We start from the raw sequence: 57,671 nt of genomic DNA, 5'->3' as shown, positions 1-57,671 counted from the left end.
ATCCATAGTTATAATTTGAATTTCTGCATCTTGTTCAATATTTCGATGTAAATCAAATAATTGGTCATTCACCTTTCCTGCGACTGCTTTCTTTTTTAAACTTGGGCTAATTGATGCTGCAATTTCTTCTAGATTAATTCCTTTTGCAAATTCTTTCATACTACCATCTGGAAAAATAATACTAATCATCTGTTCTCTCATTTTTATCGCTCCATTTCATAAATAAAAAAGCACACTCATCCCTAATAATAGGGACGAGCGTGCTTTTTACCCGTGGTTCCACCCAGATTCCCATCATACGAAATATATAATGGCTTCTTTTGCGGTAACGTCGCTTACACGGCACTAGATACTACAATTTTCCCCAGTGCAGCTCTAAGGTGGTAAGTTATTTCTCTGCGTTAGGAAGTTCTCAGCATTCCTTCCCTCTCTGTACAACCGGTAAAAATAACTCGTGTCCTTTTCTTCGCTTATTAATATATAAATTAAAAAAAGCATACTCATCCCTAATAAAAGGGACGAANTATAATGGCTTCTTTTGCGGTAACGTCGCTTACACGGCACTAGATACTACAATTTTCCCCAGTGCAGCTCTAAGGTGGTAAGTTATTTCTCTGCGTTAGGAAGTTCTCAGCATTCCTTCCTTCTCTGTACAACCGGTAAAAATAACTCGTGTCCTTTTCTTTGCTGTTAAAATCAAATCCATTAATTGTTATTTAATATATCTTATTCCATTTATTTTTGCAAGTGTTTAAAAAAATAAATTAAAAATATTTTATATTTCACGTTATCCCCTAGATTTAAATTTTATTTAAAACCATAAAAGAATAGAGGGTATACCAAAACAATGTAACGTTTCGGATTACCCTCTATTTTTTACCAATCTTGTGGTTCGTAGTTTAAATCTGCAAATAGTCGTTTTTTCTCTTTTTTCGTTAAATCTCTCCACTGTCCAACTGGTAAATTATCCAACTGGATATTCATAATTCGCGTACGTTTTAATGTGTAAACTTGATAACCTAAAGCTTCACACATACGACGAATTTGGCGATTCAATCCTTGTGTTAAAATAATTTGGAATTCATATTTTGATAACTGTGTTATTTCACAAGGAAGCGTTTTTGTTCCTAAAATTTTAACACCCGCTGCCATTTGTTTTAAAAATTCAGGCGTAATCGGTTTATCTACTGAAACAATATATTCTTTTTCATGTTTATTTTCAGCACGCAAAATTTCATTAATAATATCGCCATCATTCGTTAATAAAATTAAACCGTCTGAATCTTTATCAAGACGTCCAACGTGATTAACTCGTAAAGGATGATTCACTAAATCGATAATATTCCCTTTCACTGCCTTTTCACTTGTACATGTAATACCTACTGGTTTATTTAAAGCGATATACACATGGTCTCGAGCAATTCGAAGCTGCTCTCCATTTACTCGCACATCATCACCTGGTTGTACTTGGTCACCTATTTTGGCAACTTTTCCGTTAATAATTACTCTTCTTTCATTAATCAACTTATCTGCTCCGCGTCTAGATGCTTTTCCGGATTCACTAATAAATTTATTTATACGCAAGTTAGGCACATCCTTTTCTTTAAAAATTTCAAGCTCACACTGCTTCTACCATATAATACAAAAGGGTAAGCCTCCTATTATAACTTAAATATATTAACATGAAAGGGTATATGGCGTCTTCTATAAATTTCATGTTTAAAAGAAAAGAATTCGCCTTATTGAACTACATACCAATTATACATTCATCGCATGCCTTCTACTTTTAAACTAATAACTCATACAACTATAACTACTAAAATCATTTATTCTAGATATACATCATTTATTCACTTTTTTCATACTTAATATACAGACCATTCTTTTAGACACGCAACTTGCTTTCCATTTATGTTTTCAACATCCTCGCTTATATTAGCTAACTCATATAAGCGAGGAAAAATTTCTTTCACATAACGCTGATGTAACATTTTATTTTCCCAAAAAGAAAGGACAACGTAACGATTAGAGTTTGTAAGAGATTTTCCCACAACGCCGCCTAACATTCCTTGTGACTTTTCCATTCCTTTATTCCAAATTGTTTCTTGCACATGTAAAAATGGTTTCTCATGTCCAATCTTCACATCACAAATTGCCGTTCTTATAAACGAACTTTGTGGTATAGCATTTGTAAATGGATTTTCAATTATATCAAACAAAGTTTGATATAATTCTGTCTTACAAGATACATACGTATCCTTTTGATTACTATTATGAAAAATTGGATCATGCATTTTATTCATAAATTGTTGATATGTATTCATGTCTTTCCAAGCCGAAAATACACAGGCCTCCTCTTCATTCCAGCCCCCGAATTGCCCGTGAAATCCCTCTAGATTTTGTAAACCTCTCCATCTCTCCTGCGCCTCTGAAAACAAACCTTTTTTCTCTTTTTCTACTTGACAAAATATCATTTTTAATAACATACGAATCCCCCTTACTATACATTCCATATCCATTTTGCAATGCTTGTTACTTCTCCACCTACAAAAACCGCAATTACATCTTCTTTTTCTTCTGCTCGAATATGTAACAAGGAAGGTCTATTTATCTCATATCCTTGTTCAACACGCATATTTATTTTCTTTTTATCAAAATAACGATGTTTTATTAAATATGCTGCTAAACAACCATTGGAGCTTCCCGTTACTGCATCTTCCGGAATACCATAGTACTCTGCAAAATCACGAACATCCAGATTATTTACTTCCTCATACGTTTCAGAAGTAAATACCATAATTCCTTTTGCCTCTCTCTTTTCGATTAGCTTAAAATATTTTTCCTTGTTTATTTGGACTTCTTTTACAACAGCTAATGATTTTAACGGCACAAGAATAATAGGTAAACCTGTTGATACTTCTTGGATTGGATATCGAATGTCTATTTGAGAAATATCAATATTTCGCACTTCTGCAACTACATTTCTGTCCAACCCCTCTCCAAATTCAGACTTATTTTGCTGCATCCACAGCACATTTTCTTCATCATGAAAAGTAACTTCCACAAAACCACCTTGAAAATGTAATAACATATTTTCAAGTGTTTCATTTTGAAGAATTTCTTTTCTAAGCACAAAAGCAGTTCCTAACACAGGATGTCCAGCATAAGGAATTTCTTCATTTGGTGTAAAAATACGCACATCATATCCCTCGTCTATTTGTTCTTTTAAAAGAACAAATGTTGTTTCAGCATAGTTCAATTCCTTTGCTATTAACTGCATTTCCTTGTTTAAAATTCAATGAGTACCTATAAATACTGTGAGTTGATTTCCTGTATATGTAGCTCTGAAATAGACTTTGATTAAAAACAACTCGTAAACCCTCATTTTACAATAAATAACAAGAAATCATTTTAGAAAAAGATTGATCAAAATGAATTCTACAGTTTTTATAAATGGTTAATCTTTTTTTCAAAGCCACATCAATTAACCTGTCCGTTACTTAAATAACTGTAATAATGCTTCATTAACTGCCCAGCTTTGATGTTCGTGGAATAAGCTATCAATTGCTTGGATTGGTTCGATCCATTTGAGGAAGTGGTCTACTTCAGTTGGTTTACTTATTTGTCTACCCGTATCGCATAAATAAAAATAACCTTCGCTAAGGTAATATTTATATTCATTTGTAGAATAAAAATATCTCCGGGCACTCCCTATAAAATGACCTATTTCAATATCCATACCCATTTCTTCAAATGCTTCTCTTTTTAAACACTCTTCGTGTGTCTCATTTTTTTCTATTCCACCACCAGGAAGAAAAAACTTGCCATCATTTGTTTGAATAATTGCTATTTTATCTTTCTGACTATTGAACATTAAACAATAAACAGCAGGTCTCCATATGTATTCTTTACCATCTTTTTTCTCACCAAATGTGATAATACCCATGATTAATGCTCCTCTGTCCCTTATTCGCTATTTTTATTTTATCATTCCTTATTAAGCTAAACTGCTTCGATAGTTAAAGAAAAAAACCTGTTTTTGCAGGATTTTTTTCAAGCTTTATTTCAAATAATCGAACTTTGTTTTAAATGATCAATCTTTTTTATAAAACTGCACTATACTTCCCTTATGAAATGACATCAACAATATAAAAATTCACCTTTCTCACTTCCCCCTCACCTATAACGTAAAAAATGGAGTTTTTTGTTTACATAATAAAATTATGTTTCGTTCCGTTCGCTATTTTTTAAATAGTAATCCGCTTCTGTTATCATCCAACCTCCAAAGTTATCTAAAAACGCTAAAATTTCTATTATGTCATCTATAGGATTAACTGCATATCGCAGCGCTCTCCTCATATTGTGTTCTTGCTCTGGGAAGTGCTTGCTAAACAACTCATATGCTGGATAAAGATCTCTAGAATAAAGCCCTGCTTTATCAATTGTTAATGCTAATCCTGCTCTAACTACTATCTTCATAATCCAGCGACAGCAATCCTCTATATCCTCTCTACCTTTATTATGAATTAACTCTTCACATGCTTGTTCGACTTGTGCCTGTAAATGATTAAGATGTTCATACGCCAATTCTTTACTTACTTTATATTTAGGCAAACGTGGCCTTATATCTTCACCGAATATACAGATTCCATGTGTTTGAATCATGAAACTTATAAACGAAAAACGATTGGAATGTAACACTTCTTCAACGTCATAAAAACTTAATTCCACCCCAGATATACTATTAAATTTCTGCAAAAGTTGTTGCTCTATATTTTCACTCCACTCCAAATCTATGTCCTTGGGAGCTTTTCGAACTAAAATAATCACGTCTATATCTGCAATCCCCTCTATTCCAATCCCTCTTGGAACAGACCCTCTAATGTAAATGCTATGCAAATCATCCTGTAACGATTGAAAACACGTATTCTTTACTTCTTGTATTACCTCTAGAAAAGCTGGTTGAATTTTATTAATATGTGCATCATTTATAATGTATCCCGTTTCGTCCACAAGACAAAAATGGCCTATTTTTTTAATCATTGACAATCTATCAACTCATTTCTATATAAAATGTTATTTTCATGATATGTAAATTAATTATAAATCGAAAGATTCTGAACAAACAACAAATAACACTTCATTTCTTTTTCGTTCCTAAATTATCCCCTTCCCTACTGTTAAATTTTCACTTTATAACTCCAAAACATTTCACCAATCTCACTATTATTAGGGATTCATTTCTTAAAAGTATTTTCTTTTTCGACAAAATATAACAATTTACGAATATGTAAATTGTTATGATATAGATTCGTACATCATATGTTTTATACATTAGGAGGAAATACTAAAATGAAAAAATCGTTCTATAAAAAATGGTGGTTTTGGCTTTTTTGCCTGCTGCTTATTAGTAGTACTGTAGCCATTATTTTATTAAATCAAACGAAAAAGCCAAACATACAAAGCACGAAAGAACCTATCGATAAAAAAATCTATCAACAAGAACTAAAAACGCCAATCGATTTACTCACTACAAAATACGACAACATTGTCGAACAAGAATGGATTCCAGCATGGACTGAATTAAATTCAAATCCAATTAATATAAATACAGCTGAATTACTAGATAAAATGAACCATATGGCAAACCAATTCAACGAAATTTCAAAACAAATGGAGGAATTTAAAGCTGCTGAAAAAATGACAGACTCTGCACTGAAGCAGAAAACAAATTATTTTAACACCGCATTTATAGCTGCTTCAAATTGTATGGAAAATGCTGCATTATCTGTTATACAAGGCTTAAACAAAGAGAAACCTTTACAAGATAGTTTAGAAAATGCTACGCAATCTTTAGGTCTTGCTGATCAAAACATTACTATAGCTTTATCTACGTTAGCTGAACTAGAAAGCATATTACAGCTAACAAAAAAATAACTTGTCCATATGATTCCCTTTCATTTCAGGAGATAAAAATTTCAGTGAAAAGTATTTTCCAATAAAAAATGATTGCAATTCATTTATAAGGAACCTATAATATTGTTTATTGATTATGTAAAAATCATTTCATATCAATACGATTAAGTTATTAATCACATAATTCGGATGAACCATTCAGGAGAAGATCAATTGATCTACCGATGGGGCAAAAAGTTGATGATTCAGCTTTGAAACTCTCAGGTCTTGGTTACAAGTAGAACTGCATGGGGACGAATCTCTGGAGAGACTCCCTCTCGCCTATTATATAGCGCAGAGGAAACAGAGCACCGAAGGAGCAAATCCGCTTATATTAGCGGATAATCTCTCAGGTAAAAGGACAGAGACAAGCGAAAGAAAACGCCGATTTGCATCGGTTTATTTTTCTATTCCTTGTTTCTCCAGAGACCATTTCATTTATGTGAAGTGGTTTTTTATTTTTTCTAAAAGGAGAATACAGATGGAGACAATAAGTACAGTATTAGAACAAATCAATCACTACGTATGGGGATTACCAACCTTATTCCTTCTAGTCGGAACTGGTATCATTCTCACAGTGCGTCTAAAAGGGTTACAGTTTAGTAAACTATTATACGCTCACAAACTAGCATTTCGAAAATCAGAAGATACATCTTCTTCGGGAGATATTAGTCATTTCCAAGCACTCATGACAGCCATGGCCGCAACCATCGGGATGGGAAATATAGCTGGTGTCGCAACAGCTGTTACAATCGGCGGTCCAGGCGCAATATTTTGGATGTGGATTACTGCATTGTTCGGTATGGCAACAAAATATGCAGAAGCGATCCTCGCGGTAAAATATCGTATTAGTAATGAAAACGGCGAATATTCCGGCGGTCCAATGTATTACTTAGAACGTGGCTTAGGAAAAAAATGGCTCGCTATTTTATTTGCTATTTTTGGGACAACCGCTTCTTTCGGGATTGGAAATATGGTCCAATCGAATTCTGTTGCAGAAGCTATGAGAATAAACTTTTCATTCCCCCCTGCTTTAACTGGTATATTAATGGCTTTCTTAATTGCGATTGTTATTTTAGGTGGCGTGAAAAAAATCGGGAAAGTCACTGGATTTTTCGTTCCACTTAAAGCTTTCTTTTATGTAATTTCTGGCCTTATTATTATTTTTTATCACTTTGATCAAGTTCCAGAAGCATTTTCACTTATTTTTTCTGGTGCATTTCAAGGGACTGCAGCTGCTGGTGGTTTTATCGGTGCTACGGTTGCTTCTGCTATTCAAATTGGGATGGCACGCGGAGTATTTGCCAATGAAGCCGGTTTAGGAAGTGCGCCAATTGCTGCGGCTGCTGCCAAAACAGATTCACCAGCTAAACAAGCGCTTGTATCGATGACAGGTACTTTCCTTGATACATTTATTGTTTGTACAATTACTGGTTTAGTATTAATTACAACGGGTGCATGGAAATCCGGAAAAACTGGTGTGGAAGCAACCACACTTGCTTTCCAATCAGTATTTGGCGATACTGGTAGTATGATACTTGGTATTGCGATTATTTTATTCGCCTACTCCACTATTTTAGGATGGTCTTATTATGGAGAAAAATGTGTAGCTTATTTATTCGGACAAGGTGCTGTACGATATTATAAAGCCATCTTCATTGTAATGATTGCAATTGGTGCCAACTTAAAACTCGGAATCGTGTGGACATTCGCTGATATCGCAAATGGACTTATGGCCATTCCAAACTTAGTTGGTCTAATTGGGTTAAGTGGTGTTGTGGTAGCAGAAACAAATCGATTTTTACAAAATGAAAAATTAAAAACCGTCGATAAAAAAAGAACCAGTTAATATATTATTACAAAAAAGGAGTGTCTCATATAAAAATGAGTCATTCCTTTTTGCTAATTTGTAAAATAGATATACAAAATTGTTGTATTTTTTGTTCTCCCTAAAAGCCCTTAAATATGTACAATTGAATTTTTATCAAGTTATTTCACAATTTTTAAATAATTAATAATACTACAAGTAACGAATAAACTATTCATTCTTTTGTTATCACATACATGTTAAAACTGTGATAACTTTTCGAACAATGCATTATTATACAAATTTTTTAAAAAATATAGTAGTTTATGTAGAATTTTGTATACTAATATGTATGTACACTTTCTATCTACTGGATATAGACTGTGAGGTGTAAGGAGCTATCTTACAAAAAACATAAAGGAAGTTTATTAAATGAGTAGATTTACAATGTTTTCAAAGTTTACATTCGCAACATTAATTGGAGTAAGTAGTTTAGGTATCTTTTCTCCATCAGAAGGTGTAAAAGCTGAAAGTTTAGATCGTAATTATCTAAGCACTGCCCAATTCATATCACCTTCTACTATTACAAATAATTTTGAACCAAAAACTACTATCGTTCCTGAATCAAAAGTTATCCAAAGTCATTATGTAAAGTACTCAAAAACACATTACCAAGTTAAAGAGAGTATCCCAAAAGAGATTTATTATTCTTCAGAAGGTTTTAAAGGCTCTATACAAGTAACCACCATTATTGATATTGGTGATCATTTCTTAACTTTCTACTCTGGGACTGTTATTCGATGTTAAATGTATGATTCTACTTATGAAAAGCGTTATAAAACGCCGCATTGAGAACACGGTAATGTCTATTTTACATTTAAAAAACATAGTTCAGAATCAGAACGGAATCGAGTTCATTTTTAATGCAGAATGCTACTTAAAAATGGACAACCCTAAGGATCATACTTAATTATTGCAGATACATTTACAAACAGATGATTCCATCACTCTCACCTATCCCAATTGTTCCTACTATTGAGATGGTATCTAGATAAATAATCAAGATTCAGTTCAAAACGAGCTGAGTCTTTTTATTTCCAAAACTCTTCATAAAAAAGGCATAAATCGTATGGTCTAACTATATAGTTGAAAAGGAGTACACAGAAAAAATTGTCCGAATAAAAAGGAGGAAAAATCTTTTGAAAAACAAATTCATTGTTTTCTTATCTGTTTTGTCAATTATTTTCGGAGGATTCTTTTTTAACATCGGCACTTCAAAAGCAGAAACACCCTCTAGTGAATATGTTCCTAATCAACTAATTGTAAAATTTAAAAACAATGCTTCTATAGGTGATGTGCAAGCATTTCATAAATCTGTAGGAGCACATGTATTATCAAAAGACGATACTTTAGGTTTTGAAGTTGTTCAATTTGTAAAAGGATCTGTAAAAGATAAAATTAAAAGTTATAAGAATAATCCAGATGTAGAATATGCCGAACCAAATTATTATTTCCATGCTTTTTGGACCCCAAATGATCCATATTTTAATAATCAATATGGATTACAAAAAATTCAAGCTCCTTCGGCATGGGATAACCAAAGAAGTGATCCTGATGTAAAAATTGCTATTATTGATACTGGGGTCCAAGGTTCTCATCCGGATTTAGCTTCTAAGGTTATCTATGGACATGATTATGTAGATAATGATAGCCAATCCGATGATGGCAATGGGCACGGTACACACTGTGCAGGAATCGCAGGGGCACTTACCAATAATAATATTGGCATCGCAGGAGTTGCTCCGCAATCTTCTATATATGCAGTTCGTGTACTAGATAATCAAGGAAGTGGTACACTTGATGCTGTAGCAAAAGGCATACGCGAAGCGGCTGATTCAGGCGCAAAGGTTATTAGCTTAAGTCTTGGCGCTTCCAGCGGTGGCACTGCCCTGCAACAAGCTGTACAATATGCATGGAATAAAGGTGCTGTCATTGTTGCAGCTGCCGGAAATGATGGAAATACAAAGCCTAATTATCCAGCTTATTACAATGAAGTTATTTCTGTTGCTTCAACAGATCGATTGGACAGAAAATCTTCATTCTCAACTTATGGAAACTGGGTAGATGTTGCAGCACCAGGTTCAAGTATATACTCCACATATAAAGGGAGCTCCTATCAAACATTAAGCGGAACTTCTATGGCAACACCTCATGTAGCTGGAGTTGCCGGTTTATTAGCAAATCAAGGTTATAGCAACGTTGAAATTCGGAAAATTATTGAAACAACATCAGATAAAATCAGCGGGACAGGAACATATTGGAAAAACGGTAGAGTCAATGCAAGTAAAGCTGTGCAATATGGCAAACAATTAAACGAAAATAAAGCTTCGTAAATAATTGTTTTATGCATGAAAAAAGCAGAAACTTTGATATCCAAAGTTTCTGTCTTTTAGTCTTATTGTTCATATTAACCTTCTCTAGTTTTATGTAGTTATTATTAATATATTCCTACTGTATTTTTCACTAATACAAATTAATTATATACTATACTTTTCTATCACTACTTCAAGCTTTGCATAAATACATTACAGGATATTCCAGTTATTATAAGTACTCGGACATTGAAGTCAACTGTACTCGCTTACTCTCTAATTTCAATTTCAAATTCATCAATTATTTCTAAAATAGCCTCTCCTTCTTCAAGATTAGATTCATCAAAAAGGTAAGGTTTGATTTCACCAATAACAAATCACCTCACAAAACACAATTCTAGTTTCTGAAATTCTGCTTTTTTATCCGCTTCAACAATACCAACTTTCTCTATTATATCCTTTCCTATAGATTTATATTTTACATATGTTTTAAGCTCGTCTTCAAAAGGGAACGGTATAATACGAATCGTTTCTTTATCTAACCACTCTGCTTGTAATCGTTCATTTGTATCCTCATTAAAAACTTCAGTTCCTTCAAATCCTCTTTTAAATAAGTCCACTTCTTTTTCTTTCTTTACACCAGGTTCATTCATACAAACATATAACGATAGCTCATCACAAAATTTCAATAGTTTATAGTGTTTATCGAACGTAGCATGTTGCTCACTTGTTAACGTTTTCAAAAATCTCTTTTGACGATTTAACTCCTGCTTATAAAAACTCACCATTTCCTTATCTTCTTGATTAAGCGGAAACGATATAAAATGTTTACTACAAAGTATAGCGCCGTAAGGATTTGAATTTTCAATCTCATTAAGACCTAAAGTATAAAAAACAAATCGCAATGAACTAGGACAATCCATAAACGTATAAGGTGACTGTTTCTCATTATTCCAAATTGGCGTTTTATCTAAGTCGATCCATCCTCTATCATGTTCATAAATCGCATGAATACACTCTTTTAAATACACCTTATTTTCAAATAAGTTCGTTTTAAAACACTTTGCAAATTCTCCCGCCAAAAATCCGTGATCATGTTGCCTAATTACTATTAGTTCTTCACTTTTTGTACGAATAATCATAATCAAATCCCCCCTCACTGCTATTTTATATATTCTATATAAATCCTCCTTTATAAAGGACAATAAAAATAAATTCATCTATACTTTGCAGGGATTCCGCCTCTTTCACCGAACTTAAGATAACAATGTGATTTTATCACTCGTTACCAAAACAAGCCTAGACAAAAATATTTATATGAGGTGAAAAAATGAATAAAACTGAATTAATTAAAAATGTGGCCCAAACAGCCGATATCTCACAAAAAGAAGCTTCAGCAGCTGTCCAATCTGTATTCGACGCAATTACCAATGCTTTACAAACTGGTGACAAAGTACAACTTATTGGTTTTGGCACGTTCGAAGTACGAGAAAGAGCTGCACGTACTGGTCGAAACCCTCAAACAGGTGAGGAAATTCAAATTGCAGCTGGTAAAATCCCTGCCTTTAAAGCCGGAAAAGAATTAAAAGAAGCTGTAAAATAATATTCAACTATAATCTGGGTTATTAACAATAGGATACCCCTTATATAAAATGTATCCTTTGTAAAGGACATAAAAAAACTACGCTATATCAAGAAAATAATTTCTATATTATGGTCTTGTCCCTGTAAAGTAGACAGTAGGTGGTTTAGTAGCATTTCATTAAAAGAGCCTTCGTCCAATTTCAATAGGACGAAGGCTCTTTAATTTCTTTTGGAATCTTCTATTATTATATAAATCCATTTTGATTTTTCGACACATAGCCCGCTGCTAGGAAGAAAAAAAGTGAACTACACTCATTTTCTCTCTTTGTTTTCACTTGGCATGGGGCAGGAAGAGAGGCTGACCACTTCTATGCATGGCCGGATGCCCTCTCCCACCTAAAAAGAATGGTTTTATGTCATTTTTTCAATTTGTACTTATATAGATTAACAATTATCAAACTTTTTTAGTTTCTGCTTTTAAATAAGGTATAATAGTCTCTTTGTTTTCATAACTATTCAAAATTAATCCTTCATCGGAATGTTCTAATACGGTTTCTAAAGGAATAGGAATCTTTCCATTTATTGTCGTAATAATGTAGTTTGGTGTCGCAAATCCAGTAGTATGTCCTACTAATCCACGCATAATTTCTACACCTTTTTCAAGAGATGTCATAAAATGAGAAACACCTGTTACGTTATCACAATGGTATAAATAGTAAGGTCTAACTCGGATTTTCAGCAAAGCCTGTACTAATTGCTTCATAGTATCTAAATCATCATTAATCCCTTTTAAAAGCACACTTTGATTTTGTACAGGCACACCATGTTTTAAAAGTAAATTCACAGCATGTGCTGCCTCTTTTGTTACTTCTTTCGGATGATTAAAATGTGTATTTAGCCAAATCGGATGATATTTCTCTAACATTTCACAGAATTCCTTCGTTATTCTTTGAGGTAATAATACTGGGTAACGAGACCCAAATCTTATAATTTCTACATGCGGTATACTGCGTAGTCTTTTTAAAATACTTTCAAGCCTTCTATCTGAATAAGTTAAAGGATCGCCTCCCGTTAGCAATACATCTCGAATTTCAGGGTGGTTTTCTATATATTCAAAATCAATTTCATATCCTTCAGCTTCACTTCTTTCAAAATATGTTCCATCTAAGTCAGTAGTATGATATTTCCTTGTACAATGGCGGCAATATACTGGACATTGATCTGTAATTAACATAATAATCCTATCTGGGTATTTGTGAACAATTCGGTTTGTTACACGGTACTTCGTATCTCCAACAGGATCCACATCGGAATATTCATTTATCATAAATTCTCCGGTCGATGGAATTGCTTGTTTTCGGATTGGACATGATGGATCATCTTTATCCATTAATGATGCATAATAGGGAGTTACTGCCCATTTATAAACTCCTTCACATCTTTTTATTGCTTGTTCTTCCTCAGGTGTCACATTAATATATTGTTTCAGTTCCTCGAGTTTTTGTATTCTATTACGAAATTGTAAGCGCCAATCATTCCAATCCCAATCTGTTTTCATGTATTAAATACCTCCTCAAAATTATTCAGTTCATATAAAAAATTTTTTCACTTCTCATTTGCTAAGCTTATCTACAGATACTCTTTAAAAATCACCCCCCAAAAAAACAAATAAAGTTTTCACATATTTCATCATTTAAGTATTTCTCTAATAATTTTTAGAGTTTTCTCAATATCATTAGATGTAACGCCTAAATGTGTAACCGCCCTAATTCTTCCATGTCCAAGTTCAGCTATATTTAATTTGCAACTACGAGCTTTTTCGACAAATTCTTGCCAAGTAAAACGCGGATCGACAACTCGAAAAAAAACGATATTCGTTTCCACTGCTTCTAATTCACATTCTATTCCATCAATTTGAGTTAAACCTTGAGCTAGTCTACGTGCATTAGAGTGATCCTCAGACAATCTATCTACCATTTTAGTTAATGCGATAATACCAGGTTTAGCTATGATACCAGCTTGTCTCATTCCTCCACCTAGCATCTTACGAAGACGATATACTTTATTAATGAAGCTATTATCACCGACCACGATTGATCCTATAGGAGCAGCTAAACCTTTTGATAAGCAAAATTGTAATGAGTCTGTATATTGCGCAATTTCTGCAGGTGAGATATCTAATGCGACTGCAGCATTAAATATCCTTGCTCCGTCCATGTGCACCGGTAAGTTATTATTCTTTGCAAATTCTTTTAGTTCATTTAGATATTCTAAAGGTAAAACACGTCCCCCCATACGATTATGAGGATTTTCGATACATATTAGCGATGGTAAAGCAAACTGAGGATCTTCCTTATCTATTGGAATCACATTTTCTAAATCAACTATTTCTAATCGACCATCAGGTTGCGTTTTAATTTTTTCATACATAATTCCACCACAAACAGACGCACCAGCTGCTTCATATATGTATATATCTGACTCATCTCCAACTAAAACTTTTGAACCTCTTGGACAATGTGCCATTATTGATGTCAAATTAGCCATTGTTCCACTTGGGACAAATATAGCCGATTCTTTTCCAAATATTTTTGCAGCAATTGATTCTAATTCTTTAACAGTTGGATCTTCTCCATATACATCATCTCCAAGATCATTTATGGAGACACCTTGTAACATCTCAAGTGTCGGTAAAGTAAATGTATCACTACGTAATTCAATCATTTGTCGTCCCCCTATTTAGAGATAATTTTGTATTGTGTCTACTGAATAACTTTCTGAATCCCATGAATAATAAATAGAGAATTCTCCCCTCAATTGATACAAGTAATTTTTAGCCAAATGTAATTTCTCTTCGTAATCTGGTAGAAAAGGAGACAACATTATTCCTAGACACGTTCCACTGTGAGCAATAATTACCCCCATACCATCAATTTGTTTATTTATGCAAATCAACTTATCCAGTGTCTTTTTAGGTTGTAATCTTTGATTCATTTCAGCACTTTTTGTAGCAATTTTTCCAATTCTTATGTAATCAAGACTTTTAATAGCATGAGATAGCTCATCTAGTAAGAATCCATATTCTATTTTCTCTGCTTGATTAAAATGTTTTTTCCTTTTATTAAATTTAATAGTGTCAACGATCCCTCCTTCATCTATACCGACAACGGTAATCCCTGGTACACAACCTAAAAATTCTTTCTTTTCTACCTTTTTATGAAAATATGAGGTTATTCCAGGATACATAACTCCATCGGAGGGTTCTATTTGTCGTAAAATCCCTTCAATTTCTCTTGCATCTAGTTTAATACCATAGTAATCACTAACAGCCCTTGCGCAAGAAACTAAATCAGCTGTTGAACTAGCTAATCCCTTTCCAACAGGAATTTCACTCTGAATATTTATACATCCACCAGTAGAAACACCTAAATATTCCAATAATTTAACCACAAAAGCTTGCGCTTTCTTTTTTTCAGGGGGGGAAACTTTTATTTCTCCCCCACTTACATTTGGCACATATGTTGCGTAAGAATATTTAGTAATGGGGAAAGTTACTAAGAAATCTAATCCCTCTTCCCCATAAGCCCCTTGTAAGAGTTCTCCAAATGTACCAAAAGAACACCCTTTACCCACCATCTTTTCTTGAGATATCTGCTTCACCAAATAACCTCATTTCGACTAAATTCTATTAAACATGTAATTCTTCACCCAAATCACTTGTGGGTATTTCTTCCAGTTTACGAATTGAAGTAAAGGCAACATAAACAGAAGACAAAATAATACCTACACTACCTATAATTAAGGTTGGTAATACTCCAACAAGCCCTGCCATAAATCCACCAGCTAAAGCTGCAACTGGAACAATTCCCATAACACACAATCTAATTGAAGAATTCATACGCCCTAACAGATTATCAGGCGTAATAGAAGTTCTTAAACTTCTCTGATTAATGTTATAAACTACTATCATAATGGCATCAATGAGCTGCATTACCATGAGTAAAATTACTGCAGGTATTGTCGGTAAAAAGGTTGCTACCGGAATAAGTAATGAAGAAAATCCTGCTAAAAATAATGCAACTACCATACAGCGTCCAAGTCCTAATTTTCTAGTCATCGGCCCTACAAGAAGTGCTCCTAGTAAAGCTCCAGCTCCAGCCATTCCAAATATCATTCCTATAAATACAGGAGCAAGTTTTAATCCTCTTGATACAAATAAGAGATATATGGGTTCTATCAATATCGTAAAGAAATTAAAAATCATTGTTGTAATTACAAGATTTCTAATAACTTTATTTTTAATAACATAACTAATTCCTTCTTTAATCATCTCCATCATATTACCTTCTTCATTTTCAACCTTTTGAACTTCTTCTTTTTTCTTAATTCTAAATAAAAATAGAGAAGAAAATAGTAAGGCTAAAGACTGTATTAAGATAGCAAATGGTGCAGTGAATATTTGTATTAATACTCCACCAATCCCTTGTCCTACAATGGAAGCAGTTGAATAACTAAATTCTAATTTACTATTCCCTTCAATTAGCTCTTCTCTTTTGACAATCACCGGCAAATATGACATCTGTCCGATATCAGAAAACACAGTGTTAACTCCTACAAAAAAAGCTACCACATATAAAATCCATAAATTTAATACTCCGAAATACATTGAAACAGGTATAGCTAACAATAAAATAGCTCTAACTATATCAGTTGTAATGAGTATTGGTCTAATTGGTCTACGGTCTATCCAAACTCCAGCAACCAAGCTTATTAATAAAACCGGTAAATATTCTACTGCTTGCAAAATCCCCATTTGCAAAGGAGATGCCCCGAGGGTAATAGCTGCTACTAATGGAAGCGCAATTAATGCGATCTGTGTTCCAAACATTGAAATTGTTTGCCCAGCCCATAAGTTTCTGTAATCTTTATGCTTCCATAATCCTTTATATAATCGTTTCATAAGAATACCCCTTATATTTTATTAATGTATGCATAATTTTATCGCTTGAGCTATAACCTCTGAATGAGGAGAGTGTAATAATTGATAATGATTTGACATGATATCTTGAATTTCAAAACGACCATTAACTAATTTTTCCCACCTATTGATATTGAGTCTTGTATCATTTTGAGAATCTTCTGCCCTAAAATACATTATGTTGCCATCATAAATTTTCGGTTTATAACTAGAGAGTGCCTGTAAATTTATTTTATATGCATTGAAGTAGTTTATAAATTGAGAAAATTCTAAATTACGGAAAACACCTTTTTCTTCCAGGGTAATGAATAAATATTTTAGATAATCTTCTCTTATAAGAGATTGTTTTATATGTTCCTCTATCTCTTTTAATTCAATGTCCCCTAAAGAATTTAATAAGTCATCTAGAAATGATAGAAGATAAAATTTTTCATCTTCAAACTGTTCTTTCGGGATTTTTAAGAGGTAACTATCCAATAATGTTAAAGTTTTTATTTCTTCACCATTATTTTTCAACTTCCTTGCTATTTCAAACCCAACTACTCCACCAAAAGACCATCCAACAATGCAATACGGTCCCTGCTGTTGCACCTTTTTTATTTCCTCAATATAGAAATCTGTCATTTTATCTATTGTATTTAAATTATTTAATCCAGCGCTAATACTCGGTGACTGAATTCCATAGATTGTAAAGTTATCACCTAGAGATTCAATCAACGATTTATAGCAAAATAAGTTACCTCCCACTGGATGAATGAAAAAAAGTGGGGGTGTAGATGTAGATTTACCTGATTGAATCTTAACGATTGAAGATTCTGTATCATATTCTTCCTTTAAAACTGAAGCCATTTTTTCTACTGTATCGTTTTTCATAAGTAGCGGGAGAGTTACTTGCTTAAATAATTTCTTTTTAATTAAAGCCATTAATCTAACTGCTAATAAGGAATGTCCACCTAATTCTACAAAAGTATTTCTTATTCCAATTGGTTTCACATTAAGTATTTCTTCCCAGATACGAACTAGTTTCCATTCTAATAAATCTCGTGGCGGAACATATTCTTCTTGTACGTTTAACATAAAATTAGGGTCCGGTAATTGTTTTCGATCCGCCTTTCCACTTGATGTTAGAGGCATACTATCTAGTATCGTCCAACTAGTCGGTATCATATAATAAGGTAAAAACTGTCGAATATAATCCTGTAATTCTTTTATTTCTATACGATCGTTTTGATTTGTCACTAGATACGCCGCTAAATATCCCATACCCGTTATCATCTCTTTATATAAAACTACACAGTCTCGAATAATAGGATGACCGCTTATAACAGCTTCTATTTCCCCTAGTTCAACACGAAACCCCCGAATTTTTATTTGGTAATCTGTTCTCCCTTTATACTCGATATTCCCATTCAATGAATATGCAGCTAAATCCCCAGTACGATATAACTTCTCTTTAACATTCGTACTAAATGGAGAAGGAATGAATCTTTCCTCCGTAATAGTTGGTTGTTGATGATACCCTTCTGCTAAACCTACACCTCCTATAAACAATTCTCCTGTTACACCAATTGGTACAGATTGTAACTCATTATTCAAAATATATAATTGAATATTAGAAATTGGCTTTCCTATAGAAACGATTTTACTTTTATCATCTCGTATGCATTTCCAACAGCTTACATCAATAGCAGCCTCGGTCGGACCGTATAAATTAAATAAATCGCTTTCTGATTTGGCAAAAAAACGCTGTTGCAAATCAAACGGTAAAGCTTCACCACTACATAAAACTCTTTTCAAGCTCGTACATTTCCCTATATCTTCTTCTAGGAACTCTTGTAACATCGATGGAACAAAATGAATTGTACTTATATTTTCCTCTTGAATAATGTTTACTAAATAATTTGGATCCTTGTGTCCATTCGGTTTAGCAATAACTAAACACGCTCCCGTTATTAAAGGCCAAAAAAATTCCCATATCGATACATCGAATGTATAAGGTGTCTTTTGTAACACTCTATCGCTACTAGTCAATTTAAAATAGTCTTGTTTCCATAATAACCTGTTACAAATGGCACGATGGGATACAATAACTCCCTTAGGTTTCCCAGTTGACCCAGAGGTATACAGCATATATGCAATATCTTTTTCTGATACTTCCACATTAGGATTATCTATAAAACGATATGCATCCATTTCACCTTTTTCCTCAATACACTTTATTCTTTGAGTAAAAGAGGAAATCTTTTCTTTTAGCTTCTGATTCGTAATTAACATAGATATCCCTGAATCTTTTATTAAATCCGCTATTCTATTAACCGGATTTTCAGGATCTATTGGCACATAAGCTGCACCAACTTTAAGAATTCCAATTAAACTAATTACCATTTCAATAGACCTGTCTAAACAAATCCCAACAAAGTCACCTGTTTTCACGCCAGATTCAATTAATTCATTTGCCAATTTATTTACCCTGTTGTTCATCTCTCGATACGTCAAAGTTTCTTTTTCAAACTTAAGTGCTATTTGTTCTGGTTTTTTTTCTACTTGGAATTCAATTAACTGGTGAAGGATATGATCTTTCTCATACAATACTTGAGTATCATTCCATTCTTTCATCAATTTCATTTCTTTTTCAGACAAGAAATGTTTACTCCCATGATTTTCCCTTGGATTATCTACCATTGAATTTAGTACTTTTAAATAATAATCACCTATTAATTCAATTTGTTCTTTACTAAATTCTGCCATATCCCATCTTAAATCCATTCTAATATCCGATGTAGATAAATCTTGTCCAAATTCTACACCCAATGGAAAGTTAGTATTTGCTATTCCATCTTCTTGTAATATCTCAATATCGTTCAAATCAGACACAGACTTGTACACATGAAAATTAGTAAAGTTAAAAAATGTTTCAAACAGACTATCTCCACCACAATCTTGTTGAATTTGAGAAACTGGATAGCGACGGAAGTCTAAAGTTTCTTGCTCTTCTTTAAATGTTGATTGTATTAAATCTATCCAAGTACCTCCTGAAATATTAATTCTTATTGGTAAAGTATTTAAAAATAGCCCTAATACTTTCTCTCCATCTTTTTCTTCACTTCTACCATTCGATACTACCCCTGTAACAATATCTTGATTCCCACTTAGTATAGAAATTACTTTAAAATGGGCAGCAAGTAATATACTTTTAACATGTACTTTTATACTTATAGCTAAAGATTTGATGGCATTAGATAGTTCTTTTGGAATATGGAACTCTACTAATTCCATCTTGGATTCCATTTTGGCGTTATCCCAACGAGGTATCTTCGAAAATGCCATATTAGTTAACTTGTTTACCCAAAATTCTTTCTGTTTCTGATCATGTAATGCCTTTCTCTCTAATTCCAAATAATGTTTGAATAATACTTTTGGTTTATTGTTTGTATCTGTTGGTTCTTTTTTTATTTTAGATTGATATAAACTAAATAATTCAGTTTGCATAGAAGCAACACTCCAGCCATCTAAGATAGCATGATGCTCTATAATCGACATCTGTATAACATCGTCAGAAAGTTTATAAATCCTGATTCTCAAAAGAGGTGCTTTCATCCAGTCAAAAGAAGCAACTGTCTCATATTCAAATTCTTTTTTTAATTCTACATCCTGAGTCTTTTTATTCAAATGTGTCAAATCAACAAACTTTATAGGCAGTTCAACTTTACGATGAACAATTTGCATAGGTTCACTAAAATTTATAAAGTCAAATGATGTTCGTAAAATTGGATGTCGTGATAACAATTCTTCAAATGCAAAAATCCATGATTCTTCCTCATAAGGTGCTCTGATCCTAAAAGTTGAAATGTTATGATATATAGGTGTTAGGTTTGACAGTTCGCTATGGTACAACATTCCCTCTTGAAGTTTTGTTAATGGATAAATATCTTCTACATTGTTACTTACTTTTTGCATATCTTTTTTAGAAATGACTGGTAAAGACTCAATTAATTGTGTTGAAAAACTACCTTTCTTTCTAATATTTGGTGCTAATTTACGAATAGTTTGATGCATAAATATATCTGACATGTCAACAATGTAGCCTTTTTCCTTTATTAGTGATAAGATCCGAATACTTTTAATCGAATCTCCACCTAACTCAAAGTAATTATCATCAATTCCTATAATTTTTTGTTCTAAGACATTTGACCATATTTCTGTTATGATCTCTTCTATTTCATTTCTCGGTCCTATATAATCTTCTTTATCAATCGTGACTTCATTCATACTGTTTAACAATTGTCCTCTATCAATCTTACCGTTACTCGTAAGTGGAAATTGCTCCAAAATCATAAACTGTGAAGGTACCATATAATCCGGAAGCATTTCTCTCAAGAAATTTCTTAATTCTTTACTTTTGATATCATTTGAAGAAGTAACACATGCTAATAGTCTTTTGTTTGTGTCACTATCCTCATGTACCACCACAACAGCCTCTCTTACTTTTGGATGCGAAACCAACTTTGATTCAATTTCCCCTAATTCAATACGAAATCCGCGTATTTTCACCTGATTATCTATACGCCCACAATACTCAATTTCACCGTTTGATAATACTTTCCCTAAATCTCCTGTTCGATATAATTTTTCTGGCTTTTGACTAAAAGGATTATCTATAAATCTAGTAGAAGTTAATTCCGGTTTATTTAGATACCCTCTTGCCAACCCTGCTCCTCCTACAAAGAGCTCCCCCTGTACACCAACCGGTACGGGTTGCATATATGCATCTAATACTAAAACATATAAATCTGGAATTGCGATACCTATCATGCTTTTGATATTTTTCTCTATATCTTCATATGTTATTGGCCTATAAGTAACATGAACAGTAGTTTCTGTAATTCCATACATATTTACCAACTGTGGCACTTTATCTCCGTACTTTTGAATCCAAGGACGTAACACTCTATATTCCAGTGCCTCACCTCCAAAGACAACTTTTCTTAAACTTAGCTGAGTCGGCGATAATAACTTTTTTTCATCTATCTTAATTAACTGATAAAAAGCTGAAGGCGTTTGATTCAAGATGGTAACTTTTTCTTTAATAAGTAAATCGTAAAACTTCTCAGTATCTCTACTAACCCAATAAGGTACAATAACTAATTTACCACCATAGAGTAATGCTCCCCATATTTCCCAAACTGAAAAATCAAAAGCATACGAGTGAAATAAAGTCCACGTATCATTTTCATTAAACTGAAACCACTTGCTTGTCGATGAAAATAATCTAGTAATATTTCCATGTGGTATTAGCGTACCTTTTGGATCACCTGTAGAACCCGATGTGTAAATAACATAAGCCAAATTCCCTGGATGTACTCCACTATTCAAGTTTTCTTTACTTTCTTTACTTATATTTAGCCAATCCTTGTCTAACAAGATCTTCTCTATATTTTGTGTGCAATACTCATTGCTCAAGTTATCTTGAGTTACTAGAAGGTTTATTCCTGAATCCTGAATAAAATAGTCTAATCTCGCCTTAGGAATTGTTGGATCTATTGGTACGTAAGCTCCGCCAGCCTTTAATATCCCTAATATCCCAATGATAAGGTCAATTGAACGATCTATACATAACCCTACCATTATTTCCGGACCTACTCCCTTTTTTTGAAGATAATGAGCTAATTGATTAGCTTGTTGATTTAGCTTTTCATAAGTTATAGTCTGATCTTCAAAAATAATAGCTATAGCATCAGGAGTTTTCTCGGCTTGCTTTGCAAATATTTCATGACTACATAAGAGGACATCTTGTTTTTCTATAGATCTATATAGTAACTCTCTTCTTTCATTTTCTATCATTAACTGTAATTCATTTATAGATTGATCTGGATTTTGGACAATATCAGCTAGTAATGTTTGAAAATGAGCGGACATTCTATCAATCATTTCTTGATTAAATAAGTCTGTTTGATATTCCAATACCCCCACCAAGCCATCAACTGTACTTTCCATATCTAATGTCAATTCAAATTTCGCTGTTCCTGTATCTATCTTAATAGGTTTAATTTCTAATCCAGCTACATCCCACTGTATGTCGGGTGTATTTTGCAATACAAACATCGCTTGAAATATCGGAGAATAATTCAAACTTCGAGTAGGATTTAACTCCTCTACAATTTTTTCAAAAGGAATATCCTGATTCTCATATGCCTCGATAGTTACATCACGTACCCTTTTTAATAATTCTCTAAAAGTAGGATTGCTAGAAAGATCTGTTCTAATAGCAATTGTATTTGCAAATAACCCCAGTGTTTCTTCAAATTCAATTCTGTTTCTATTTGCAATCGTAGTCCCAATGATTATATCTTCCTGTTGTGAATATCTATTTAAAAGTATATTAAATGCTGTAAGTAAACCAATAAATAACGTACTATTCTCTGTCTGGCATAATTGACTGATACCTTTTGATACATCAAGAGGTATTATAAATTGAGTGAAGCTCCCTCTATTACTTACAATTTTCGGCCTGGATTTTTCTATGGGCAATTGCAATACTGGCAAATCATTACCAAGTTTATCTTTCCAATACATCAATTGTTTTTGCCAATGACTTTTTTCAAATTGGTCTTCCTGCCATCCAGAATAATCAGCATACTGAAATTCAGGTTCTAATAAAGGGAGTTCTTCATCTACTGCAAAAGATTGATACAACCTGAATATTTCATTAAACAAAATGCTTACAGACCATCCATCGGAGATAATATGATGCATATTAATTAATAAAAAATGAGTATCTATTTCATCTGTTAATAATGTAGCTTCAAAAAGTGGTCCTTTATTTAAATCAAACTGTTTTCTTGCTTCTACTTCCATATAAGCATTAGCTTCTAACTCACTTCGGACCAATTTTATTTCTAACTTAAATTGAGAATACGGTCTAATTACTTGTATGACTTCATTTTGAATCACACTAAAATGTGTTCTCAACGCTTCATGTAAGGTAACCAAAGTATTTAAAGCTCTTTCTAATACATCTTTATTCAAATTCCCCTTCAAAGACACAAACATCGGCATATTATATACAGAAGAATCAGATAAAAGTTCATTTAAAAAATATAATCTTTTTTGAGCAAAAGATGCTGGAAATGTATAGTACTCTTCGGTGGTTATTACTTCATTCGATTTATTTGTCTCTTTTTGAAACACCTTATTCTTCTCCTTCCACATTATAATTAATGATTATTAGATTTTTGATTACAACTTCTCTATTGTAATCGATGTAAATCTCTTCTCCGCTTCACAATTTTTTCTTCATTTTTTTCTAGTCTCCTATTTTCAATAATTTTTTCTAATTGAGATATTGTTGGATATTCAAATATATTTTTCAATGGTAAATCTATTCCAAATGATGTTCTAATTCGCGATATAACTTGAGTCGCTAACAGAGAATGACCTCCTAAATGAAAGAAGTTATCATCCATACTAATCGTTCTAAGGTTAAGAACATCCATCCAAATGTTTGCCAACTTCACTTCAATTTTATTCCTAGGTGAAATTTGTACATTTATTTTAATTGTTTCTTCTTTTGGCTTTGGTAATGCTTTTCGATCTATTTTTCCATTAGGACTTTTTGGCATCTCTTTTACTAATACAAAATAAGACGGTATCATATAGTTTGGGACTTTCTTCTCCATATACTCCTTTAACTTATAGGAATGTATTTCCTCTGTTCTCTCTCTTGTTTGAATATAGGCAACTAATTGCTTTTGCCCCTCAATTACATCATCTCTTACAATCACTATTGCCTTTTGTATATATGGATGCTGTTCTAGTGTTTCTTCAATTTCCCCAAGTTCAATACGAAATCCTCTTAATTTAATTTGATTGTCATATCGATCTAAGAAGACTAATTGTCCATTTGATAATAACTTTACTTTGTCTCCAGTTTTATACAAACGTTTCCCTTCTTTAAATGGATGTTTAACAAAATGCTTTTCATTTTTTTCATGAAGGTTTAAATAACCAGGCGATAATCCAACTCCGCCAATATACAGCTCACCCGGCACTCCAATAGGTACTAGTTGCATGTTTGAATTCAAGACATAGACCTCAGTATTTGCAATAGGGCGTCCAATTGGCAATTCAGTTACAACTTCATGGTTCCATTGATTTTCGGGCTTGTACACAGTTGAAGCACACGTTGTTTCTGCAGGACCATAGAGAATGAAACAAGGTATTTCCCCAGAAATTTCATACCATTCTTTATATGTTGCTAATGAAACTTTTTCTCCTCCGACTAAAATCATCCGTAAAGATGAAGGCAATAGCACTTTTTCATTAGCTATTTCTTTAACCCAAAAATCCCAATAAGCAGTTGGAATACAGATACTAGAAATTTTATTTTCTTCAACCCAATCCGAAAATTCATTAGCAGATAATACATTATTCGGGCTTAAAACTAAGGTACTTCCTTTTACAAGCGCCATAAAAATATCCATAGCTGAAAGATCAAAACTAATACTTGCATATTGACCTACCCTATCATCTTTTGTAAATTCACAAAAATCAGTCATGTAATGAATGAAATTTACTATAGATTGATGTTTAATTTGAACTCCTTTTGGTTTCCCAGTAGAACCAGAGGTATAAATAATAAAAGCCAAATGTTCAGAGCGATCTTGTTCTTCTAATTTGTTTGGAACTGACTCAGTTAAATCAACTTGATCTGGTAAATTTTCAAAAGTAATTACCTCTTGCTTATGTTGTGAGAAAATATCCTCATATTTTAATGAAGTTAAGATTACTGATGCTTGAGAATCTTTGATCATATAAGACAACCTATCTTTTGGATAACTAGGATCTAGTGGGACATACGCACCGCCTGCTTTTAAAACCCCTAGAATTGAAACGATAAAGTCGATAGAACGATCCATACAAAGTATTACTGGCGTATTAGAACCAACATGTTTTCCTTTTAAAAATCGGGCTATTCGCTCCGCTTTTTCATTTAGTTCCCAATAAGTGATAGATTTATCTTGATACATGATTGCTGTATGATTTGGTAACCTTCTTACAACTTCTTCAATTAACTTATGCACACACATTTTCTCAGGAAATGGATATTCAGTTTGATTCCAATCCACTATTACTTTTTGTATTTCCTCAGTACTTAGCATTTGCGTTTTAAGAACCTTCTGATTAACATTCCGCACGATTTCTTCTAATAAAATTAAATAATGGCTAATAAACCTTTGAATTGTCTCTCTCTTAAATAGATCTGAGCAATAGTCAACCACACCTATTATTTTATCTCCTTTTTCTTCCAACGACATACTTATATCAAAAAGTGATGTATTTCCCTCTATATTAATAGCTTGGATACTTAACTCTGTAATTTTATCAACGGTCGTAATTGGCTGATTTTGAAAAGCAAACATTATTTGAAATATGGGTGAATTACTTAATTCTCTCTCCGGTTGTATTTCATTAACTAACCTCTCAAATGGTATATCCTGTCCTTCATAAGCTTCTAAAGTTACTAGCTTTATATTATTTAATAGCTCTTTCCAGCTCATTGACGAATTTAATTTTGTACGTAGCGGTAATGTATTCACAAAGAAACCAATTAAGTTTTCAATATCTTTATGATTTCGATTAGCTATAGGAGTCCCAACTATAAGATCCTCTTGTTCTGTATACCGAAACAATAATCCTTTAAAACCAGTTAATAGAGTCATAAAAAGTGAAACACCATGTTCTTGACTAAACGCTTTTAATTTCGCAGCTAAATTTTCCTCGATTGTAAAAGAGAGCTGCTCTCCTTTAAAGGATCTTGTTTGAGATCTCATATAATCGCTTGGCATATTTAATATAGGAAGTTCACCACTTAATTTCTCCTTCCAATATGCTAATTGTTTCTGCAAATTCCCCTCATTTTGTTTTCTTTGCCAGTATGCAAAATCTTTATATTGAATAGGTAATTTAGGCACATGAGAAATCGTATTTTTACCATAAGATTTATAATAGCTAAATAACTCTTCTTCAAATAGTTTTATAGACCAACCATCTGTCACAATATGATGCATACTAACAACTAAAAAATATCTGTTTACATCTAATTGATATACTTTTGCTCTAATTAAAGGACCTTCTGCTAGATTAAAAGGCTGATTTACTTCTTCTGCAGCTAACCGTCTAGCATACTCAAAAACCCTATCGTTACATATATGACGTAAATCAACATATGAAACTGGTGTATATGATTCTAAAGCCATCACTTGGACGGGGGTTCCATCAACTTCTTGAAAAGTTGTTCTTAATATTTCATGTCGATTAACAACAAAATTCAAGCTAGCTTCTAGTAAGGAAATATCTAATTCCCCTGTAATTGCAATTGAATAATCTAAATTGTATACAGAATTCCCTGGCTCCATTTGATCAAAAAACCAAATACGCTCTTGTGAGAAAGATAAAGGGTATTCCTTTTCTCCCTCTATAGATAGGATTTCATCATTTAATATAAAACGTTCTTTTAAGAGTTCTTTATCTAGTTGCTTACAGTAATATTTCAAAACCGGATATTCAAATATTCCACGAAGAGGTATTTCAATATTAAATTTTTTTCGGACACGTGATATAACTTGGGTCGCTATAAGAGAATGCCCTCCTAGATGGAAAAAGTTATCTTCTCTACCAATATGTTCGTAACCAAGTACCTCACTCCAGATTAGAGCCATTTGTTTCTCTGTTTCTGTTTCAAGTGTATTACATTCAGAATGATTAAACTTTTCTAAATCAGGATCTGGTAATATAAGACGATTGATTTTCCCACTAGGAGTTAAAGGTATCGCATCCAATTGTACATAAAATCTAGGAATCATATAATCTGGTAACTTATCCACTAAAAAGGATTCTATTTCTTCATTTTTGATTTGTTTCAGTCCATCTGTAACATAATAAGCAATAAGATACGGATAGCCGGATGCATTATTTTTCGCTTCAACTACTACTTCTCTTATGCCTAGAAATTGATTGATTATCGATTCAATCTCACTAGGTTCAATTCTATATCCCCTAATTTTTAATTGGTTATCAATTCTACCCAAAAATTGAATATTACCATCAGATTTATAACGTACTAAATCACCAGTTTTATACATCTTTTCATCTGATTCTAAACAAAAATGGTTTTCAATAAATTTCTCTTTCGTTAATTCTGGTTGATTTAAATATTCTCTAGCTAAGCAATCCCCAGATATATATAATTCTCCCGCAACACCTTGGGGAACCAATTTAAAGTTTTTATCCAACACATATAGTTTAGTATTACTGATTGGTCTACCGATTGGTGGCAGATTATCCTCTTTATCAACATCCAGTATAGTATATGACGTAACAACATGAGTTTCCGATGGACCATAATGATTATGTAATACACAATCTTTCATGCCTTTTATCCAACTACGGATCTTAGAATTAAGTTTTAGCTGTTCACCTGTAACAATAATTTCTTTCAAGTTAAATTCTAACGGATCAACATGATTAGAGACTTCACATAATTGTTGAAATCCAACATAAGGAAAACTCGCTCTTTCAATTTTTTGTTTTAAGATTAATTGCAACAACAAATATGGATCTCTTATACATGATTCATTAGGAATAACTAATGTTCCGCCTGATTGAAATGTTGAAAAAATCTCTAAACAGGACATATCAAAATTCAAGCTAGAAAATTGAAGTGATTTAACTTTACCTGGATAAATCCATTTCTTATCCTGCCACTCAATTAGATTGACTATGGCTTGATGAGTCATTCCAATTCCCTTTGGTTTACCAGTAGATCCTGATGTATAAGTTAAATAAATTAGATTTTGAGGAGTAACGTCGTTTTTTACATTTTGATCTGTTAAAGTCAATTGACCCCAGATTTTATCCAAATAAATTTTATTTACAGTATGAAACTTTGAATATCCATCCAGTTCACTATGCGTCAATATAAGGAATAGATTAGATTCTTTCCTCATATATTCTAAACGTTCAACCGGATAATTTGGATCTAAAGGTACATACATTCCGCCTGCTTTTAAAATTCCAATGACCGCAATTACCATATCGATAGACCTTCTCATATAAATACCTACACCCATATCAGAGCTGACACCTTGTTGTTTTAAATACATAGCAAGAGCATTTGCACGTCGATTCAATTCTCTATATGTGATTTTTTGATCCTCATAAATAATTGCTACATCGTCAGAATACTGATTCACCTTTTCTTCAAATAACTCATGTAAACATTTCTCATCTGAGTAGATGAATGTTGTCTCATTCCATTCATCTAATAGAAGATTCTTTTCTTCTTCTAAAAGAAAAGAAATATCTTTGATGCTTAAATCTGGGTTCCTCACAATCACTTCAGTTAACTTCTGATAATGCCCTATCATTCTATCTATCGTTTCCTTATGAAATAAATCTGTATTATATTCGAGTATCCCGTATAACCCCTCATCCTTTTCTACAAATTCCATCTGAAGCTCAAATTTTGCCGTTTTATTATCAAAATCTATAAAATTAGTTTGTAACCCCTTAAAAGCTATTTGATCTGGTGCCTCATAAAAATTAAACATAACTTGAAACAGCGGGTTTTTATTCAAATCTCGTTCAGGTGCTAACTTTTCAACAATTTTTTCAAATGGTAAATCTTGATGGGAATACGCATCTAAACAAACCTTTTGTACACGTTCTAGCAATTGACGGAAGGTTAATTCCCAAGATACATCTGTTCTTAAAATAAGAGTATTAGCAAAAAAACCAATAATATCCTCTAATTCCTTATGGCTACGATTGGCAATAGGAGTTCCTACCAAAATGTCATTCTGGTTAGAGTAACGAGATAGTAGCAATTTAAAGATTGCTAAAAGAGTCATAAAAATAGAAACACCTTCTTTATTACTCAAGCTTTTTATCTCTCGATATACATCCAAATTTATATAGAACGGAACAATTGCTCCATTAAAGCTTTGTTCTTTTTTAAATTTGTCATAAGGTAATGGAATCGGATGAATATCACCATTTAATTTTTCTTCCCAATATCTTAATTGACGATTATATTCTTCACCTTCCAATAATTCTCGCTGCCAAAAAGTATAATCTGCATATTGAATTGATAATTCCGATGATTCATTCGAGTTTCCAGTCCTATTACTTTCATAAAGAGACGAAAGTTCTTTAAAGAAAACTCCTGCAGACCATCCGTCAAAACAAATATGATGAACATTAAAAATAAAATAATGATTTTCATCATCTAAAGAAATAATTTGAGCACGGACATTAGGTCCCTTTTGAATATCAAAAGGATTTTGTATTTCCTTTTCAATTATTTCTAAAGCTACCTTCTCACGTTGTTCTAATGACAAATAATTAAGATTTATATCTGGAATATCAATTTGATACTCTTCTTGAATAACCTGAACTGGAGTTCCGTCTATTTCTTGAAATATAGTTCTCAAACTTTCATGCCTTTTGATTAGCATCAAAGTACTTTTCTTTAAATGTTCAATATGAAGGTTACCTTTGAAATGAATAACATAAGGAACATTATAAAAATGATTGTTAGGATATAATTGGCTTAAAAACCATAGACGTTTTTGAGCATATGATAATGGAATCGTTCCTTCTCTCGGATATGGTTTTATTTTCTCGCTAGAATCATTACCGTTTCCTTGAAGCAACTTCCGAAGTAAAGTTTTTTTTACCTCGGATAATTCATTTTTATTTCCACTTGATTTCACCACTATCTCCCCCTCATTAGAATCAAACATTTTTATTTAGCAACTCATATGCTTCTTCATCAGTCATATTTTCAATTTTATTAATTATTTCACTCTCCAATTCTTCTGATAATTGTCTGATTGTTGGTTTAGTAAATATCTCTCGTAATGGGATTTCAATTTTATATTGTCTACGAATACGTGATACTACTTGTGTAGCTAGTAAGGAGTGCCCTCCCAGATTAAAAAAGTTATCATCTACACCTATATCATCTAATTGCAAAAGTTCTTTCCAAATATTAGCTATCACTTTCTCCACCATTGTTTCCGGTGGAACAAGTATGACATCATGAACATACATTTGTCGGTCTACAGCTGGCAGCTTTTTACGATCAAGTTTTCCATTTTCATTCAGAGGAAATGTATCAAGAAATAATAAGAATGAAGGAACCATGTATTCAGGCAATTCATTCCTCAGATAATTTCTTATTTCTTCTGTCTCTAAATTTTGAGGTGATAATTGTTTATTTGGAATAACATAAGCTATAAGCCTTTGTAACTCCTCAGTTTCTTTTTGTAAGACAACTACTGCGTCTTTAACTAAGAAATGTTTAAGTAGTGTTGCTTCAATTTCTCCTAATTCTACACGCATCCCACGGATTTTAACTTGATTATCATCTCTTCCAATGAATTTAATTGAACCATCTTGAAGTAAATATCCACGATCTCCAGTCTTGTACATTTTTTCATCTTCTATAAATGGATTTTGTATAAATACGTTCTTTGTTTTCTCTTCATCCTTTACATATTCTCTCGCTAATCCAACTCCTGCTAGATATAAATCGCCCGTTACACCAATAGGAACTGGTTGAAGATATTCATCCAGTATATATACCTCGTTATTATCAAATGGTTTTCCTACACAGACAGCTCCATGATCTTGACTATCCTTAAGATTACAAGTGTAAATAGTTGAATCAATTGAAACTTCTGTTGCCCCCCATGTATTATGTAAATTTCCCGGCATCTTTTGATAGAATTTTTCTACTGTTTTTGGGGATAATGCCTCTCCACTCGATATACAATTTCTCAAAGAACTGAGATACTTTCGATCCTCAAGGTGTAGTTCATCAAGTACCATATTTAGCATACTTGGAACAAATTGAAGATGAACAGTATGATAAAAAATAGCTGCATTAATTATTTCCCTTGGATCTCTATGCATTCCTGGATTCATTAATGCAATCCTTCCTCCAGTAATTAAAGGCCAAAAAAATTCAACTGCCGAATCATCAAAAGTTAAGGTGGTTTTTTGAAGCACTGTTTCCCCAGCCTTCAAATTAAACTTATTCTGCATCCAATTCATACGATTTACCCAACCTTTGTGAAGATTAGCAACACCTTTTGGCTCACCTGTTGATCCGGAAGTGTAATAAACAGAGACCAAGTGCTCCGGAGTAACAGCTACTTGAGCCTTCTCAGTGGATACCTCATTCATATCATTCCATTCAGAATCAAGAAAAATAATTTCCGCTTCTTCTATTGAGAGATTTTTTTGTAAAGATTTTTGTGATAAACAAATATCACATCCGGCATTACTTATAATTTGCCTTACCCGGGCATTTGGTGCCTCTGGATCAAGCGGTAAATATGCACCTCCAGCTTTTAGAATACCTACTAATCCAATTACTAATTCGACTGACCTTTCCATACAAATTCCAACAATCTTATCTGGTCCGACTCCTTTTTTTATAAGAAGTTGTGCTAACTGATTAGCTTTCATATCTAATTCTTTATATGTTAATTCTTTTGTACCAAAAACGACAGCGCTTACATTCGGCGTTCTCTGAACTTGTTCTTCAAAAAGTTCATGCAGACATTTATTTTTTGGAAATGAAACTTTTGTTTGATTCCACATTTTTAACTGTTGATGTTCTCCTTCTGCTACCATTTCCAATCTAGCGATTTCTTTTGTCGGATTAGATAGAACATCTTTTAGTAACACTCTAAAATTATCTATAAAACGCTGAATTGTTACTGAATTAAATAAATCTGTATTATATTCAAATACGCCATCGTATTCTCCATTACTTTTTTCAGTTAAAAAGAGTGTTAATTCATACCTTGAAGTTTTGTTGTTGATTGGAATAGGTGATACAGACACCCCTTGTAAATTTAAATTTTCTTCTAATTTATTTTGGAAAGAGAACATAACTTGAACTAAAGGAGCATGTTTCAAATCTCTCTTAGGTTGAAGTTCCCTCACTAATATTTCAAAAGGTACATCTTGATTACTATAAATCTCTAAACAACGTTCTTTCATTTTGTGTAAAAAACTCACAAATGTTTCATCTTTTTTATAACGACTTCTTACAACGATTGAATTTACAAAGAAACCTATAATATTATTTAAATTAGGATAATGACGATTTGCAATTGGAGACCCTACTAAAATATCTTCTTGACCAGAATATCGATGTAACATAAGATTGAATACTGCCATCATAAACATGTAGTCAGAGACTTCATATTCTTTTGTTAATTCTTTTATTTTTTTTACCAAATCAGAATCTAAAGTAAAATATAATTTATTTCCATTATACGTTTGCTCTACTTTTCTAGGATAATTTATTGGTAGTTGTAATACAGGTAGTTCGCCCGATAGTTCACTTTTCCAAAAAGAAAGTTGTTTTTCTAAAACACCATTTTCTAGCCACATTCGTTGCCAATTAGAAAAATCAGAATAGCTAACAGGCAACTCTTCAAGGTCACAAACTTTATTCTTAGAGTAAGCATCGTATAAAACTTCTAGCTCTTCAAGGAAAACTACAGTTGACCAGCCATCTGTAATAATATGATGCATATTTAGATAAAAAATCCATTCCTTATCCTTTATTTTAAAAACCTTTACTCTTAATAATGGAGGTATTTTAAGATTAAATGATTTCTGAGCATCCTCTAATATAATGTTCTGAGCTGTACTCTCCTTTTCAATTTCATTACTCAAATCTATAAAATCCATATTAAGATAGATTGAATTCGCAATATTCTGAACAGGTTGTTCCTTATATACTACAAAATATGTTCTTAAAGATTCTTGTCTTGCGATAATTTTATTTAAAGCTAACTCTAATGCTTTAACGTTTAATTCCCCATGTAAACGAAAAGCTATTGGTTCATTATAAGCTGCTTGATTTAAATCCATTTCTTGTAGTAACCACATTCTTTCTTGAGCATAAGACATTGGTAGCTGTTTATTATCACTTTGAGGTGTTATACTTTTTTTGTTTTTTATACTATACGAATTATGTTGAAAATAATTAGCTAAATTAGATACACACTTTAATTCAAATAATAATTTTAAAGGCACATCCTGATCTAGCAAGACACGAATCATATTCATTACTTGTGTCGCAGATATAGAATCTCCTCCAAGATCAAAGAAACTATCTCTAGTCCCTATTTTTTCTACGTTCAATACTTGAGAAAAAATACTTGTCAATTCCTTCTCTAAATTTGTTTGAGGAGCGACATACTCCGTTTCTAATATAGGTCGAATCATATCTGGAATAGGTAATGCTTGTTTATCAATTTTGTCATTTTGATTTAAAGGAAATTTATCTAACAGATAGATATAATGTGGACACATATACTCAGGTAAATAATTTTTCAAATGTCTTTTTATTTCATTAGTAGTAACTGATTTACCGTCATGCAAAACTACATAAGCAACTAGTCTTTTTACGCCGGGTATATCTTCACGTAGAAGGACTATCGATTCCTTTACATTTGCTTCTCTTCTCATTACGCTTTCAATTTCCTCTAACTCAATTCGAATACCTCTTATTTTAATTTGATTATCGACTCGACCAGCAAATTTAATCGATCCATCTTCTCTGTAATATCCTTTATCTCCTGTTTTATACATTTTTTCCCCTAGAAAAAAAGGATCCTCTATAAACATTTGGTCTGTACGTTCTGAATCATTTATATACCCTTTCGACACTCCAACGCCACTCACATAAAGGTCACCTACTCCGCCTTTACATACAGGTTGAAGTTTTTCATCTAAGATATATACACGTACATTATCAAATGGTTTTCCTATACTAATAGTACCCTCTTCATTTTTATCTTCTTCTGAACAAGCATGTATCGTAGCATCAATTGAAACCTCTGTAGCGCCCCATGTATTGTATAATATGCCAGGCATCTTTTCCATATAACGTCTTACAATACTAGGAGTAAGAGGATCAGCACCAGCAAAGACTCCTTTTAAATTCGATAACTTTAATCTATCCTTCTCTTCGACTACATCCACTATTCTGCTTAACATACTTGATACAATGTACATATATTTTACTTTATATTGAATTAATGCATTTACAATTTCTCTAGGATCACGATGTAATCCAGGTTCCATTAATGCAACTGTCCCTCCAACAGCAAGTGGCCAAAAAATTTCTATAGACGAATCATCGAATGCTATTGTTGCTTTTTGTAAAACGGTTTCTCCTAATTGCAAAGGATAGGCTCTTTGCATAGCATTAATTTTATTAACATAACCTCTATGTACATTTCCTACACATTTCGGTTTTCCTGTTGTACCAGAAGTGTAATAAACTGATACAAGTTGCTCTGGTGTTACAACTGTACTAACTTTTTCAGTAGACATTGTGTTTAAAATGTCCATAATTTCATCCATAAAAATATAGTCAATTGCAAGGTTAAGAGGGAGATTAGATTTTAATTCCGATTCAGAAAAACATAGTGGAGCCTGTACTTCACTTAAAATTTGTTGGATTCTAGCCTTTGGTGCATTTGGATCAATAGGTAAATATGCACCTCCTGCTTTCAATATTCCCATAAGTACTACAACTAAATGAATAGAACGATTCATACATAAGCCTATCGGTGTATCTTTACTAATGTTGTATCTTTGTAAATATTGTGCAATTTGATTGGATTGCTCTTCTAACTCTCTATATGTAATACTTTCTTGTTGTTTTACAACAGCTATTTGGTCAGGTGTTTTTTGTACCTGATTTTCAAATAATTGATGCATACATACTAAAGGATAATCTACTTTTGTTTTTTGCCATTCCATTATGTCTTTATAATTTTTCAAGAATTCTCCCCCGTTCCTTCTTTAAAATTTTGATTACATTGACCTGACATAAGTTCTATATGCGTTCTTTCAAAGGATTAATTTGAATCCCTTTAATAGCTTTTATCATTCTTTTTTTAGTTTCATCATGTGTTAAACCCGTTACCATAACAAATCCTAACCTATCAGAAAATGATTTTGGTCTATGGATTTGCATCCCTACTTCTACATTTAATGTCACACTCTCAACACCAGCACCAGCGCTAACTTCTTCAATTCCTCTTATCTCTTTTATTAATTCATCTTTTTTACTTAAGATAAATTGAATACCTGCATATCTTTTGATATCTAAATCGAAATGAGAAGGACCAGTTGTAAAACATCTTACTTGTTCCTCAATCATATCAATATTAGTTACAAGACGTACTAACTCCGGAATCATACCACCTGCAAGTCTTGCATTAATCTCAATAATTTTACACCCGTCTGTTGTCCATTTAACCTCAGTATGTGTGGCCCCATTTTTCACTCCAACAACTGACAATGCATTTTTTACGGTTTCAAAAATCCCTTCTTTTATTTCATTCGATATTAAAGCTGGAAAAATATGCCCCTCTTCAACAAAATAAGGTCGACCTGCTACAAATTTTTCAGTAATACCAATCACTGTATGTTTCCCTTTCCAGGAAATCACTTCAACACTAAATTCAGGAGCATCTATAAACTCTTCAACAAGAACCGTTGAAGCTGTTTTTTGCCCTCTACCATTTTTAGTTTTTTGTAAAATTAATTTCACTTGTTCAACTGCCTCACCAAAAGAATTACATAACAATACATTATTAGAACCGCTTTCATCTACAGGTTTAATAATACAAGGTAAACCAATTTCCGTAATAGCTCCCTGAAGCTGCGCTTGTCCATCAATAATTTTAAAATGTGGTTGACCAATATTATTTTGCTTTAAACATTTTCGAGTCAGAGATTTATTTCTACATATTTGCATGCTTCCTAGAGAATTTCCTGGTAAATTATATATAGTAGCAAGTTCTGCAACCGTTTCAAGGTAATATTCACTTGTTGTTAAAATACCAGCCAATTCTTGATGTGGAATTTCAAGATTTATAGAATTTTGTATATCACATACCTTATTTGTATCGCAAACAATGATTTTACATCCTGTATCTTCAAGTCCCAAATAGCGACTCGGTTTATTAGTAATTAATATTGGAATGAAGTTCATAGCGTAAGCTTTCTTTAAGGCCATCATTCCAGTTCCAGTTGTATTCGACTCAATGAATAATAATTTCTTTGGAGGCATTGTTCTTCACTTCCTTTAAATTTGAATAAGACCAAGAGGATACCGTTGTTCCATATGAAACAAATTTCGGATCGAGTGGCAGACCAATATTTTGCATTCCATTTTTTTCACGATAATCTCCATTAAAAATCGTGTGTACATAACGATCCCCTCTATCTGGAAAAATTGCTAAGATGTTTACTCGATTATCCGTTTGTTTACTTAACCATCGTGCAACGGCATACACAGATCCAGAACTATTACCTGCAAAAATCTGTTCGTTATTAGCTAACTGTAAAGTCGCTGAAAAAGCCTCTTCATCATTAAGCCAATGAACCTCGTCTATTATACTGAAATCCACGTTTGGTGCTACTAAGCTATTTCCTAATCCTCCTTGTAATCTATGGGGATAATCTGGTTGATCAAAAATCACACTTCCAACAGCATCCACAGCTACAACTTTTAAGTTCTTATTTTTCTTTTTTAGTCCTCTGGCTATACCAGATATTGAACCGCCACTTCCTACCGAACATACCAATATATCTATTTTTCCTATGTCATGTGTTACTTCTTGTACCAATTCATCATAAGCCGATGGATTATCCGGATTCTCATACTGTCTAGGCCAAAATGCATTAGGATATCGTTCTAACAAAGAGTTAAGTTTTGTTAATCTAGCTCCTTGCCACCCTTTATTATCCATTTTATCTACGATATGCAATTCACAACCAAGTGAGGTTAACTTTGCTTTTGTAATCATATCAATACGTGGATCGGTTACAATATGCACCTCATGATTTAATGCCTTACCAACTAAAGCAAGCCCACAGGCCATTGTTCCAGATGAACTTTCTATAATAGGGGCATTGGGTTTTAATAATCCTGCTTCTTTTGCTCTTAAAATAATTCGTTTTGCAACTCTATCCTTCATACCGAATGGATTTAACAGTTCTAATTTTCCAAAAACATTACCTTCAGCCATTTTATTATTCAATTTTAATTTGACTAATGGCGTATCTCCGATTGCGCTTATCATTTGATTAACACCTCATTGTGTATATTATCATGGGCCCAAAATATCCTTTTAAACGACAATAGTGAAAAATATATACTTAAATAATAGTGATAGCCTATTAAACAATTGTCAGCAATTAAGTTTAAAAATTTTAGCCACTAAACCTGAAACTATAATTAGAATATTCGTTTTATCCCATTGATTAAATGTGTTCATCATATTTGTGATACTGATTTTTTAATATACTCTTCTCTTTTATTCCATTGTTCTTCAATATCTTTATACCGTTTTTCTTGTTCATCCATAAGTATTTTTATATCATTTGGGTTGGTCGAACCAATGTTTTTTTTGTTTTCAATGTTATGTGTAACATCAAAAGCACTCTTTAATTGCTCTCTTGTGAGTTTAATTTGAAATCCGTGTTCTAAGCCGATTTCCTTAAGTACACTTACATCTACATGTTCTGGTCTAAAACCAGTTTCCACCATTTTCAATATATATTGCCCAGCAATAACTTGAGCACGACGGTATGGTATTCCACTAGATAAAGTAAGCTTATTGGCTAAACTAAAACCACCAAAGAATTCCTCAGTACAAACATCGAGCATTCTCTTTTCATTAAATGTTAGATTATCTAGAGTAGTTTTTAGCAAACGAATTATCGATTTAAAAGTCTCAAACATTGTAATCACATGCGTACTCGCTTCTTTAGAAACTTCAACCAAATTAGAGTAAGCTGTATTGCGTTGTCCTAGCACAAAGTCAGAATAAAATGCGTGCAAATGCGCTGTTTTCCCTCTTATCCTCTCAAGAATAGGAAAATTCTTCTTTTGAGGCATTGCAGATGATATTCCTGACAATTGATCTGGTAAATCAATAAATTTATATTCACTACTCCCCCATTGTATTAAATCTGTAACAAATCGACTTAAAAAAACACCAAAATTGGACAGTTCTGATGAAATTTGTAAAATCCAATCACGTGAGGCTACTGCAATTAAACCGTGGTTACGAGGTTCTAAAAAACCTAAAAGCATAGCCATTCTATTCCGATCCCAGTCAAGCTCTCCACCAGCCATAGCACCAGCACCAAGTGGACATTTATTCATTTCATCATAAACACTTAATAACTTTTCCATAACCAACAATACTTGTTCATTGACTGCAGCCAGATAGAAACCTGGTGTAATAATTTGCGCAGCTTGATAGTGTGTGTATCCAGGCATAGGTAAATATACTGTTTCTTTTGCTAGCTTATAAACAGAGTTTGAAAGATCCCTCATATCCTTTATTACTTGTAATAATTGTTCTCTCCCAAACATAATCTGTGCACAAGATTGAAAATCATTTCTACTCCGATCAATATGCCATGCTGGTACCTCTTCTTCTAGATTTTGTTCTACAAATCTCTCTATTGCAAAAGCAATATCTGACATATTAGCGGTAGGATCTGGGTTAATACTTTCTTTTGTTACTTTATCTAAAGTTTTCATTATCATTTCTTGATTCTCATCAGTAATTAATTCCAAACGTTTATATTCCGTAAGTAATACCTTCTCTATAGCGACATAATGCGAAAGATAATATTCTAATTCATAAATAAATTGTGGCTCTAATACTTCTTGGTGTAATACCTCACTAGGCCCTATTTTTATTCTCCCTGTTAAGTTCACTACCTTCACCTCAGATTCCCTAAATTATCTTATTTAGCATTTATCCTATTCAGTTTCACTATCATCTTTTAATTATTATGTTGAAACAAACTATGGATGCCTTTAAAAATCAATAAGACACATTAGTAAAACACATGTCACTTCTATTCAAATTAACATAACTAAGCCTCTGTTAAGGCTACTGAAATACCAATGTCAAAATCCGAAGAAATATGTACTTGGCTAAAATCATTTGCCTTTTTTCATTTTTTTCAAGAAATGGATTTTCCATCTATATACTCTTTGTAAATCATCTTAGCAAATCAAGCAATACAAAATTCGATTTATCAAGAATAATCAGAATTTTCAACTTTGTTGTATCTGATACATAAAACCCTTCTCCTCGTTATCAATATCGACTATTACTAAACCATACATTGTGCTATAAGAAGAATTATTCATCTTGAAATGAGTCATGAAAAGGGAAGTTCGTATAGTCTTAAGCCCTCACAACGAGTTTCACGGAGAAAGTACCCGTATGGCAACACTTGTATCAAGTCTTTTCAAGCCATTTTATAAAAAAGCAGTATATCGCACACAATATGTTACATTTGAACAAGCAAATCCATGGCGGCATTAAAATTCCCGAAACAACAGCAGATTTAAATTTTTCGTGGCTAAAATACTAACTCAAATTCAAAATTTCCCTTGCACTTTATAGAATTTAAAGGTTTTGATAGTAAATACGGTTATATGTAATACAAAAAAGGATAGATAAGGTATGTATTTTCTACCTATCTATCCTTCTCTTTTAATAAAATAAATTATGCTAGTTTATTATGACTTACTTCATTACCTCATATATATTTTCAGTATGATATACTTCACAAATATAAAATAAGCAACTACAGTTCCTTACAATTTGATATTTTCTCGTAGGGTATATACTAGATTGTAATAAACATCCATCAAACAGTTCGATAATATTTCCGGAAGGTTGATACCCTTGATATAACATATTTTTTCTTATATCCATTCCCTCAATTAGCTTTTCAACTGGTACGTCTCCAGCTTCTAATCCTTTCACAATTTCACTCGGTAAAAGTGAAGTATCAGCAAAAATTAGATTTTCAGATAACACCTTCTCCTTATAACTAACGGACGAAACTCTATACAGGAATGTCCCATTTGTATCAAAAAAGCTTTTTGCTTCTTTTGGAATACATTTCCAATTTAGTATTTCTTGTTCCACAACATTGAACTGAACCGTATCTTTCACGATATTTTCTAAAGATGAAATAGATGATGCTTCTTTAGAAAACAATAGATCCTTAACAACTTTAACTGCTGTAGCATCAGTCAATCCTCTTCTTCTATTTTCCACTACTAACATGACTAACACCTCTTCTATATTTATATAATCCAACTACTGAAGCAAACACTTTCACACTATGTCTCTGTAAAACACTCCTTCTATTCAAACATGACTCTCTATTAATGAAGAAACTTACTATCTTGCAATAACTTTCCTGCATCAAGTTGTCTCACTTCTGTTACCTCTTTGTTTAATAAAGCTATTGAAGCAACATAGCCTGAACCAGGCTGCAAATCCCTCAAAGTTGTCGTTTCAACAAGCTGTGGCCGATCCTGAAAAACAAAGAGTTCCGGCAAATGATCTGGCGCTGATACAGTTAGGTTGGAGGGAGATACCATTAACCCTTCTCCAGTAGCCTTAAGTATAGCTTCCTTCCGTGTCCAATAAGTTAAAAAACCTTCAACTTGTCTTTCGGCAGGCAGTTTCATTAACTGAGCAGTTTCGATTTCTGTTAATACCCCTACTGCCATTTTAAGTACATCAATATTCGAATTTACTTGTTCTACATCGACGCCAATTGGTGCCGATGTTGTAAACGCGACAGCAATTCGTTCTCCTGAATGTGACACAGATAGCTGCGGCATGCCCACAGGTAATTGTGGACGCCCATGTGCTAACTTACAAACTGAACAAGTTCGATCAATTGGCACTTGAAGCGGAGACATTGCGAGTTGTTTCCCTAGTACTAATCGACTAATTGCACATCCAATCATAAATCTTGCTCGGTCGTCAGAATGATGGAACAAATTTGCTTTCTCACGCTCGATTTCATTTAGTAAATGATAGTGCCAAGGTTGCAAATCTGAAATTCGAGCCCACCATACTTGACAATGATGACTTCTTAGCTTTGGTACTGAATCTACAAGCTCCCAATCTTTCATAAATACGCTCCCCTTTTCATATCCAATACTCATACTAAAAAAAGTATGGAATCTATTCCAGTTTTCCAGCAAATATCTCCACTAGCCATTCTCATTCTCTTTCAACATCCCTATTGTTAGGGAAAAACCTACCCAGATTTATTATTATACCTAGGCAGGTCCTTCCTCTGTTATTTACCTGCAGCTGCTTTTGAATGAGATTCATTTGATTGAACTGCTGTTTTTTCCTTTGGTGTAGCTATTGCATCCGCATCACGAATACGTAATGCAAACAATAATGCAATGCCTAGAAATGCAGCTGCACCAAGCAAAGCTATTTGATACGCTACAATACTAGCACTCTCATTTCCTGCCTCACTTACATTATGATTGCCAAAAGCGGCTAGAAGACTGGCAAGAATTGCAACACCGATGGCGGAACCTAATCGATTTTGCACATTAAAAATAGTTGTCGCCCTCCCCATTGAAGACGGATGAATGTTATGAAAAGCTGAAAATTGTACAGCTCCTACAGAGTGACCTAGGAAAAATCCTATGCCGAATAGTAGCGTACGGACTAACCCAGAGTTTGTTTCTTGATCCACGAAGCTTAAGGCAACAAATATGATTGCTGAACACAACAATCCAAGAGAGATTAACTTACGTGGTCCAAGCTTTTTATACGACCAAGGCACAATTTGTGAAGAAATCATGAGTCCAATCGCTTCTGGAAATGTAGTAAGGCCTGTTTCTAGCGCCGACGCATGTAATACATTTTGATACATAAGCGGGAATACAAATAACATCCCAAGTAACCCGGCAGCTGAAAATAAGGAAATGAGACTCATATTCCGAAATAATCGATCTTGCAGCAAACGTAAATCTAGCATTGGCTGCTTCACTCGCAGTTCAACAAAGACAAAGAGAATAATAAGCAAAAACCCACCTAATCCTGTCCCGATGATCTCTAGAGAATTCCAGCCGTTTGACGGTCCTTGACTCATTGCATATATCAACATTGCAAATCCTGGTGCGGAAAGCAGAAAACCAGGTAAATCGAACCGCCCAGCAGTTTTTTCAATATGCTCGCCTAAAAATAGCGCACCAATTAGTAAAGCTACTATTCCAAACGGTAAATTAATATAAAATGCCCAGCGCCAAGACATATGATCCACAAAGAAGCCACTAACAATCGGCCCTATTGCTGGTGCAACAGCAATAGGCAACACGATAAATCTAGAAATCTTCGGTCTTTCTTGTGGTGAAAATGTTCGAAATAACATGGCCATTCCTACCGGAGTCAATAACCCTCCGCCAGCCCCTTGTATAATACGGAATACATTTAAGGCAGTAATATTATCAGCAATTCCGCATAACGCAGAAGCTGCTGTAAATATAGAAAGTGCAATTAGAAATACTCGCTTCGTACCAAACCGATCTCCAAGCCAACCAGAAATAGGTAAAACTACGGCAAGACTTACTAAGTATCCAACATTGACTGTCCCCATTGCTGCAGGTGAAACTTGTAGTTCATGACTAATTGTTTGCAAAGCTACATTTACAATCGTTGCATCCATAGCAGCCATAAACATAGCAGTTATATATACAACAGTAACAACAACTTTTGGATTCAGCTTCAAATTCATTACTACTCCCCTATTAAAACGTATTCAAGTGAGTGAATACTCTTTGGCTGCATATCACTCCAATGTAATTCGATATACGAAAGACAAGCTTGTCTACTATCTTGTTCATGAACAACATCCCATCCAGCTGGTACATCTAGAAAGGCTGGCCAGACAGAATGCTGGCCTTCCTCATTTACTAACACTTTATACATAAAGCTGTCGTTTTCAAATGGATTCGTCATACTTTCCTTACCCCTTTCACCCTTTGCTGTCTATTAGCTAATACTTGTCCAATTTCTGTAAGTGGACCTGGCTGACATAAATCTTTATGGCGGCAATCAATATCATATTGTTCAATTTCCCCATCTATATAGCTAAGCCACGTATCTGGAGAAATCGGATCAAACCATTCTGGTATAATTGTTGATCTAAAGAATACAATATTCCCGCGGAATTGTTTTGGAACATATTTCCCTAACAAACCAACAGAATTTACATATGTTTCTTTTAAGTTTAAAATTGTTTCTTCTTCTAGACTCGCTAACGCACTATCATCCTTGCGAAGTATCTCAATAGCGTTTTCCATATCAAGCGTTTTCCCGTCCATGTTATCTGGGTCGTATCCACCTAATGCAAGTAAGGCAATAAGTGCTTCTTCCTCAGTAGGTGCTTCTGTATTTGGTAAAAAGTGACCAGGATAAGAATCCAGCATAACAAGTAGTTCAACTTCTTCTCCTTGATTTTGCAACTGCGTTGCCATTGCATGAACAACATTTCCGCCAAGAGACCAACCTAACAATCTGTACGGCCCATATGGCTGTATTTCACGAATGTGCTCAAGATAATCAGCAGCCATTTCGTCTAATGATTTCGGAAGTTCTTCACGTTTTGCAATACCGCGTGCCTGTACACCATAAATTGGATGATCGCTTCCTAAAGACTTCATTAATCCGGCATAACACCAGCTAAGTCCACCTGCTGGGTGTACACAGAACATCGGTAATTCCTCACCATTTGTTCTTAATGGCAAGATTACATCGAGCGCACTTTGGCTCGTCCCCATTTCAAGTCTTTCGGCAAGACCTGCAACTGTCGGTGCTGCAAATAAACTACCAATACTTAACTCTACTCCTAACGCTTCCCTAATCCGGCTCATCAACTGCACCGCAAGTAAAGAATGACCACCAAGATCAAAGAAACCATCATCAATACCAATTCGAGGTACATGCAAAACTTCTGTAAATAAATCACATAAAATTTCCTCTTTTGGTGTTCTCGGTCCACGGCTTATCGTAGATACAGTGAATTCAGGTGCCGGTAATGCTTTACGATCTAACTTACCATTTGGCGTTAGAGGCAATTCACTTATCATAACGAAAGCATACGGTATCATATAATCAGGCAAACTAAGTCCTACATATTGGCGCATTTCAGCTGTATCAATGTTTACTTGCTCTGACGGAACAATGTAGGCGACTAGGCGCTTATCACCCGGCTGATCTTCACGTACAATGACAGCAACTTGTTCCACATGAGGATGCTGCATAATAACCGCTTCAATTTCACCTAGTTCAATTCGGAATCCACGAATCTTAATTTGATGATCAGCCCGTCCCATGTAATCTAATGTGCCATCTTGACGCCAACGTGCTAAATCTCCTGTACGATACATTCGAGTACCTGGTTTCCCATATGGATCTGCGATAAATCGCTCTGCCGTTAAACCCGCACGACCTAAATATCCACGGGCAAGTCCTGCTCCTGCAACGTACATTTCCCCCACCACTTCCGGTGGTACAGGCTGTAAGTAGTTATCTAATACGTATACTTTAAGATCTGGTATGCTACATCCAATTAAGCTGTTTGCTCGCAAGGATACAATGTTTTGATCAAGCTCGATATAACTTACATGTACAGTTGTTTCTGTAATACCATACATATTAATAAGCTTAGGTGCGTTTTCTGGATGACGACTATACCAATCTTCTAGACGGCTTAATTCCAATGCTTCTCCGCCAAAAACGACATATCGTAAGGAAAGCTTCTGCCCTAATTGGACATTTTCACGATCTGCTTGCATAAGCTGGTAAAACGCTGATGGTGTCTGATTTAAAACTGTTACTCTCTCCTGGACAAGCAGATTTAAAAATTCTCTAGGCGAACGACTGACTGTATGCGGCACAATAACTAAACGTCCTCCATACAATAACGGTCCCCAAATTTCCCAAACTGAGAAATCAAACGCGTAAGAATGGAACATTGTCCAAATATCATTTGAATCAAACTGGAACCAATGATCCGTTGCTCCAAATAACCTTACAACATTTTGATGAGGAATCATTACACCTTTTGGTCTGCCAGTTGAGCCTGATGTATAAATTACATAAGCGATGTGTAAAGGTGATAGCGGCTGTATTCGTTCCGCATTTTCGATATTCTCTTCACTATATTTGTTTACTATCTCCATTGTTTTTGGATCATCTACTACAATCGCTTCGGTTTCTTCACTCTCTATCGTCACTTTTGTGTTCGTAAGCATACAAATAGGCTTCGCATCACTTAGCATGTATGAAATACGATCTGATGGATAATCAGGATCTAGCGGTAAATATCCCGCTCCCGCTTTCAAAACGGCTAACAAACTCACGACCATATCAAGCGATCTCGGCATCGCCAAAGCAACCATTTGCTCTGGACCTACTCCTTTTTTAATTAACAGACGTGCAAGTTTATTCGATTTCTTATTTAACTCCGCATAACTTAGCGTAGTATCCTCAAATACGACAGCGATTGCATTTGGTGTTACATGCACTTGTTTCTCAAATAATTCCGGCAAGGTCATTTCAGGCGCAATTTGAAAACCGCCATTCCATTTTTCAAGTATTGTTTGGCGCTCTTCTTCATCCAAAATTTCTAATCGTCCAATAGATTGTTCTGGATCTTTCACTACGTCTTCTAATAAATGAATGAAACGACTCATAAGTTTCAGAGCTGTCTCATGCTTAAATAAGTCTGTACTAAATTCAAGTAAACCGTGTAGTCCATTTGGCTGACCTTCAGACGTACTACGTTCACTTATTTCTATCGTCATATCAAACTTCGAAGAACCAACACTCTTAATCTCAAGATGCGTTTCTAAATTCGGTATATCAAGTGTAGCTTCTGGTGTATTTTGAAAAGCTAGCATAATTTGAAATAGTGGATGACTATTTCTTGAGCGTACAGGGTTTAATACTTCAACAAGTCGTTCAAACGGAACATCTTGATTTTCATATGCCGAAAGATTAACTTTACGCACCCTACTTAACAGTTCACTAAAGCTAGGATCTCCAGATGTATCTGTACGTAAAACGAGTGTATTTACGAACAATCCAACAATATCTCCAAGCGCATCATCATTACGCCCAGCAATTGGACTACCTATTGGAATATCCGTTCCTGCTCCTAATCGTGTCAGTAATGCAGCCAGTCCCGATTGCAGAACCATAAACAAGCTAACACCATTTTTACGGGCGATCGCTAATAGTCGTTCATGTAACTCTTGATTCACATAAAAATCTATCGTTTCTCCGCGATAGCTCGTTTCCAGAGGACGCGGATAATCTGTCGGTAACTCCAGTTGATCTGGTAGTCCCTTCAACTCTTCTTTCCAAAACTCAATTTGTTGTGAAATAAGACTATCTTGCGCACTCTCATTTCCTAATAGTTCTTGTTGCCAAAGAGCATAATCGGCATACTGTACTGGCAGTGACTTCCACTGGACTGATTCCCCTTTACAATGAGCTTGATAAGCAGCTGCTATGTCTCTTGCCAACGGATTCAATGACCATCCATCTCCGACAATATGATGCAACAATACAAGCAACACATGTTCATCCCGACTTATTTCAAAAAGTTCCATACGAATCGCTGGCTCTTCTGCAAGATTAAAGCTATATCTTACAGCTTCAGCAAGTACATTAGGTAATTCTGACTTAGTTGTAGGCGTAACAATTAGAGTAGGATTTGCCTCATTTGTCTCTAAAATTTGTTGGTGCGACGTACCAAGCATATTAGGAAAAATAGTACGAAGTGTTTCATGTCGATCGACAATATCATAAAACGCAAATTGTAAAGCTTCGCGATTTAATTCACCAGACATTCGAATAACGACTGGAATATTGTAAGTTGGGCTTGGACCTTCTAAGCAGTTCAAGAACCATAAACGACGCTGTGCAAAAGAAAGAGGAACTTCTTTTGGACGCGCTACTTTCTGAATAGCCGGTCTTGCACTTTGCGCGCTATCTAATTGTTTAGCAAGTTCAGCGACTGTAGGTGATTCAAATAGTTTTCCAATGCCTAATTCAACGCCTAACGTTTCACGAATACGTCCCATTAGCCGAGCAGCTAACAGAGAATGTCCGCCTATTTCAAAGAAATTATCATCGATTCCAACCCGCGCTATGCTAAGCACTTCTGCGAATAAATCACATAAAATTTCTTCTTGTGGATTTCTAGCGACACGTTCACTAACAAGTAAATTAAAGTCAGGTGCTGGTAACACTTTTCGATTAATTTTTCCGTTCGGTGTTAATGGCAATTCAGACATCATCATAATTGCTGACGGTATCATATAGCCTGGTAGACTCTCTGCTGCATATTCTCGAATTTCTTTAGAATCAAGATTTCTTCGAGCATCATGTACAATGTAAGCAACTAAACGTTTATCGCCAGGTCGATCTTCTCGAACAATTACAACGACTTGCTCAATATGAGGGTGCTGAGATAATACCGTTTCCACTTCAGATAACTCGATACGGAATCCCCTAATCTTAATTTGATGGTCAGCGCGACTCACATAATCTAACGAACCACCCTGACGCCACTTAACAAGATCGCCTGTGCGGTACATTCGTGTACCAGGTTTCCCAAATGGGTTTGCAACAAATCGTTCAGCTGTTAATTCCGGTCTTCCTAAATATCCATTAGCAAGCCCTGTACCAGAGATGTATAATTCACCCACCACTCCAGGTGGTACTGGTTGTAACCCAGCATCTAGTACATACACCTCCGTATTCCAAATCGGTCTTCCAATAGAAGGTGTACCACTCTCTTCTTCATTCATATCCATGAAAGTTGACCAAATTGTTGTTTCAGTTGGTCCATAAAGGTTGGTAACATGACAATTTAGTTCTTTTAACCGCGACGCGAGATTTGATGAAAGCGCCTCACCACCAACAAGAACTGTAAGTCCTATTAATCTTTCTGGATAGTCTGTTACAAGCGCATGCCAAAGTGTTGGGGTAGCTTGCATAATTGTAATGTTTTCCTTTTGTATAATCTCTGTTAATGCTGACGAATCTTGAACCGTTTCTTTCTGTGCAACTTGAACACTTGCTCCGCTAATAAGTGGCAAATAAATTTCTAAAGCGGAAATATCAAAGGCAAAAGTTGTAACAGCTAACAAACGGTCATTTGTATGCAATGCGAATTGATCTTGCATTGCCAATAAAAAGTTACTTAAACTTTGCATTGGCACAACTACACCTTTTGGCCTACCTGTTGATCCCGAAGTATAAATTGTATATGCAGGATTTAAAAGTGCTCCGTCATCCAACGCATCTAAGTTATTTTTCGGGTATCCTCTTAACGCCTCTTTTGTATCTTTATTATCAAGTACGATTCTTTTTGTATGATCCTCATTCGGTAGATTAGCCAAAATAGAAGAATGTGTTAAAATACAAGCAGGCTGGGCATCGCTTAGTATATATGTAATTCGATCCTCTGGATATTCTGGGTCAATCGGTAAATAAGCTGCTCCCGTCTTCAGAACTGCTAACATCCCGATAACCATTTCGACAGATCTTGGAAATGCTAACGCTACAAATTGCTTAGATTGAACGCCCTGTTCTAATAAGAAATGAGCAAGGCTATTTGCTTGTTCATTTAATTCTTTATACGTAAGTTCTATTCCATCACATATTGCAGCAATAGAATCAGGATATTTACTTACTTGTTTTTCAATAAGGGCAGGTACGCTTATAAACGAACTGTCTTTCTTCGTTTGATTCCATTCTACTAACACTTTCTTGCGTTCCTCATGAAGTAAGAGTGCTAGTTTTCCAATCGGTGAATCTACTTGAATTTCCGATATTTCTGCCAGAAGATTCACAAATCTTTCCTTGTGAGCTAGTAGTTCTCCTAAGTTATATACTTCAGGATTTCCGTCAAAATGAATCTGTAAGCCATTCCCCCCAAACTCATTTGACACATTTATTGATAGATCATCAACCGGTCCTGCTGAAAGATTATATTTCATCCCACGATTCCCTGCAAAATTCAGACCATAATCAAAAGGCATGACGTTAACCATTGGGCCAAATAATCTCTGGTTTTCTCCCAATAATTTAAGATCCCTACGTAATTCTTCATGACGATACTTATGATGAAGACGTATATTACGAACTTCATTAGAAACCTGTTTTACCACTTCAGTAAAACTCATATTAGAACGTATAGATAATCGAAGTGGTACTACATTCATAACCATACTAGGAATATGAATTGACGCTGACCCTAAGCGCCCCATCATTGGTAAACCTAAAATGACATCCTCCGCACTCGTTAACTTATGTATATAGATAGCAGTTGCAGCGATGATAAGATCCGGCCAATTCGCCTTACACCCATGGGCAACTTTTTGCAACGACTCTGCATGTAAACGAGATAAATGCGCTGTTTGGCGAAGAAATCCCTTCGATGTTCTAGGAGCACGTTCCGCCAAACTTACTACTTCTGGTCGATCTTGGAATCGTTCTAGCCAAAAATTGCGATCTTTCTCAAATTGCTCTGACGCTCGGTACGTAGCGTCCTCCTCTAAAACGGTATGTAAAGAACCAAATGGTCTTTCATCATATGATTGATTATTCATGAATGCCGTATATACTTTTGCTACTCGCTCTGCAAGTAACGAAAACCCATAGCCATCCATCACAATGTGATGGATGCGCTGATACCAGAAGAAACGATTAGAATCAACTTTAAAAAGCGCCTCTGTATACAGCTTGTCCTTTTTCAAGTTAATTGGTGTAGATAAATCTGCTTTCATCCACGCTTCAGCTGATTTTTGAGGATTCTCTTCTTTACTAACATCGATAATATGCATATGAAATTCAGGAGAAGCATCGATGGCTTGCCATGGCCCCTTTTCATCTTCTTCAAAATGGACATGTAAAGATTCAGCCTCCATTACAACTTTACGCACAGCTAATTCAAATATTTTCACATCAACTGAACCATGTATTTCTATATACTCACCCGTATTATAAATTGGATTTTCTGGATCAAGTTGCTGCGCAAACCACATCCCCGTTTGCGCACCCGATAATGAATAACGAATCTTTTGACAATAAGACATTCGTATTTACCCCTTTATCTATCTGTATTTAACAGCATCTTTTCTTCTTGAGAGGATAACAATTTAAACCAATCATAAATTGTTGGACGCTCGGCCAAATCTGCGAATGTAACTTCTACACCTACCTGACGCCATTTTTCTACTAAACTCATAATTCTAACTGAGTCGAGCCCTCTATTTAATAAATCTTCATCATCCCCAATATCTTCTGGTGATTCACGAAGCAATTCAGCAACTTGTTCACGCACTGCTTGTATTGTGAAACCTGTATTCTCTTCCGCCGTAGCACTTTCTTTTACACTCTGTAAATCTTCTAGTAATATATTCGTTGTCATAGTCACTGCACAGCGATCAGATGCATACTGCAAAGCTTGTTTATGATATTCTTCTGAAAAATCAGCAACTGCATCAGCAATGAAAAATGGTTGTATCCCGTCCATAAATGCTTCACATGCTGTTAACAGGCATCCAATGTGTGCATACACGCCGCAAATAATAAGTTGATCTCGCCCTTGTTCATGTAAAATTTCTAAAAGATTTGTTTTTTTGAACGCACTATATCTCCACTTTGTCAGAAAAATATCATTCTCATCAGGAGTGAGCTCATCTACAATTTTTTGCTTATGAGGCCCTTCAGGAATACCTGATCCCCAGAAATCTTGTAATAATCCTCTTTGCTCTAACGTTTGTCCACCTGGTTGTGCAGTATAAACGACAGGAATACCAAGCTCCTTACATGTTTTTCTAATCAATTGCATATTTGAAATGAGTTCTACTCTTGGTGATTCCTCTGCCTGATATGCATCTAGAAAGTACTCTTGCATGTCATGAATAAGAAGAACTGCACGTTTTGGATCTGGCTTCCATGTTACTTTATTACTTGGTAAATCTGATTCTAATGGCATTTTATATACTGAGATAGCTGGAATAGCCATCTAACCACTTCCTTCCGAATGTTTTGAAATTTCCATTTAAAAAATTATGCATTTATAGTAGATTTCAATTTTTCCGCGATTGCTTTTCGCAATTCCTTTTTACTCACTTTTCCGACACCAGTTTGTGGAAACGATTCGATAAATTCGATACGATCTGGAATTTTATATGCAGCAATCCCTCGGTTTCTTACAAACATTTTCAAATCTCCTACAGTCGGCGCTTCCCCGCGGGCGATTACGAAAGCACAAGTACGTTCACCTAAATAATCGTCTGGCATAGATACAATTGCAACATCATGTACCGCTGGATGAGCCAACAAATGATTTTCAACTTCTTCCGCTGCAACTTTCTCGCCGCCACGATTAATCTGATCCTTATCTCGTCCTTCAACTACTAAATATCCATGCTCATTTATTTTGACAAGATCACCTGTACGGTAAAAACCATCCGGAGTAAAGGATTTCGCATTATGTTCTTCAGCTTTGTAATATCCACGAATTGTATATGGACCGCGGGTTAATAAACTCCCAACTTGTCCAGGTTCCACCTCATTATCATCTTCATCAACGACACGAACTTCATCGAACTGTGACATTGGTCTTCCTTGCGTATGAATTATGATTTCTTCTGAATCATCAAGTCTTGTGTAATTCACTAGCCCTTCAGCCATCCCAAAAACTTGTTGTAATGTACAACCGAATGTTGGACGTATACGCTTCGCCACTTCAGCGCTAAATTTTGCCCCACCTACCTGTATGACCTGAAGGCTTGACAAATCGTTATGGCGTGATGCTTTTGCATCAAGCCATACCATCGCAAGCGGTGGTACAAGAGCGGTAATTGTAACGCGTTCTTTCTCAATAAGAGAGAACGCTTCATCTGGACTTCCCCCAGAAGCGAGAACGATTCGCCCTCCTGCATATAACGTCCCAAGAATTCCTGGTGAACTAAGGGGATAGTTATGTGCAACTGGAAGAACAGCAAGATACACACTCTCTTGATCCAATTTACAAATTTCAGCACTTACTCGTAGGCTATAAATATAGTCATCATGTGTTCTTGGAATTAATTTAGATAACCCTGTTGTTCCGCCCGACAATTGCAAGAAAGCTACATCGCTAGATTTCACTTCCAGTTGTTCAATTGGATCTATATAAAGATCATGTAATCCGACAAATTCCTCTTCCTCTCCTGCCACAATGACATGTTGTAGCGTTGGAACCTTCTCCTTCACTTCTCTAGCAAGCTTACGATAATCAAATCCCAACTGCTTATCTGCGATAATATAAGCAGTTGCTTCAGAAAATTCACAGAAATAACTTATTTCACTACTACGATGGGACGGCAAAGAAAAAACTGGAAGTGCCCCAATTCGAAAGAGTGCAAAGCATACTTCAACAAACTCTATAATATTAGGTAACTGAAGAACAACGCGGTCTTCTTGTTTTATCCCTAACTTCTGAAATCCTGCTGCTAAACGGTCTACTTTTCTATCGAGTTCAGCATAACTTACATGTTGATCTCCACTTGTAACAGCAATTCGATCACTATATTTTTCAGCACGTTCTCTTAACATCATTCCAAATGTTTCTCCGCGCCAACAATCATTCTTTCTATATCGATCAGCAAATTCTTTTGGCCACTCATGGCATCCTGTTAACATCTTTTATCCCTCCAGCGCTTCTACTCCGTTAAGAAATGAATCCCTAGCTGAGTAAAACTTTACTTTATTTCAGCGACTCATCATTCAATCCCATAGCTCGCAGCATTGTGCGGAACTTAGCTGATGTTTCAGCTAGTTCATCTTCAGGTTTTGATTCCGCAACGATACCAGCTCCTGCAAATAAACGAAGTGAATTTTCTTCAACTTCTGCACAGCGAATTGTCACAATCCATTCCCCATCGCCATTTAAATCGCTCCAGCCAAGCATTCCAGTGAAAAACTCTCGATCAAACGGTTCAATTTCTTGAATTGCTTTCATCGCTTTTTCCATTGGCGTCCCGCAAACAGCTGGTGTCGGATGAAGTGCAAGTGCTAATTCTAATGACGAAACAGATGCGTCAAGTAATTCTCCTCTTACTTCTGTCGATAAATGCCACATCGTTTCACTATTTATTACTGATGGTTTTTCCGGAACATGTAACGTACGACAGTATGGACGAAGTGCTGCCGCTACTGCTTCAACGACTACAGCATGTTCATGTAAATCTTTAGCTGAAGAAAGCAACTCATCTGCTCGTCTTTTATCTTCTATAGAGTCTTCGCTTCGAGGTCTAGAACCTGCAAGCGGATTAGAAATGACTTGCATCCCATTCCGTGAAACAAGTAACTCTGGGCTCGCTCCTATAAGTGTACGACTACGCTCCTCATCATTCGGTAAATCTACCGCAAACGTATATCCGTGTTTATTATGCTGTGCTAAATCACAAAGTAACTTTTGAATATCCACTTGTTCTGGAGACTTTAAATCCAATGATCTGGATAGAACGATTTTTTTAAAATCACCATCCTTTATTTTCGCTACTCCTTGTTCTACACCATGCATATATTCTGAAGGTGCTGGAACAGGTTTCATTTCATATGTAAATGCAGGTGACTGCTTGGTTTGATTTGTAGCATCAAATTGCAATCGATCAGCAATTCTACTCTCCTCTGGTACAATGAGCTGTACAGGTTTTGCACGATCAAAAGGAAACGCTCCTACAACAATAGGATTATGATGTCCAGCTTGCTTCGCATTACTTAGTACAGCATGAACCAACTCAGGAAAATTTTCAGCCTGGTTATGTTTCACTGTAGTAAATGTCCCTTCAGCAAGTATCGTGCGGTATGGTGAAGCAAAAAAGAATGAAGACCCAGCTTTATAATCATCTAGTAATTTTGTCGCTAATTCTTTTAAAGCAGTTGTATGATTCATCATTTTAAAGCCTCCTATATGTCATTTAGATTCCTAAAGTAGCACCGCCATCAATACATAAATTATGCATTGTAATATGGCTTGCTTTATCTGACGCTAAAAATAGAACTGCTTCAGCAATCTCAGAAGGAGTTGCTATTTTTTTTAATGGAATTCCTAATCTATATGTATCTTGTGAGCCCGCAATAATCTTCTCGGCACCATTCTCCTCATTCCAAAGTTGTCGCTGCATCTCTGTTTCAGTTGAGCCTGGTGAGACTAAATTACAACGAATACCATATTCCGCAAGTTCAAGACCAAGACATTTCGTAAACATCGTTGCAGCAGCCTTCGACGCTACATAAGCAGCCATTTCCATTCTAGGTACACTCGCCGCATTCGATCCTACAGTAACAATTGCACCAGATTTACGTGACATCATCCGTTTACTTACTGATCGAGAAACATAAAACACACCTGTAGCATTTACAGAAAACGTCTTGTCCCAATCTTCATCACTTAAAGAGTGAATGGCATTCATCTTCAAAACACCAGCAACGTTAACTAAAATATCAATCGGGCCCATCGTATCCTCGACCTGATTTACGGTTTCTTCCACCGCTACACTATCACTCACATCTAAAGCGAACGCTTTCAGGCGATTTCCTCTTGCTTCATGATAATCCGAAAGCTTATTGAGCCCTAGCATATTTTGATCAACCGCTGCGACTTTTGCCCCTCTTTCCGCAAGCATATTTGCTACAGTTTCGCCAATCCCTTGTGCTGCTCCAGTAACGAAAGCAACCTTCCCTTCAAATTCCCCAAAGTTCATATTCTCAATTCCTTTCCTTACAACGAATTGATTCGCCTTAACTTTTGTGTATTTTCAAAGATGCCCTTCATTTCTCTTCAAAAATATTTAAGCAAGTTGTATCAAACGAATATAATGATACTGATAATCATTATCATTATATTTACAAAAATCATACACACATTAAACTGATCAGTCAAGTATAATTTAACTGAAATTTCATATACATTCTCTCCACAATACGTATCTATTACAACGTGAGAATGATTTTCATTTTCTCCTATCACAACGAAATGATAATGTTTCTCAATATCTTTGTCAATCTTTTTTTATTTTTCAGATAAAACATTTTATTATCTCACCATACTAATCTACTAAATAAACCTTTACATATATTGCACTTCCCCTGTAATATCTACAGAAATCTTACATCAAAAAAATGAATTAAAACCCAAAAGAACATTTATAAATTTCAAAATAATCCACATAAAAATATCGAATATACAATAAACTCCATTTAATTTCATTTAAATTTTCTCAACAAATTTCTAAAAAATAATTAGAAAAAACTTTCAAACTAGATCATGAATATAAATCGATACATCTCTGTTGATTTTCTGACATATAAGTCGCAGCTATGAAAGTAAACGAAAACCTACACTCATTTTCTCTTTTTATTTTCACTTGGCATGGAGTTAAAAAACCCCTTTTATGCATAGGCAGATGTTTTCTTCTACTGAAAAATTAGGTTTTACCTCCTTCAACTGAATAACTGGCTCCAAGAATCCCAGATCAAAGTCGTTAAAATCCGTTACATTATATGTAACACCCCATCTGTCACTCACAAACAGATGGGCTGTTTCGATTGAAGAAAGCAGGCATCCTCTACTTACTATATAAAAGCACTTGATTCTCCTACAATACGATCAATATATCTAACAATTTCACCTTTCTAATTATTTTACAGTTCAATCTAATGAAATTTGTTATTCCAGTTTTACTACATTGATATTAGCTCCAGTTATATTTCTAGCTCCACCAGATGTGTTATTTAATGTTAATATATTCGGTCCTGCTCCGGTATTTATTACTGAACTGGAAGATAATGAAAATGAGGCTGTAGTAGGTAAACTCCCTAATCCTGATATAGTACTTTGCGTTCCTTGTACTAGGGTTCCATTCAATTGAAATTCTAATTGTGCATTTCCTCCAGCTTCTATATTAGATGTAGCTTCATAAGCAATAGAATAAGTCTGATTCGGTGCTAACGTGATATCTGTTGAACCTGGGACATGCGTAATTGCTGTTCCATTAATAGTAAGATTGGTAGCTAAAGGAACAGCAGCCCCTGCCGCAACAGTTACAGTAGGTGCATTAACTATGGCAGCATTATTTGCTGTTACTAATGGACCGGTCGGGCCGGTTACTCCCGTTGCTCCCGTTGCCCCTGTTGCTCCTGTTGCTCCTGTTGCACCAGTGTCTCCACTTGGACCGGTTGGGCCGGTTGCTCCTGTTACTCCCGTTGCACCAGTGTCTCCTGTTACTCCCGTTGCTCCGGTTGCACCCGTTGCTCCTGTGTCTCCTGTCGCTCCCGTTGCTCCGGTGTCTCCACTTGGACCGGTTGGGCCGGTTGCTCCGGTTACTCCCGTTGCTCCGGTTGCTCCCGTTGCTCCCGTTGCTCCGGTTGCTCCCGTTGCTCCGGTGTCTCCTGTCGCTCCCGTTGCTCCTGTGTCTCCACTTGGACCGGTTGGGCCGGTTGCTCCTGTTACTCCCGTTGCTCCTGTGTCTCCTGTCGCTCCCGTTGCTCCGGTGTCTCCACTTGGACCGGTTGGGCCGGTTGCTCCTGTTACTCCCGTTGCTCCGGTGTCTCCTGTCGCTCCCGTTGCTCCTGTGTCTCCACTTGGACCGGTTGGGCCGGTTGCTCCTGTTACTCCCGTTGCTCCTGTGTCTCCTGTTGCACCCGTTGCTCCTGTGTCTCCTGTTGCACCCGTTGCTCCTGTGTCTCCTGTCGCTCCCGTTGCTCCTGTGTCTCCACTTGGACCGGTTGGGCCGGTTGCTCCGGTTACTCCCGTTGCTCCTGTGTCTCCTGTTGCACCCGTTGCTCCTGTGTCTCCTGTCGCTCCCGTTGCTCCGGTGTCTCCACTTGGACCGGTTGGGCCGGTTGCTCCTGTTACTCCCGTTGCTCCTGTGTCTCCTGTCGCTCCCGTTGCTCCGGTGTCTCCACTTGGACCGGTTGGGCCGGTTGCTCCT

General features: G+C 35.0%; 30 protein-coding genes, 4 pseudogenes, 1 riboswitch and 1 other annotated feature (1 of these 36 running past the window's edge). Of the genes and pseudogenes, 5 read left to right on the top strand and 29 right to left on the bottom strand.

What is annotated here, in order from left to right; translation table 11 throughout:
• The 6 genes from thrS to ACX5JI_RS22065 all read right to left on the bottom strand — a co-directional run.
• On the bottom strand, positions 1 to 201 hold the 5' end (the start) of the coding sequence (gene thrS / locus ACX5JI_RS22090) for a threonine--tRNA ligase (protein ID WP_459503169.1). Its footprint begins 1,725 nt before the window's first position; only the first 201 of its 1,926 coding nucleotides appear in the window; its start codon is at positions 199 to 201; the stop codon falls past the left edge of the window.
• 46 nt (positions 202 to 247) lie between these two features.
• Positions 248 to 476: a binding site (T-box leader), on the bottom strand.
• 400 nt (positions 477 to 876) lie between these two features.
• Positions 877 to 1,584 (bottom strand): 23S rRNA pseudouridine(2604) synthase RluF, encoded by a 708-nt coding sequence (rluF, locus tag ACX5JI_RS22085; protein ID WP_459503168.1) that lies wholly within the window; start codon positions 1,582 to 1,584, stop codon positions 877 to 879.
• Positions 1,585 to 1,865: 281 nt separating this feature from the next.
• Positions 1,866 to 2,486: a YdbC family protein gene (locus tag ACX5JI_RS22080; protein WP_459503167.1), complete on the bottom strand. Its 621-nt coding sequence runs from the start codon at positions 2,484 to 2,486 to the stop codon at positions 1,866 to 1,868.
• 14 nt (positions 2,487 to 2,500) lie between these two features.
• Positions 2,501 to 3,280 carry a PhzF family phenazine biosynthesis protein gene (locus ACX5JI_RS22075; RefSeq protein WP_459503166.1) on the bottom strand — a complete coding sequence of 260 codons (780 nt, stop codon included), beginning with the start codon at positions 3,278 to 3,280 and terminating at the stop codon, positions 2,501 to 2,503.
• Positions 3,281 to 3,496: 216 nt separating this feature from the next.
• On the bottom strand, positions 3,497 to 3,946 hold the full coding sequence (locus ACX5JI_RS22070; RefSeq protein ID WP_459503165.1) for an NUDIX hydrolase: 450 nt from the start codon (positions 3,944 to 3,946) through the stop codon (positions 3,497 to 3,499).
• 275 nt (positions 3,947 to 4,221) lie between these two features.
• A complete protein-coding gene (locus ACX5JI_RS22065; protein WP_459503164.1) occupies positions 4,222 to 5,049 on the bottom strand; it encodes a nucleotidyltransferase family protein in 828 nt (275 codons plus the stop codon).
• A gap of 303 nt (positions 5,050 to 5,352) precedes the next feature.
• Between ACX5JI_RS22065 and ACX5JI_RS22060 the strand changes: the two genes are divergently transcribed.
• The 4 genes from ACX5JI_RS22060 (at position 5,353) to ACX5JI_RS22045 (ending at position 10,155) form a co-directional block, all read left to right on the top strand.
• Positions 5,353 to 5,937, top strand: coding sequence for a hypothetical protein (locus ACX5JI_RS22060; RefSeq protein ID WP_459503163.1), 585 nt, complete (start codon positions 5,353 to 5,355; stop codon positions 5,935 to 5,937).
• Between the two features lie 270 nt (positions 5,938 to 6,207).
• Positions 6,208 to 6,330: riboswitch (glycine riboswitch) on the top strand.
• Between the two features lie 106 nt (positions 6,331 to 6,436).
• Positions 6,437 to 7,804 (top strand): alanine/glycine:cation symporter family protein, encoded by a 1,368-nt coding sequence (locus ACX5JI_RS22055; protein ID WP_459503162.1) that lies wholly within the window; start codon positions 6,437 to 6,439, stop codon positions 7,802 to 7,804.
• A gap of 390 nt (positions 7,805 to 8,194) precedes the next feature.
• Positions 8,195 to 8,569, top strand: coding sequence for a hypothetical protein (locus tag ACX5JI_RS22050; protein WP_459503161.1), 375 nt, complete (start codon positions 8,195 to 8,197; stop codon positions 8,567 to 8,569).
• 392 nt (positions 8,570 to 8,961) lie between these two features.
• Positions 8,962 to 10,155 (top strand): S8 family peptidase, encoded by a 1,194-nt coding sequence (locus ACX5JI_RS22045; protein ID WP_459503160.1) that lies wholly within the window; start codon positions 8,962 to 8,964, stop codon positions 10,153 to 10,155.
• Positions 10,156 to 10,511: 356 nt separating this feature from the next.
• Here the strand turns inward: ACX5JI_RS22045 and ACX5JI_RS22040 are convergent, their stop codons facing one another.
• Positions 10,512 to 11,276, bottom strand: coding sequence for a DUF3891 family protein (locus ACX5JI_RS22040; protein WP_459503159.1), 765 nt, complete (start codon positions 11,274 to 11,276; stop codon positions 10,512 to 10,514).
• A 188-nt stretch (positions 11,277 to 11,464) separates the two neighbouring features.
• Between ACX5JI_RS22040 and hbs the strand changes: the two genes are divergently transcribed.
• The gene (gene hbs, locus ACX5JI_RS22035) at positions 11,465 to 11,737 is read left to right on the top strand and encodes a non-specific DNA-binding protein Hbs (protein WP_459503158.1); all 273 of its coding nucleotides are present in this window, start codon (positions 11,465 to 11,467) and stop codon (positions 11,735 to 11,737) included.
• 435 nt (positions 11,738 to 12,172) lie between these two features.
• Here the strand turns inward: hbs and blsG are convergent, their stop codons facing one another.
• The 22 genes and pseudogenes from blsG to ACX5JI_RS21925 form a co-directional block, all read right to left on the bottom strand.
• Positions 12,173 to 13,276 (bottom strand): arginine 2,3-aminomutase, encoded by a 1,104-nt coding sequence (gene blsG / locus ACX5JI_RS22030; RefSeq protein ID WP_459503157.1) that lies wholly within the window; start codon positions 13,274 to 13,276, stop codon positions 12,173 to 12,175.
• 131 nt (positions 13,277 to 13,407) lie between these two features.
• A complete protein-coding gene (gene ltaE, locus ACX5JI_RS22025) occupies positions 13,408 to 14,442 on the bottom strand; it encodes a low-specificity L-threonine aldolase (RefSeq protein ID WP_459503156.1) in 1,035 nt (344 codons plus the stop codon).
• 15 nt (positions 14,443 to 14,457) lie between these two features.
• Entirely contained in the window at positions 14,458 to 15,378 is a 921-nt protein-coding gene (locus ACX5JI_RS22020) for a GHMP family kinase ATP-binding protein (RefSeq protein ID WP_459503155.1), read from the bottom strand.
• A 28-nt stretch (positions 15,379 to 15,406) separates the two neighbouring features.
• Positions 15,407 to 16,678, bottom strand: coding sequence for an MFS transporter (locus tag ACX5JI_RS22015; protein ID WP_459503154.1), 1,272 nt, complete (start codon positions 16,676 to 16,678; stop codon positions 15,407 to 15,409).
• A gap of 21 nt (positions 16,679 to 16,699) precedes the next feature.
• Positions 16,700 to 23,884: a non-ribosomal peptide synthetase gene (locus ACX5JI_RS22010; RefSeq protein WP_459503153.1), complete on the bottom strand. Its 7,185-nt coding sequence runs from the start codon at positions 23,882 to 23,884 to the stop codon at positions 16,700 to 16,702.
• Between the two features lie 59 nt (positions 23,885 to 23,943).
• Positions 23,944 to 24,195: pseudogene (locus ACX5JI_RS22005) on the bottom strand (phosphopantetheine-binding protein); the annotation flags it as partial.
• Between the two features lie 108 nt (positions 24,196 to 24,303).
• Positions 24,304 to 25,710: pseudogene (locus ACX5JI_RS22000) on the bottom strand (amino acid adenylation domain-containing protein); the annotation flags it as partial.
• Positions 25,711 to 25,839: 129 nt separating this feature from the next.
• Positions 25,840 to 30,498, bottom strand: a pseudogene (locus ACX5JI_RS21995) (amino acid adenylation domain-containing protein); the annotation flags it as partial.
• Positions 30,491 to 35,575: a non-ribosomal peptide synthetase gene (locus tag ACX5JI_RS21990; RefSeq protein ID WP_459503152.1), complete on the bottom strand. Its 5,085-nt coding sequence runs from the start codon at positions 35,573 to 35,575 to the stop codon at positions 30,491 to 30,493. The gene ACX5JI_RS21990 and the pseudogene ACX5JI_RS21995, both read right to left, overlap by 8 nt.
• Before the next feature lie 55 nt (positions 35,576 to 35,630).
• Positions 35,631 to 36,872 carry an ATP-grasp domain-containing protein gene (locus ACX5JI_RS21985; RefSeq protein WP_459503151.1) on the bottom strand — a complete coding sequence of 414 codons (1,242 nt, stop codon included), beginning with the start codon at positions 36,870 to 36,872 and terminating at the stop codon, positions 35,631 to 35,633.
• Positions 36,844 to 37,887 (bottom strand): cysteine synthase family protein, encoded by a 1,044-nt coding sequence (locus ACX5JI_RS21980; RefSeq protein ID WP_459503150.1) that lies wholly within the window; start codon positions 37,885 to 37,887, stop codon positions 36,844 to 36,846. Before ACX5JI_RS21980 ends, ACX5JI_RS21985 begins: the two co-directional genes overlap by 29 nt.
• Positions 37,888 to 38,081: 194 nt before the next feature.
• The gene (locus ACX5JI_RS21975; protein WP_459503149.1) at positions 38,082 to 39,539 is read right to left on the bottom strand and encodes an argininosuccinate lyase; all 1,458 of its coding nucleotides are present in this window, start codon (positions 39,537 to 39,539) and stop codon (positions 38,082 to 38,084) included.
• An 823-nt stretch (positions 39,540 to 40,362) separates the two neighbouring features.
• Positions 40,363 to 40,911: a cold-shock protein gene (locus ACX5JI_RS21970; RefSeq protein ID WP_459503148.1), complete on the bottom strand. Its 549-nt coding sequence runs from the start codon at positions 40,909 to 40,911 to the stop codon at positions 40,363 to 40,365.
• Positions 40,912 to 41,012: 101 nt separating this feature from the next.
• Positions 41,013 to 41,774, bottom strand: a complete 762-nt coding sequence (locus ACX5JI_RS21965) for a 4'-phosphopantetheinyl transferase family protein (protein WP_459503147.1) — start codon at positions 41,772 to 41,774, stop codon at positions 41,013 to 41,015.
• A 170-nt stretch (positions 41,775 to 41,944) separates the two neighbouring features.
• A complete protein-coding gene (locus ACX5JI_RS21960; RefSeq protein WP_459503146.1) occupies positions 41,945 to 43,399 on the bottom strand; it encodes an MDR family MFS transporter in 1,455 nt (484 codons plus the stop codon).
• Positions 43,400 to 43,401: 2 nt separating this feature from the next.
• A complete protein-coding gene (locus ACX5JI_RS21955; protein WP_459503145.1) occupies positions 43,402 to 43,623 on the bottom strand; it encodes an MbtH family protein in 222 nt (73 codons plus the stop codon).
• Positions 43,620 to 50,777 carry a non-ribosomal peptide synthetase gene (locus tag ACX5JI_RS21950; protein ID WP_459503144.1) on the bottom strand — a complete coding sequence of 2,386 codons (7,158 nt, stop codon included), beginning with the start codon at positions 50,775 to 50,777 and terminating at the stop codon, positions 43,620 to 43,622. The genes ACX5JI_RS21955 and ACX5JI_RS21950 overlap by 4 nt, the downstream gene beginning before the upstream one ends.
• A gap of 14 nt (positions 50,778 to 50,791) precedes the next feature.
• Positions 50,792 to 51,712 (bottom strand): isochorismatase family protein, encoded by a 921-nt coding sequence (locus ACX5JI_RS21945; RefSeq protein WP_459503143.1) that lies wholly within the window; start codon positions 51,710 to 51,712, stop codon positions 50,792 to 50,794.
• A gap of 44 nt (positions 51,713 to 51,756) precedes the next feature.
• Positions 51,757 to 53,376: a (2,3-dihydroxybenzoyl)adenylate synthase gene (locus ACX5JI_RS21940; protein ID WP_459503142.1), complete on the bottom strand. Its 1,620-nt coding sequence runs from the start codon at positions 53,374 to 53,376 to the stop codon at positions 51,757 to 51,759.
• Positions 53,377 to 53,440: 64 nt separating this feature from the next.
• Positions 53,441 to 54,631 (bottom strand): isochorismate synthase DhbC, encoded by a 1,191-nt coding sequence (gene dhbC, locus ACX5JI_RS21935; RefSeq protein ID WP_459503217.1) that lies wholly within the window; start codon positions 54,629 to 54,631, stop codon positions 53,441 to 53,443.
• Positions 54,632 to 54,656: 25 nt separating this feature from the next.
• A complete protein-coding gene (locus ACX5JI_RS21930; protein ID WP_459503141.1) occupies positions 54,657 to 55,442 on the bottom strand; it encodes a 2,3-dihydro-2,3-dihydroxybenzoate dehydrogenase in 786 nt (261 codons plus the stop codon).
• A gap of 965 nt (positions 55,443 to 56,407) precedes the next feature.
• A pseudogene (locus tag ACX5JI_RS21925) lies at positions 56,408 to 57,671 on the bottom strand (hypothetical protein); the annotation flags it as partial.

The organism is Bacillus sp. C1 (genome assembly GCF_054570475.1).
This window is presented reverse-complemented; position numbering and strand designations above follow the sequence as displayed.

What these genes read in the sequence shown, in the direction of transcription:
- dhbC (WP_459503217.1), bottom strand. Translation starts at nt 54,631, where the DNA reads ATGAATCATACAACTGCTTTAAAAGAATTAGCGACAAAATTACTAGAT.
- ACX5JI_RS22080 (WP_459503167.1), bottom strand. Translation starts at nt 2,486, where the DNA reads ATGTTATTAAAAATGATATTTTGTCAAGTAGAAAAAGAGAAAAAAGGT.
- ACX5JI_RS21980 (WP_459503150.1), bottom strand. Translation starts at nt 37,887, where the DNA reads ATGATAAGCGCAATCGGAGATACGCCATTAGTCAAATTAAAATTGAAT.
- ACX5JI_RS21945 (WP_459503143.1), bottom strand. Translation starts at nt 51,712, where the DNA reads ATGGCTATTCCAGCTATCTCAGTATATAAAATGCCATTAGAATCAGAT.
- ACX5JI_RS22055 (WP_459503162.1), top strand. Translation starts at nt 6,437, where the DNA reads ATGGAGACAATAAGTACAGTATTAGAACAAATCAATCACTACGTATGG.
- ACX5JI_RS22040 (WP_459503159.1), bottom strand. Translation starts at nt 11,276, where the DNA reads ATGATTATTCGTACAAAAAGTGAAGAACTAATAGTAATTAGGCAACAT.
- ACX5JI_RS22050 (WP_459503161.1), top strand. Translation starts at nt 8,195, where the DNA reads ATGAGTAGATTTACAATGTTTTCAAAGTTTACATTCGCAACATTAATT.
- ACX5JI_RS22015 (WP_459503154.1), bottom strand. Translation starts at nt 16,678, where the DNA reads ATGAAACGATTATATAAAGGATTATGGAAGCATAAAGATTACAGAAAC.
- ACX5JI_RS22060 (WP_459503163.1), top strand. Translation starts at nt 5,353, where the DNA reads ATGAAAAAATCGTTCTATAAAAAATGGTGGTTTTGGCTTTTTTGCCTG.
- hbs (WP_459503158.1), top strand. Translation starts at nt 11,465, where the DNA reads ATGAATAAAACTGAATTAATTAAAAATGTGGCCCAAACAGCCGATATC.
- ACX5JI_RS21970 (WP_459503148.1), bottom strand. Translation starts at nt 40,911, where the DNA reads ATGTTAGTAGTGGAAAATAGAAGAAGAGGATTGACTGATGCTACAGCA.
- ACX5JI_RS21930 (WP_459503141.1), bottom strand. Translation starts at nt 55,442, where the DNA reads ATGAACTTTGGGGAATTTGAAGGGAAGGTTGCTTTCGTTACTGGAGCA.
- ACX5JI_RS21950 (WP_459503144.1), bottom strand. Translation starts at nt 50,777, where the DNA reads ATGTCTTATTGTCAAAAGATTCGTTATTCATTATCGGGTGCGCAAACG.
- ltaE (WP_459503156.1), bottom strand. Translation starts at nt 14,442, where the DNA reads ATGATTGAATTACGTAGTGATACATTTACTTTACCGACACTTGAGATG.
- ACX5JI_RS22070 (WP_459503165.1), bottom strand. Translation starts at nt 3,946, where the DNA reads ATGGGTATTATCACATTTGGTGAGAAAAAAGATGGTAAAGAATACATA.
- ACX5JI_RS21965 (WP_459503147.1), bottom strand. Translation starts at nt 41,774, where the DNA reads ATGAAAGATTGGGAGCTTGTAGATTCAGTACCAAAGCTAAGAAGTCAT.
- ACX5JI_RS22075 (WP_459503166.1), bottom strand. Translation starts at nt 3,280, where the DNA reads ATGCAGTTAATAGCAAAGGAATTGAACTATGCTGAAACAACATTTGTT.
- ACX5JI_RS21955 (WP_459503145.1), bottom strand. Translation starts at nt 43,623, where the DNA reads ATGACGAATCCATTTGAAAACGACAGCTTTATGTATAAAGTGTTAGTA.
- ACX5JI_RS21940 (WP_459503142.1), bottom strand. Translation starts at nt 53,376, where the DNA reads ATGTTAACAGGATGCCATGAGTGGCCAAAAGAATTTGCTGATCGATAT.
- blsG (WP_459503157.1), bottom strand. Translation starts at nt 13,276, where the DNA reads ATGAAAACAGATTGGGATTGGAATGATTGGCGCTTACAATTTCGTAAT.
- ACX5JI_RS21960 (WP_459503146.1), bottom strand. Translation starts at nt 43,399, where the DNA reads ATGAATTTGAAGCTGAATCCAAAAGTTGTTGTTACTGTTGTATATATA.
- ACX5JI_RS21985 (WP_459503151.1), bottom strand. Translation starts at nt 36,872, where the DNA reads ATGCCTCCAAAGAAATTATTATTCATTGAGTCGAATACAACTGGAACT.